Origin of the sequence: Paraburkholderia dioscoreae, assembly GCF_902459535.1 — a bacterium.
Lineage (GTDB): Bacteria > Pseudomonadota > Gammaproteobacteria > Burkholderiales > Burkholderiaceae > Paraburkholderia > Paraburkholderia dioscoreae.
In genome coordinates, this window is the sequence record NZ_LR699553.1 from 4,400,210 (window position 1) to 4,456,489 (window position 56,280).

53 protein-coding genes (1 of these 53 running past the window's edge) are annotated in these 56,280 nt (G+C 62.8%); 23 read left to right on the forward strand and 30 right to left on the reverse strand.

Features of this window, described 5'->3' with window-relative positions; genetic code table 11:
* The 7 genes from PDMSB3_RS19935 to PDMSB3_RS19965 form a co-directional block, all read right to left on the reverse strand.
* Positions 1 to 634: the 5' portion of a branched-chain amino acid ABC transporter permease gene (locus tag PDMSB3_RS19935; protein ID WP_007180045.1), read on the reverse strand. The gene continues 338 nt to the left of window position 1, outside the view; the window shows 634 of its 972 coding nt (coding positions 1–634); its start codon is at positions 632 to 634; its stop codon lies beyond the left edge, outside the window.
* On the reverse strand, positions 634 to 1,518 hold the full coding sequence (locus PDMSB3_RS19940) for a branched-chain amino acid ABC transporter permease (protein ID WP_007180046.1): 885 nt from the start codon (positions 1,516 to 1,518) through the stop codon (positions 634 to 636). Before PDMSB3_RS19940 ends, PDMSB3_RS19935 begins: the two co-directional genes overlap by 1 nt.
* A gap of 185 nt (positions 1,519 to 1,703) precedes the next feature.
* A complete protein-coding gene (locus tag PDMSB3_RS19945) occupies positions 1,704 to 2,918 on the reverse strand; it encodes an ABC transporter substrate-binding protein (RefSeq protein ID WP_165187259.1) in 1,215 nt (404 codons plus the stop codon).
* Between the two features lie 53 nt (positions 2,919 to 2,971).
* On the reverse strand, positions 2,972 to 3,730 hold the full coding sequence (locus PDMSB3_RS19950; protein WP_007180048.1) for an ABC transporter ATP-binding protein: 759 nt from the start codon (positions 3,728 to 3,730) through the stop codon (positions 2,972 to 2,974).
* The gene (locus PDMSB3_RS19955; protein ID WP_007180049.1) at positions 3,727 to 4,506 is read right to left on the reverse strand and encodes an ABC transporter ATP-binding protein; all 780 of its coding nucleotides are present in this window, start codon (positions 4,504 to 4,506) and stop codon (positions 3,727 to 3,729) included. The genes PDMSB3_RS19950 and PDMSB3_RS19955 overlap by 4 nt, the downstream gene beginning before the upstream one ends.
* A 287-nt stretch (positions 4,507 to 4,793) precedes the next feature.
* Positions 4,794 to 6,509: a GMC family oxidoreductase gene (locus PDMSB3_RS19960; protein WP_007180050.1), complete on the reverse strand. Its 1,716-nt coding sequence runs from the start codon at positions 6,507 to 6,509 to the stop codon at positions 4,794 to 4,796.
* Positions 6,510 to 6,634: 125 nt separating this feature from the next.
* Positions 6,635 to 8,173, reverse strand: a complete 1,539-nt coding sequence (locus tag PDMSB3_RS19965; RefSeq protein ID WP_007180051.1) for a CoA-acylating methylmalonate-semialdehyde dehydrogenase — start codon at positions 8,171 to 8,173, stop codon at positions 6,635 to 6,637.
* A gap of 143 nt (positions 8,174 to 8,316) precedes the next feature.
* Here PDMSB3_RS19965 and PDMSB3_RS19970 point away from each other — a divergent pair, with 143 nt between their 5' ends.
* Entirely contained in the window at positions 8,317 to 9,216 is a 900-nt protein-coding gene (locus PDMSB3_RS19970; protein ID WP_007180052.1) for a LysR family transcriptional regulator, read from the forward strand.
* Between the two features lie 352 nt (positions 9,217 to 9,568).
* Entirely contained in the window at positions 9,569 to 10,105 is a 537-nt protein-coding gene (locus PDMSB3_RS19975) for a class IV adenylate cyclase (RefSeq protein WP_165187262.1), read from the forward strand.
* Positions 10,106 to 10,169: 64 nt separating this feature from the next.
* Here PDMSB3_RS19975 and PDMSB3_RS19980 read toward each other — a convergent pair whose 3' ends face one another.
* Entirely contained in the window at positions 10,170 to 10,661 is a 492-nt protein-coding gene (locus PDMSB3_RS19980; RefSeq protein ID WP_007180054.1) for an Lrp/AsnC family transcriptional regulator, read from the reverse strand.
* 145 nt (positions 10,662 to 10,806) lie between these two features.
* On the opposite strand from PDMSB3_RS19980, the gene phhA reads away from it, so the two are divergent.
* Together phhA and PDMSB3_RS19990 are read left to right on the forward strand one after the other, a co-directional pair.
* The gene (gene phhA / locus PDMSB3_RS19985) at positions 10,807 to 11,697 is read left to right on the forward strand and encodes a phenylalanine 4-monooxygenase (RefSeq protein ID WP_007180055.1); all 891 of its coding nucleotides are present in this window, start codon (positions 10,807 to 10,809) and stop codon (positions 11,695 to 11,697) included.
* 56 nt (positions 11,698 to 11,753) lie between these two features.
* A complete protein-coding gene (locus PDMSB3_RS19990) occupies positions 11,754 to 12,092 on the forward strand; it encodes a 4a-hydroxytetrahydrobiopterin dehydratase (protein WP_084747794.1) in 339 nt (112 codons plus the stop codon).
* Positions 12,093 to 12,196: 104 nt separating this feature from the next.
* On the opposite strand, the gene PDMSB3_RS19995 is transcribed toward PDMSB3_RS19990, so the two are convergent.
* Entirely contained in the window at positions 12,197 to 12,421 is a 225-nt protein-coding gene (locus PDMSB3_RS19995) for a DUF3717 domain-containing protein (RefSeq protein ID WP_007180057.1), read from the reverse strand.
* Between the two features lie 240 nt (positions 12,422 to 12,661).
* On the opposite strand from PDMSB3_RS19995, the gene PDMSB3_RS20000 reads away from it, so the two are divergent.
* Positions 12,662 to 13,348, forward strand: a complete 687-nt coding sequence (locus tag PDMSB3_RS20000; protein WP_007180058.1) for a response regulator — start codon at positions 12,662 to 12,664, stop codon at positions 13,346 to 13,348.
* A 156-nt stretch (positions 13,349 to 13,504) separates the two neighbouring features.
* Complete coding sequence (locus PDMSB3_RS20005; protein ID WP_007180059.1) at positions 13,505 to 15,007, forward strand: sensor histidine kinase; 1,503 nt, start codon at positions 13,505 to 13,507, stop codon at positions 15,005 to 15,007.
* A gap of 66 nt (positions 15,008 to 15,073) precedes the next feature.
* Here PDMSB3_RS20005 and PDMSB3_RS20010 read toward each other — a convergent pair whose 3' ends face one another.
* The 7 genes from PDMSB3_RS20010 to mnmC form a co-directional block, all read right to left on the reverse strand.
* Complete coding sequence (locus tag PDMSB3_RS20010) at positions 15,074 to 15,598, reverse strand: SET domain-containing protein (RefSeq protein WP_007180060.1); 525 nt, start codon at positions 15,596 to 15,598, stop codon at positions 15,074 to 15,076.
* Between the two features lie 218 nt (positions 15,599 to 15,816).
* Complete coding sequence (locus tag PDMSB3_RS20015; protein ID WP_007180061.1) at positions 15,817 to 16,929, reverse strand: NADH:flavin oxidoreductase/NADH oxidase; 1,113 nt, start codon at positions 16,927 to 16,929, stop codon at positions 15,817 to 15,819.
* A 72-nt stretch (positions 16,930 to 17,001) separates the two neighbouring features.
* Positions 17,002 to 17,715 carry a glutamine amidotransferase gene (locus PDMSB3_RS20020; protein WP_007180062.1) on the reverse strand — a complete coding sequence of 238 codons (714 nt, stop codon included), beginning with the start codon at positions 17,713 to 17,715 and terminating at the stop codon, positions 17,002 to 17,004.
* 127 nt (positions 17,716 to 17,842) lie between these two features.
* Positions 17,843 to 18,481 carry a MarR family winged helix-turn-helix transcriptional regulator gene (locus PDMSB3_RS20025; RefSeq protein ID WP_007180063.1) on the reverse strand — a complete coding sequence of 213 codons (639 nt, stop codon included), beginning with the start codon at positions 18,479 to 18,481 and terminating at the stop codon, positions 17,843 to 17,845.
* A 537-nt stretch (positions 18,482 to 19,018) separates the two neighbouring features.
* Positions 19,019 to 20,134, reverse strand: a complete 1,116-nt coding sequence (locus tag PDMSB3_RS20030) for a YbdK family carboxylate-amine ligase (RefSeq protein WP_007180064.1) — start codon at positions 20,132 to 20,134, stop codon at positions 19,019 to 19,021.
* A gap of 160 nt (positions 20,135 to 20,294) precedes the next feature.
* Entirely contained in the window at positions 20,295 to 21,500 is a 1,206-nt protein-coding gene (locus PDMSB3_RS20035; RefSeq protein WP_165187264.1) for a cation:proton antiporter, read from the reverse strand.
* Between the two features lie 851 nt (positions 21,501 to 22,351).
* Complete coding sequence (gene mnmC / locus PDMSB3_RS20040) at positions 22,352 to 24,322, reverse strand: bifunctional tRNA (5-methylaminomethyl-2-thiouridine)(34)-methyltransferase MnmD/FAD-dependent 5-carboxymethylaminomethyl-2-thiouridine(34) oxidoreductase MnmC (RefSeq protein WP_165187266.1); 1,971 nt, start codon at positions 24,320 to 24,322, stop codon at positions 22,352 to 22,354.
* Between the two features lie 495 nt (positions 24,323 to 24,817).
* Here mnmC and PDMSB3_RS20045 point away from each other — a divergent pair, with 495 nt between their 5' ends.
* Positions 24,818 to 25,096, forward strand: coding sequence for an HU family DNA-binding protein (locus PDMSB3_RS20045; RefSeq protein ID WP_006050811.1), 279 nt, complete (start codon positions 24,818 to 24,820; stop codon positions 25,094 to 25,096).
* 128 nt (positions 25,097 to 25,224) lie between these two features.
* On the opposite strand, the gene PDMSB3_RS20050 is transcribed toward PDMSB3_RS20045, so the two are convergent.
* From PDMSB3_RS20050 to PDMSB3_RS20060, 3 genes are all read right to left on the reverse strand, one after another.
* The gene (locus PDMSB3_RS20050; RefSeq protein ID WP_165187268.1) at positions 25,225 to 26,520 is read right to left on the reverse strand and encodes a GTP-binding protein; all 1,296 of its coding nucleotides are present in this window, start codon (positions 26,518 to 26,520) and stop codon (positions 25,225 to 25,227) included.
* A 157-nt stretch (positions 26,521 to 26,677) separates the two neighbouring features.
* Complete coding sequence (locus tag PDMSB3_RS20055) at positions 26,678 to 27,124, reverse strand: lytic transglycosylase domain-containing protein (RefSeq protein WP_007180068.1); 447 nt, start codon at positions 27,122 to 27,124, stop codon at positions 26,678 to 26,680.
* 289 nt (positions 27,125 to 27,413) lie between these two features.
* Positions 27,414 to 27,608 carry a hypothetical protein gene (locus tag PDMSB3_RS20060; RefSeq protein ID WP_007180069.1) on the reverse strand — a complete coding sequence of 65 codons (195 nt, stop codon included), beginning with the start codon at positions 27,606 to 27,608 and terminating at the stop codon, positions 27,414 to 27,416.
* A 29-nt stretch (positions 27,609 to 27,637) separates the two neighbouring features.
* On the opposite strand from PDMSB3_RS20060, the gene gspD reads away from it, so the two are divergent.
* The 3 genes from gspD to gspF are packed head-to-tail and all read left to right on the forward strand — an operon-like array spanning position 27,638 to position 32,794.
* The gene (gspD, locus tag PDMSB3_RS20065) at positions 27,638 to 30,007 is read left to right on the forward strand and encodes a type II secretion system secretin GspD (protein WP_007180070.1); all 2,370 of its coding nucleotides are present in this window, start codon (positions 27,638 to 27,640) and stop codon (positions 30,005 to 30,007) included.
* Positions 30,004 to 31,572: a type II secretion system ATPase GspE gene (gspE, locus tag PDMSB3_RS20070; RefSeq protein WP_165187271.1), complete on the forward strand. Its 1,569-nt coding sequence runs from the start codon at positions 30,004 to 30,006 to the stop codon at positions 31,570 to 31,572. Before gspD ends, gspE begins: the two co-directional genes overlap by 4 nt.
* A 4-nt stretch (positions 31,573 to 31,576) precedes the next feature.
* Complete coding sequence (gene gspF, locus PDMSB3_RS20075) at positions 31,577 to 32,794, forward strand: type II secretion system inner membrane protein GspF (protein WP_007180072.1); 1,218 nt, start codon at positions 31,577 to 31,579, stop codon at positions 32,792 to 32,794.
* A 98-nt stretch (positions 32,795 to 32,892) separates the two neighbouring features.
* On the opposite strand, the gene PDMSB3_RS20080 is transcribed toward gspF, so the two are convergent.
* Entirely contained in the window at positions 32,893 to 33,306 is a 414-nt protein-coding gene (locus PDMSB3_RS20080) for a type II secretion system protein N (protein WP_035518470.1), read from the reverse strand.
* Positions 33,307 to 33,543: 237 nt separating this feature from the next.
* Here PDMSB3_RS20080 and gspG point away from each other — a divergent pair, with 237 nt between their 5' ends.
* From gspG to PDMSB3_RS20120, 8 genes are all read left to right on the forward strand, one after another.
* Positions 33,544 to 34,008, forward strand: coding sequence for a type II secretion system major pseudopilin GspG (gspG, locus tag PDMSB3_RS20085; protein WP_007180074.1), 465 nt, complete (start codon positions 33,544 to 33,546; stop codon positions 34,006 to 34,008).
* Between the two features lie 138 nt (positions 34,009 to 34,146).
* Positions 34,147 to 34,686 (forward strand): GspH/FimT family pseudopilin, encoded by a 540-nt coding sequence (locus PDMSB3_RS20090; protein WP_165187273.1) that lies wholly within the window; start codon positions 34,147 to 34,149, stop codon positions 34,684 to 34,686.
* Between the two features lies 1 nt (position 34,687).
* Positions 34,688 to 35,104 carry a type II secretion system minor pseudopilin GspI gene (gspI, locus tag PDMSB3_RS20095; protein WP_007180076.1) on the forward strand — a complete coding sequence of 139 codons (417 nt, stop codon included), beginning with the start codon at positions 34,688 to 34,690 and terminating at the stop codon, positions 35,102 to 35,104.
* On the forward strand, positions 35,082 to 35,768 hold the full coding sequence (locus PDMSB3_RS20100; RefSeq protein WP_007180077.1) for a PulJ/GspJ family protein: 687 nt from the start codon (positions 35,082 to 35,084) through the stop codon (positions 35,766 to 35,768). Before gspI ends, PDMSB3_RS20100 begins: the two co-directional genes overlap by 23 nt.
* A 460-nt stretch (positions 35,769 to 36,228) precedes the next feature.
* Entirely contained in the window at positions 36,229 to 37,509 is a 1,281-nt protein-coding gene (gene gspK, locus PDMSB3_RS20105; RefSeq protein ID WP_232064231.1) for a type II secretion system minor pseudopilin GspK, read from the forward strand.
* Between the two features lie 28 nt (positions 37,510 to 37,537).
* The gene (gene gspL, locus PDMSB3_RS20110) at positions 37,538 to 38,965 is read left to right on the forward strand and encodes a type II secretion system protein GspL (RefSeq protein WP_007180079.1); all 1,428 of its coding nucleotides are present in this window, start codon (positions 37,538 to 37,540) and stop codon (positions 38,963 to 38,965) included.
* Entirely contained in the window at positions 38,962 to 39,465 is a 504-nt protein-coding gene (locus PDMSB3_RS20115; protein WP_007180080.1) for a type II secretion system protein M, read from the forward strand. Before gspL ends, PDMSB3_RS20115 begins: the two co-directional genes overlap by 4 nt.
* 34 nt (positions 39,466 to 39,499) lie before the next feature.
* Positions 39,500 to 40,279 carry a type II secretion system protein N gene (locus PDMSB3_RS20120; protein WP_165187275.1) on the forward strand — a complete coding sequence of 260 codons (780 nt, stop codon included), beginning with the start codon at positions 39,500 to 39,502 and terminating at the stop codon, positions 40,277 to 40,279.
* Between the two features lie 202 nt (positions 40,280 to 40,481).
* On the opposite strand, the gene PDMSB3_RS20125 is transcribed toward PDMSB3_RS20120, so the two are convergent.
* Entirely contained in the window at positions 40,482 to 42,047 is a 1,566-nt protein-coding gene (locus PDMSB3_RS20125) for an efflux transporter outer membrane subunit (RefSeq protein ID WP_007180082.1), read from the reverse strand.
* A gap of 183 nt (positions 42,048 to 42,230) precedes the next feature.
* Positions 42,231 to 42,599 carry a hypothetical protein gene (locus tag PDMSB3_RS20130; RefSeq protein ID WP_007180083.1) on the reverse strand — a complete coding sequence of 123 codons (369 nt, stop codon included), beginning with the start codon at positions 42,597 to 42,599 and terminating at the stop codon, positions 42,231 to 42,233.
* A 252-nt stretch (positions 42,600 to 42,851) separates the two neighbouring features.
* On the opposite strand from PDMSB3_RS20130, the gene PDMSB3_RS20135 reads away from it, so the two are divergent.
* Positions 42,852 to 43,394 carry a MarR family winged helix-turn-helix transcriptional regulator gene (locus tag PDMSB3_RS20135; RefSeq protein ID WP_007180084.1) on the forward strand — a complete coding sequence of 181 codons (543 nt, stop codon included), beginning with the start codon at positions 42,852 to 42,854 and terminating at the stop codon, positions 43,392 to 43,394.
* Positions 43,395 to 43,530: 136 nt separating this feature from the next.
* Positions 43,531 to 45,093 (forward strand): DHA2 family efflux MFS transporter permease subunit, encoded by a 1,563-nt coding sequence (locus PDMSB3_RS20140; protein ID WP_165187277.1) that lies wholly within the window; start codon positions 43,531 to 43,533, stop codon positions 45,091 to 45,093.
* Positions 45,094 to 45,174: 81 nt separating this feature from the next.
* Here the strand turns inward: PDMSB3_RS20140 and PDMSB3_RS20145 are convergent, their stop codons facing one another.
* The 4 genes from PDMSB3_RS20145 to ada form a co-directional block, all read right to left on the reverse strand.
* Positions 45,175 to 45,669, reverse strand: coding sequence for a hypothetical protein (locus tag PDMSB3_RS20145; RefSeq protein ID WP_007180086.1), 495 nt, complete (start codon positions 45,667 to 45,669; stop codon positions 45,175 to 45,177).
* Between the two features lie 217 nt (positions 45,670 to 45,886).
* Positions 45,887 to 47,503, reverse strand: coding sequence for a glutamate--cysteine ligase (gene gshA / locus PDMSB3_RS20150; RefSeq protein WP_007180087.1), 1,617 nt, complete (start codon positions 47,501 to 47,503; stop codon positions 45,887 to 45,889).
* A gap of 269 nt (positions 47,504 to 47,772) precedes the next feature.
* On the reverse strand, positions 47,773 to 48,690 hold the full coding sequence (locus PDMSB3_RS20155; RefSeq protein WP_007180088.1) for a DNA-3-methyladenine glycosylase family protein: 918 nt from the start codon (positions 48,688 to 48,690) through the stop codon (positions 47,773 to 47,775).
* Positions 48,687 to 49,868: a bifunctional DNA-binding transcriptional regulator/O6-methylguanine-DNA methyltransferase Ada gene (gene ada, locus PDMSB3_RS20160; protein ID WP_165187279.1), complete on the reverse strand. Its 1,182-nt coding sequence runs from the start codon at positions 49,866 to 49,868 to the stop codon at positions 48,687 to 48,689. Before ada ends, PDMSB3_RS20155 begins: the two co-directional genes overlap by 4 nt.
* A 396-nt stretch (positions 49,869 to 50,264) precedes the next feature.
* Here ada and PDMSB3_RS20165 point away from each other — a divergent pair, with 396 nt between their 5' ends.
* Positions 50,265 to 50,690 (forward strand): VOC family protein, encoded by a 426-nt coding sequence (locus tag PDMSB3_RS20165; protein WP_007180090.1) that lies wholly within the window; start codon positions 50,265 to 50,267, stop codon positions 50,688 to 50,690.
* A 37-nt stretch (positions 50,691 to 50,727) separates the two neighbouring features.
* On the opposite strand, the gene PDMSB3_RS20170 is transcribed toward PDMSB3_RS20165, so the two are convergent.
* The gene (locus PDMSB3_RS20170; protein ID WP_035518473.1) at positions 50,728 to 51,282 is read right to left on the reverse strand and encodes a YaeQ family protein; all 555 of its coding nucleotides are present in this window, start codon (positions 51,280 to 51,282) and stop codon (positions 50,728 to 50,730) included.
* Between the two features lie 615 nt (positions 51,283 to 51,897).
* Here PDMSB3_RS20170 and PDMSB3_RS20175 point away from each other — a divergent pair.
* Entirely contained in the window at positions 51,898 to 53,631 is a 1,734-nt protein-coding gene (locus PDMSB3_RS20175; RefSeq protein WP_165187281.1) for an IlvD/Edd family dehydratase, read from the forward strand.
* Between the two features lie 253 nt (positions 53,632 to 53,884).
* On the opposite strand, the gene sap1 is transcribed toward PDMSB3_RS20175, so the two are convergent.
* Together sap1 and speG are read right to left on the reverse strand one after the other, a co-directional pair.
* Positions 53,885 to 54,223 carry a surface attachment protein Sap1 gene (sap1, locus tag PDMSB3_RS20180; protein WP_007180093.1) on the reverse strand — a complete coding sequence of 113 codons (339 nt, stop codon included), beginning with the start codon at positions 54,221 to 54,223 and terminating at the stop codon, positions 53,885 to 53,887.
* Between the two features lie 452 nt (positions 54,224 to 54,675).
* Positions 54,676 to 55,218, reverse strand: a complete 543-nt coding sequence (gene speG / locus PDMSB3_RS20185; RefSeq protein WP_007180094.1) for a spermidine N1-acetyltransferase — start codon at positions 55,216 to 55,218, stop codon at positions 54,676 to 54,678.
* 167 nt (positions 55,219 to 55,385) lie between these two features.
* Between speG and PDMSB3_RS37900 the strand changes: the two genes are divergently transcribed.
* Entirely contained in the window at positions 55,386 to 55,679 is a 294-nt protein-coding gene (locus PDMSB3_RS37900; RefSeq protein WP_232064232.1) for a hypothetical protein, read from the forward strand.
* Between the two features lie 117 nt (positions 55,680 to 55,796).
* Here PDMSB3_RS37900 and PDMSB3_RS20195 read toward each other — a convergent pair whose 3' ends face one another.
* Positions 55,797 to 56,222 (reverse strand): HIT family protein, encoded by a 426-nt coding sequence (locus PDMSB3_RS20195; protein ID WP_007180096.1) that lies wholly within the window; start codon positions 56,220 to 56,222, stop codon positions 55,797 to 55,799.
* Between the last annotated feature and the right edge of the window lie 58 nt (positions 56,223 to 56,280).

The following is a 56,280-nucleotide window of genomic DNA, read 5'->3' on the forward strand; positions in this document are numbered from 1 at the left end:
CGATCCCCGCCGACAGGATAAAGGCAAGCAGCTTGAAGCGATCCGTATCGTAGCCGAGCGACACCGCGCGCGGTTCGTTCTCCTTGATTGCCACCAGCACCTGTCCGAACGGCGAATGCACGATCCGCACGATCAGCAGGAACGCCAGCACCATCACGGCTAGCACGACGAAGTACAGCGCCGTATCGGACGAGAGATCCAGCACGCCAAACAGTTTGCCGCGGGGCACGCCTTGCAGACCGTCCTCACCATGCGTGAACGGCGCCTGCAGGAACACGAAGTAGACCATCTGCGCGAGCGCCAGCGTGACCATCGCGAAGTAGATGCCCTGGCGGCGAATCGCGAAGATGCCCACAATCAGCCCGAGCAAGGTGGCCGCCGCCGTGCCGGCCAGCACGCCGAGCTCCGGCGAGAAGCCGAGCGTCTGCATCGCGTAGCCCGTGACATAGCCGGCCGAGGCGAGAAACATGGCGTGGCCGAACGACAGCAATCCGGTATAGCCGATCAGCAGATTGAACGCCGCCGCGAACAGCGCAAAACACATCACCTTCATCACGAAGAGCGGATAGATGCCGAGCACGGGCACCGCGAGAAGCACGATCAGCAGCAGACCGTAGAGCACTTTTCTCTGCATCATTTTTCCTTGCCGAAGAGACCCGCCGGGCGCACCAGCAACACGAGCGCCATGATCACGAAGACGACGGTCGCCGACGCTTCCGGGTAAAACACGCGCGTCAGTCCCTCGATCACGCCGAGCATCAAGCCGGTAAGAATCGAGCCCATGATCGACCCCATGCCGCCGATCACGACCACCGCAAACACCGTGATGATCATCGGCTGCCCCATCAGCGGCGAGACCTGGATCACCGGCGCGGCGAGCACGCCCGCAAATGCCGCCAGCGCGACGCCGAAGCCGTAGGTGAGCGTGATCATCAGCGGCACGTTGATGCCGAACGCTTCGACGAGCTTCGGGTTTTCGGTGCCGGCGCGCAGATACGCGCCGAGACGCGTCTTCTCGATCACGAACCACGTCGCGAAGCACACCGCCAGCGAAGCCACCACGACCCACGCGCGATAGTTCGGCAGGAACATGAAGCCGAGATTGGTGGCGCCGGAAAGCGCCGACGGCACGTCGTACGGCTGGCCGGAGGAACCGTAGATGGAACGGAACACGCCCTCCACCACCAGCGTGAGCCCGAAGGTCAGCAAAAGCCCATATAGATGGTCGAGCTTGTAGAGCCAGCGCAGCATCGAGCGTTCGATCGCCATGCCGAACAGCCCGACGATCAGCGGCGCCAGCACGAGCATCACCCAGTACGGCAGGCCGAAATACGAAAAGCCCATCCACGCGAGCATGGCGCCCAGCATGAACAACGCGCCATGCGCGAAATTGATCACGTTGAGCAAGCCGAAGATCACCGCCAACCCGAGACTCAGAATTGCGTAGAACGAGCCGTTCACGAGCCCCAGCAACAGCTGGCTCAGCATCGCCGGTAGCGGAACGCCAAAGATTTCCATTGAAGCCCTAACCCATCACCAAGGTGAGATCGGTCACGCACGATCCGGCCGGCGCGCGATCAGCGGCAGCGACGCCAATCGCGCGCGGCATGTGAAACGGTTTGCCAGCGGTCTGTGTACCAACGCGGCACTATGTATCGCCCGCCAGTAGCAGGACAGCCGGCTGTCTGGTTACCAACCGGCGCTTATTTCCACAAGGCGCAGCGGGTTTCAGCCTTGGTCGTGAACGCCTGCTCGCCAGGGATCGTCGCGGTGATCTTGTAGTAGTCCCACGGCTCCTTGGATTCGGCCGGCGCCTTCACCTGCATCAGATACATGTCGTGGATCATGCTGCCGTCCTGACGGATGTAGCCCTTCGCGTAGAAGTCGTCGATCTTCGTCTTCTTCAGTTGCGCCATCACCTTGTCGGAGTCGGTCGAACCCACCGCCTTCACCGCATTCAGATAAGTGATGGTCGCCGAGTAGTCGGCCGCCTGCAGGCTCGACGGCATCTTCTTTGTCTTGTCGAAGTAGCGCTCCGCCCACTTGCGAGTCGTGGCGTCCTTGTTCCAGTACCAGCTGTCCGTCAGCACGAGACCCTGGGTGGTTTCGAGGCCCAGGCTATGGATATCGTCGATAAACACCAGCAGCGCGGCGAGCTTCATCGTCTTGGTGATGCCGAATTCCTTGGCCGCCTTGATCGAGTTGATCGTGTCGCCGCCCGCATTCGCGAGGCCGAGAATCTGCGCCTTCGACGCCTGCGCCTGCAGCAGGAACGACGAGAAGTCGGACGCCGACAGCGGATGGCGCACCGCGCCGAGTACCTGGCCGCCGTTCGCCTTCACCACGTCCGACGTGTTCTTCTCGAGCGCCTTGCCGAACGCATAGTCGGCCGTGAGGAAGTACCAGGTCTTGCCGCCCTGCTTCGTCACCGCCGAACCCGTGCCCTTGGCCAGCGCCGTGGTGTCATACGCGTAGTGGATCGTGTACGGCGTGCATTGCTCGTTGGTGAGCGTGTCGGCGCCCGCGCCGATGCTGATATACACCTTCTTCTTTTCGCCGGCCACGGTGTTCATCGACAAACCCGTTGCCGAGTTCGTGCCGCCGATCAGCATATCCACCCCGTCGCGATCGAACCACTCGCGTGCGCGCGAGGCCGCGATGTCTGCCTTGTTCTGGTGATCGGCGTAGACCACGGTGATCGGCTTGCCGTTCACCTTGCCGCCGAAGTCCGCCACTGCCATGCGGATCGCTTCGAGGCCGCCCTGGCCGTCGATATCCGCATACAGACCCGACATGTCGGTGATGAAGCCGATCTTCACCGAGTCGTCAGCCGCTTGCGCGCTGCCCATCGTCAAGGCGGCGCCGGCGGCGACCGCGAAACAAAGTGTGGCAAGCCGCGCGAGTGGGTTCTTTTTCATTCCTGTCTCCTGGTTTCTTCGCTTGTGGTTATCAGAGGCATTCAGGCGTTTTTTTATACGCCCAAAAGATCGTGCAGGATCGGCATCTTGGTTTCGAGCTCGCTCGCCCCGAAGTGCTCGACAATCGCGCCGTGCTCCATCACGTAGAAGCGATCGGCAAGCGGCGCGGCAAAGCGAAAATTCTGCTCGACCATCACCACGGTATAGCCGCGCGCCTTGAGCGTCATGATCATGCGTGCCAGTGCCTGAACGATGACAGGCGCGAGCCCTTCCGAGATTTCGTCGAGCAGCAGCAGGCTCGCACCGGTGCGCAGAATGCGCGCCACCGCGAGCATCTGCTGTTCGCCGCCCGAGAGCCGCGTACCCTGGCTCATGCGGCGTTCATGCAGATTCGGAAACATCGAATAAATCTCTTCGAGCGACATCATGTGCGCCTTGTCCCCGACGGGCGGCGGCAACAGCAGGTTTTCCTCGCATGAGAGACTCGAAAAAATGCCGCGCTCTTCCGGACAGTAACCAATGCCGCAATGCGCGATGCGATGCGTGGGCAGATCGATGGTTTCACGTCCGCCAATGCGGATCGAGCCGGTGCGCCGTCCGGTCAGGCCCATGATGGCGCGCAGCGTAGTGGTCCGCCCCGCGCCGTTGCGGCCCAGCAGCGTGACGACTTCGCCGCGGTTCACCGTCAGATCGACGCCATGCAGAATGTGGGACTCTCCGTACCACGCCTGCAATCCCTTGATGTCCAGCGCGGGAGCGGCGCCGTCCGTGCCGCTCACTTCGAGGCTTTCACGCTCGGCAATCGTATTCATGCGTGGGCTCCGGCGAGCGCCGCGTCCGCGCTGCCCATATAGGCTTGCATCACGAGCGGATTCTTCGACACCTCGGCGTAACTGCCTTCGGCGAGCACTTCGCCCCGTTGCAGCACGGTAATCGTGTCGGAGATGCCGGCGATCACATTCATGTTGTGCTCGACCATCAGGATCGTGCGGCCGCTCGATACTTTTTTGATCAGCGCCGTCACGCGATCGACGTCTTCATGGCCCATGCCTTGCGTCGGCTCGTCGAGCAGCATGAGTTCCGGCTCCATCGCGAGCGTAGTGGCGATTTCCAGCGCGCGCTTGCGGCCGTAGGAAAGCTCGACCGTCAATACATCGGCGAAATCGGTCAAACCGACCTGCGTGAGCAGATCCATTGCACGATCATCGAGTTGGCGCAGCGTGCGCTCGCTCTTCCAGAAATGGAATGCCGTGCCCAGTTGCCGCTGCAGGCCGATGCGCACATTTTGCAATGCCGTCAGATGCGGAAAGACAGCGGAAATCTGGAACGAGCGGATGATGCCGCGCCGTGCGATCTGCGCGGGCCGCTCGCCCGTGATGTCGATACCGTTGAAAACGATCTGACCCGCAGTGGGTTCGAGAAATTTGGTGAGCAGATTGAAGCAGGTGGTCTTGCCTGCCCCATTAGGGCCGATCAGCGCATGGATCGAGCCACGGCGCACGCGCAGGTTCACACCGTTCACGGCGATAAAGCCTTTGAACTCACGGGTGAGGCCGCGCGTTTCGAGAATCGTATCGCCGAGAATCATGTTCCCTTCCATACGGAGTAAGGCGAAGCATTACGATCTTCCGCGCGAACCGCCGCGCGACTTTTTTTGACGGCGGCACCCCGTGCACGCTCGTTGGCGTGCTGCACCAATGCGGACGGTAATCCTTGGGGCGGCACGCAGCATGGCTGCCATTGTCGCGCCAATGATGCAGCGCATTCATTGGGATTTGCACTTAGTGGATGATGCCCGTCCCGAACATGGCCGTGCGCACGAGATGCCCGCCGTGCAGGGCGGGCGTCTATCTCATGCGCGTCGCATGTCAATTGTCACACTGCGAATACGGAAGGCGCTGGGTTGGTTTGCGCCACGGAACCGCCGGCCACGCGCGCACGGCGATCCTCGCGGATCATGTCGCTGGCGCGCTCCGCGATCATCAGCGTGGGCGAATTGGTGTTGCCCGAGGTGATGGTCGGCATGACAGATGCATCGACCACGCGCAGTCCGTCAACACCGATAACCCGTAGCCGGTTGTCGACCACCGCGCCTGGATCGTCGGTCGTACCCATGCGGCAGGTGCCGACCGGATGGAAGATGGTCGTGCCGACCGCGCCGGCAGCCTGCTGCAACTCTTCTTCGGTCTGGTACTGGATGCCCGGCAAGATCTCTTGCGGACGATAGCGTGCAAGCGCCGGCGCCGCGGCAATGCGACGCGTGAGACGCAGTGCGTTGGCGGCAACGTGCCGATCGTAATCGGTGGAGAGATAGTTCGGTGCGATCAACGGCGGCGCTGAAGCATCGGCCGATTCGATGTGAATGCTGCCGCGCGAAGTGGGCCGCAACTGGCACACCGACGCGGTGAACGCATTGAACCGATGCAGTGGTTCGCCGAAACGATCGAGCGAAAGCGGCTGGACGTGATATTCGAGGTCGGGCCGCGTGAGCGAGCGATCATTCGGATCGGACCTGGCAAACGCGCCGAGTTGCGACGGCGACATCGACATGGGGCCGCTTCGGAACAGCGCGTACTGCAGGCCGATCATCAGCTTGCCCCACCAATGCGCGGACGCGGTGTTGAGCGTGCGTACGCCGTCGACTTTGTAGGCCATGCGCAATTGCAAATGGTCCTGCAGGTTTTCTCCGACGCCACGCAGATCGTTGACGACCTCGATGCCCAGGTTCTGCAGACGCGCGCCATTGCCGATGCCGGACAGTTCGAGCAATTGCGGCGAGTTGACAGCTCCTGAGCTCAGGATCACTTCACAGCGAGCTTTGGCCAGATAGTCCGTATTGTCGCCGCGATATTCGACGCCCGTGCAACGGCGTCCTTCGAATACCACGCGCTGCGTGTGCGCGCCGGTGATGACCGTGAGATTCGGCCGCTTGAGTGCGGGACGCAAAAATGCCTTCGATGCATTCCAGCGAATGCCGCGTTTCTGATTGACGTCGAAGTAGCCGACGCCGGTATTGTCGCCGCGGTTGAAGTCGTCGGTGGCGGGAATACCGGCCTCTTGCGCGGCGCGCGAAAACTCTTCGAGAATTTTCCATTTCAACCGCTGTTTCTCGACGCGCCACGGCCCGCCCGCGCCATGCGATTCGCTCGCGCCGGCGTAATGATCTTCGCTACGCCTGAAGACCGGCAGCACCGAGTTCCAGGACCAGGATGAGTCGTTGGTGACGCGCGCCCATTCATCGTAGTCTTCGCGCTGACCACGCATGTAGATCATGCCGTTGATGGACGAACTACCGCCTAATACGCGTCCGCGTGGATACGAAAGCGCGCGGCCATTGAGCCCGGGTTCGGACTGTGTTTTGTAAAGCCAGTCCGTACGCGGATTGCCGATGCAATAGAGGTAGCCGACCGGCACGTGAATCCAGTGGTAATCGTCCTTGCCGCCTGCCTCGAGCAGCAACACCTGCACGTCCGGATCTTCGGTCAGGCGATTGGCCAGCACACAGCCCGCCGTCCCCGCGCCCACGATGATGTAGTCGAACTCGCCTTCGAGCCGCCGGGCAGTCTCGGGCGTCGTGTCGGTATAGCTCATTGTTCAGTCTCCTAAGCTTTTTTGGGCGATCGGTTGCATGGTCGCCATGCAACCGCGCCGTTAGGCTCTGATTGTTTTTTGCCTTCTTTCCGCGGGTTCGTCGTCTGTTCCGCTACTACGTCACGCTACTTGGCCACCGGCATGGTGAACTCGGCACCCTTGGCGATGCTGTCCGGCCAGCGCTGCATGATGCTCTTGTAGCGGGTGTAGAACCGCACGCCCTCTTCACCATACGCATGATGGTCGCCGAAGAGGGACTTTTTCCAGCCGCCAAACGAATGCCACGCCATCGGCACGGGAATCGGTACGTTAATGCCTACCATGCCGATCTGGATCTGTCGCGAGAATGCGCGAGCGATGCCGCCATCGGACGTGAACAGCGACACGCCGTTGGCAAACTCATTCGCGTTGATGAGTTCCACCGCCGAAGCAAAATCCGGCACACGCACCACACAGAGCACAGGTCCGAAAATCTCCTCGCGATAAATCTTCATGTCGGTCGAGACATTGTCGAACAACGTGCCGCCGAGAAAGAAACCCTTCTCGTGGCCGCTGACCTGATGGCCTCGTCCATCGACAACCAGCTTCGCGCCCGCCGCAACGCCGGAATCGATATAGCCCACCACTTTCTCGCGATGCACCGCCGTGACCAACGGTCCCATCTCGGCATCCGACTCCATGCCGTTGAGAATCTTCAGGCTCTTCACGCGCGGTGTGAGCCGCTCGACCAGGTCATCGGCGATATGTCCGACGGCGACGGCCACCGAAATCGCCATGCAGCGCTCGCCCGCCGAGCCGTAGGCCGCGCCGATCAACGCGTCGACCGCCTGATCGAGATCCGCGTCGGGCATCACCACCAGATGATTCTTCGCTCCGCCCAAAGCCTGCACACGCTTGCCGTGCTTCGTGCCTTCCGTGTAGATGTATTCGGCGATGGGCGTCGAACCGACAAACGACAATGCGCTGACGTCCGGATGCACGAGCAGCGCATCGACCGCGACCTTGTCGCCGTGCACGACGTTGAAGACGCCATCCGGTAAACCGGCCTCCTTCAACAATTCGGCAAGCCGGCTCGAACAGGACGGATCACGCTCCGACGGTTTCAGCACGAATGTGTTGCCGCACGCAATCGCGACGGGGAACATCCAGCACGGCACCATCATCGGAAAATTGAAGGGCGTAATGCCGGCCACCACACCGAGCGGCTGACGCAGATTCCAGTTGTCGATGCCGCCGCCGATCTGATCGGTGAAGTCGGTCTTCAACAGATTCGGAATGCCGCATGCGAATTCGACGATTTCGATGCCGCGCATCACTTCGCCCTTCGCGTCCGAAAACACCTTGCCGTGCTCACGCGTGATCAGTTCCGCGAGTTCGTCGTGGTGACGGTCGAGCAGTTCCTTGAACCTGAACAGGACACGCGCCCGCTTGATCGGCGCGGTTTCGCTCCATGCGGCAAACGCGTCTTTGGCCGCGGCGACGGCTGCATCCACTTCCGCGACGCTCGCGAGCGGCACGCGTGCGCTCACGCTGCCTTGCGCAGGATTGAAGACGTCGCCGAAGCGCCCGCTCGTGCCTTCGACGGTCTTGCCGTTGATGAAATGTGTCAGCGCACTTGCGCTCTTCGTGCTGCGCACGGCTTCGTCCTGATATGTCTCGCTCATGTTGTCCTCTTTCCTGAGAAGTCTTCCGCCCCTGCGCCCACGGCTCGATCAAGGCGTGCTGAAGGTGAAGCGTACGGCGCTTCCGGTCGACAAATCCAATGAGTAATGCTCAACTGCATCATAAGGCGCGCTAATATCAGGGCATGGATCTGACTCTGCTCCGGGCGTTCGTCACCGTGGCACGCGAGGGCAACCTCACGCGTGCCGCAGTGCAGCTTCACCTGACCCAACCCGCCGTCAGCCTGCAAATCAAGCATTTGCAGGAGACGCTCGGCGTGACGCTGTTCACGCGGACTTCGCACGGGCTCTCGCTCACGCGCGACGGCCAGGCGCTGCTGCCGCACGCCGAGCGCGCGCTCGGCGCGGCGAGCGACGTGCAGCGGGCCGCGCAATCGCTGCGCCACGAAGTGCGCGGACGATTGCGGATCGGCACGATCCTCGACCCGGCGTTTCTGCGCCTCGGCGGTTTTCTGAAGCAACTGGTGGAAACCTGGCCGCGCATCGAAACGGCCTTGCGTCATGGCATGTCGGGCTGGGTGCTGGATCAGGTTCGCGCGGGTGAACTGGATGTCGGCTACTACATCGGCCTGCCGTCCGAAGACGAACCGCGCGAGGGCCCCGCGTTTCATGCCGTCACGCTCACTCAGTTCCAGTATCGCGTGCTGGCGCCGGCCGGCTGGAAAGACCGCGTCAAAGGCGCGCGCGACTGGCGTTCGCTCGCCGCCCTGCCGTGGATCTGGACACCGCCCGCGTCGGCGCATAACCGCTTGTTGTCGCGCTGCTTCGACGAGGCCGGGGTCAAGCCCATCAAGGTGGCGGAAGTGGATCAGGAGCCGTCGATGCTCGACCTGGTGAAGTCCGGCGTGGGTCTCACGCTCGCACGCGACGCCACTGCGATCGCCGAAGCGCATGCGCACGCGCTGACCATCGTGGAAGGCGTGACGGTGCCGACCCAGCTCAGCTTCGTCACGCTCGCGCAGCGCAAGGAGGAACCGGCGATTGCGGCGGCGCTGAAGCTGATCGAGCAGCAATGGGCGACTTGAACGGTACGCGAACGGCTGCCGGGTGAAGCGCGACATGCCGTCTGGGCGCTAAAGACCGCCAGGCGAGCGATATGAGCCGTTCTCATGATGGCCGCAAACCGCTGCGGTCCTCCTCGCTGTCTCCTTGCGCAGCGCCTTCGCTGGCTCCCGTCTATGAGCACGATCGCCCACCGCGTCCATCTACCCCGCATCTGAAACCACACCGTCACGCAGTTTTTGTTAGATTGAGGGTTCGCGCTCATGCGCCGGCCCCGCATCGTTTTCCATTCCGCTTGACTTTGTCCTTCCCGGCAGCTTCGCCCCGGCAACACCGGAAGTCGCCGACCACTCCATCCTTCGACAGGAGCCTGACATGGCACGCAACATTGAAATCAAAGCCCGCGCCCAGCATTTCGAGCAACTCCGCGAACGCGCGGCGCAGCTCGCGCCGGACGCTCCGCTGATCTTCCGCCAACAGGACTTTTTCTACGACGTGCCGCGTGGCCGCCTGAAGCTGCGCCAGTTCGACGACGGCACGCCGGCTGAACTGATCTTCTACCAGCGCGACGACCGCGACGGCCCGAAGGCCTCCTATTACACGCGCAGCCCGGTGACCAACCCGGAAGCCATGCACGCGCTGCTTGCCACCGCGCTGACCACGCGCGGCATCGTCACCAAGGAACGGCATGTGTATCTGACCGGGCGCACGCGAATCCATCTGGACCGGGTGGACGGTTTGGGCGACTTCGTCGAACTCGAAGTCGTGCTTGCCCAGGACGACGACGAAGAAGGCGGCCACGCCGAAGCACATGCCATGTTCGCCACGCTCGGCGTACCGGAATCGGATCTGGTGGCGGTGGCCTACGTCGATCTGCTGAGCCCGGACAGCGAGCCGAAGCAAGCGGCGTAGAACCAGGGCGCGATGCGCCGCGGGGCGGACTCCGCGCGAGCGGCGCCGCCCTCATGCCGCCACATCAAGCGGCGGCTGTACCCGGCGACAGATGACCGAGCGGCAATGGTCCGTTGCGCTTGAAGGTAGTGAGCACGATATTCGAGCGCACGCTATCGACGCCCGGCACACGCATCAGCTTCTTCATCACGAACGTCGACAGATAATTCAGATCGGGCGCGACGATGCGCAACAGATAGTCGGCGTCGCCCACCACGGCATGACATTCGAGCACTTCAGGCAGCACGTCGATCTGTTGCTGGAATTGCTCGATGATCGAGTCGCCGTGGTGCTTCAATTTCAGACTGGTGAACGCGGTCACGCCGAGCCCGAGCTTTTCCGGCCGCAACACGACGCGATAGCCGTCCACCACGCCCATCTGTTCCAGACGCTGCAAGCGCCGTCCAATCTGCGACGGTGACAGCGGCACCTGCTCGGCCAGTTGCTGATGGGTTGCCCGGCCGAAGCGCTGAAGCACCTCCAGTAGCGCAAGATCGAAGTGATCCAGTTCTAACATGTCGAATATCCGCATTGAATAGCCATTTGATGCACGATTATTGCATAACTGAGCGACGGAACGCTGTCTTTGCGCCCTTTCCGCATACGCACCGCTCTACACTTGCATCACCGATTCACCTGCCGTCGCCGTCGAGCGCTGCATCATGTCCATCGCCAATACCGCCAAACTGAAAGAGCAATTCGACGCCGGACTCGAAACCCGCGCCGATTTCACCATCGACCAACCGACCGAACGCTACGGCGCGGTCGACCACGCGGTATGGCAACAGCTTTACGCGCGCCAGACGGCGCTGCTCAAAGGGCGCGTCTGTGACGAGTTTCTCGCGGGTGTCGAATGCATCGGCATGCCGGCCGACCGCGTACCCACTTTCGACGAAATCAATGCGAAGCTCACGCCCGCCACCGGCTGGCAGATAGTCGCCGTGCCCGGCCTCGTGCCGGACCAGGTGTTCTTCGAGCATCTGGCGAATCGCCGTTTTCCCGTGACCTGGTGGATGCGCCGGCCGGATCAACTCGATTATTTGCAGGAGCCGGATTGTTTTCACGATCTGTTCGGCCACGTGCCGCTGCTGATCAACCCGGTTTTCGCCGACTACATGCACGCGTATGGCCGCGCCGCGCTCGCCGCCAACGACGCCGGCGCGCTGCCGCTGCTCGCGCGGCTCTACTGGTACACGGTGGAGTTCGGCCTGATCCGCGACACGGCAAGTCCGAACGGCGTGAGGATCTATGGCGCGGGAATCGTGTCGAGCAAGGGGGAAACGCTCTACAGCCAGCAAAGCGCCGCGCCGAACCGCCTTGGCTTCGACCTCGAACGCGTGATGCGCACCCGCTACCGCATCGACACGTTCCAGAAGACCTACTTCGTGATCGACGACTTCGCGCAACTGTTCAACGTGGCGCAAACCGATTTCGCGCCGCTGCTGGCAAGGCTGGCAGCCGAACCGGCGTTCGCGGCCGGCGACGTCCTCGAACACGATCGCGTCATGACACGCGGGTCGCGCGAAGGCTGGCTGGCAAACGGCGATATCTGACAGGCGACGCCGGGCAGGTCGGCAGCGGGCGGGCTGCATCCGTGAAAAAATAGCGGATGCGCACGCCCACTGGCGTGCCCGTCCAGATCCAACGAGGTAGCACCATGATTCATAAACTGACTTCAGAAGAACGCGCCACCCAGATCGCCGCGCTGCACGGCTGGCAAGCCGCGACGGGCCGCGACGCAATCCAGCGCCAGTTCAAATTCGCCGACTTCAACGAGGCCTTCGGCTTCATGACGCGCGTCGCAATCAAGGCGCAGGAAATGGATCACCATCCGGAATGGTTCAACGTGTACGACAAGGTGGAAATCACGCTTTCCACGCATGAGGCCAACGGCGTGACCGAGCGGGACATCAGACTGGCCGCGTTTATTGACAGTATTACGGCGTAATACAGACGGCCAGATGCATTTCAGGCGTGTTTATGGCCGAACATCGAATAATCGGGCTGCCGTGAAAGGGCATTGCAGGTAATCCCCTGTGCAAACCTTCAGTTCTACAGGCTATTCTTAAGGTGCACGTAAGAATCCCACGCGAGCTTCGCAACCGCATCCAAACGATCCGGTGATAGCGTGTGCTGACGCTGTACAATCATCAGCGCATACGGCTTGGAGAGCGCGCTTGCCTCCTTGCACAGAACGAGTTCGTCGCCGCTCGAAGGTGAGCGGGCGCGCCAGAAGTTGATTGCGGCTTCCAGTTCGTGAATGCTTATCTCGGACATGACTTCGTGATCGCTCGCAAGAAAACGCCGGGCCTTCTCAAAGTTTTCTTGCCCTTTCGGGGGATTGGCGCGATGCGACAGGTCTGGGGGCGCTGAGTAGGCGCTTCGAGGCCGCTCGATGCCTGCTTCGTGGCCGCTTCGTGTCAGTTCGGTACGGCCGCGCCGCACGCTGCCTGTGCAGCAGGCGCCCCGGCGAACCGCTTGCCCAAACGCCTAACCCATTGTACTTGAGCGAAATCCATGCGACTCCTTCTGATCGAAGATGACCGCCCCATCGCACGCGGCATCCAAAGCAGTCTCGAACAAGCCGGCTTCACCGTCGACATGGTCCATGACGGCATTTTCGCCGAACAGGCCCTGACGCAAAATCGCCACGAACTGGTGATCCTCGATCTGGGCCTGCCCGGCATCGACGGCATGACGCTGCTCTCGCGCTTTCGTCAGAGCAATCGTCACACGCCGGTGATCATCCTCACCGCGCGCGACGAGCTGAACGACCGCGTGCAAGGTCTGAATTCCGGCGCCGACGACTACATGCTGAAGCCGTTCGAACCCACCGAACTCGAAGCGCGCATTCGCGCGGTGATGCGCCGCAGCGGTCCGCACGGCGACATGCCGCGTCCGGAAGTGTCGCTGGGCGGTGTGCGCCTGTCGGGCGTCGATCGCCGCATTTTCAACGACGACAAGCCGCTCGAGCTCTCGCCGCGTGAATTCGCGGTGCTCGAAATGCTGCTGCTGCGTCATGGCCGCGTGGTCAGCAAGGCGCAACTGCAAGACCATCTGACGCATTTCGGCGGCGATCTCGGCGACACCGCGATCGAAGTCTACGTGCACCGGGTCCGTAAAAAGCTGGAAAGCTGCCGTGTCGAGATCGTCACGGTGCGTGGCTTCGGTTACCTGTTGCAGGAAATCCGCCAGGCCGCATAATCGTCATGAAGGCTGCGAGTCCCATCGCGGCTTGACGGCGCCGGGCCGGCGCCGCGCACTCGTTGCGCAAGTCGCCGGCATCCGGCGAAACTTTGCGGTGCTTGCGCCGTTGCCCTTCGGTGCTTGCGCCGTGGCCCTTTTCCCGCGCGTTCGATCATGCCCCAGCCGGCCGCCAATAGTCTGCGCCGCACGCTGCTGCGGCGCCTCGCCGCTCCCCTTTCGCTGCTCGCGCTGATGAGCGGCCTGATCGCTTACTGGCTAGCGTGGCAGTACACGCAGCACGTGGTCGACCGTTCGCTCGCCGATCTCGCCACCGCGATCTCCAAACAGATCCAGATTGCCGGTCCGAACGCCAAAGTCACCGTGCCGCCGCTCGCGCAAGCCATGTTCTCGGATCCTGTGGAGCACCTCGTCTACCGGATCAGCAACGGCGAAACCGAAATTGCCGGCGACCACAATCTTCCGCTGCAAGGCACGAGCGTGCGGCGCATGCATTACGCGTACGTATTCGAAACGCAGCATCAAGGCGTGACGGTGCGCGTGGCGCAGGTGCGGGTCGATCAGCCGACCGGAAATCCGATCGTCGTCGAGGTGGGCCAGCCGGTACACCACCGGTTTCGTATCGCCGCCGAGTTTCTGGTCGCGATCATGATGCCGCTGCTGTTGCTGCTGCTGGCGGGCTGGGTGATCGTGTGGCGCGTGGTCAATCAGCAGCTCAATCCGCTGACCGATCTCGCGGACTCGCTGAACCGGCAAACCCACACGTCGCTCGAACCGGTCGATGAAACCTACGTACCGGTCGAAATCCGGCCGCTGACCGGCGCGCTGAACGCATTGCTCGGCCGTCTGAAAACGGCGCTCGACGGCCAGCGCAAATTTATCGCCGACGCCGCGCACCAGCTGCGCACGCCGCTCACCGCTGTCAAGCTGCATGCGGAACAGGCGGCCGTTGCACGCGACCCGCAGCAAACGCTGGCCGCGGTGCGTGAGCTACGCGCCGCAGCCGACCGAGCCGTGCGGCTGTCGAATCAACTGCTTTCGCTCGCGCGCGCCGAGCCGGGAGAACAGGCGGCTCGCTTCGTCAACGTCGACATGGCCGCGCTTGCGTTCGATACCGGTGCGGAATGGGTGCCGCGTGCATTGACGTTCCACGTCGACCTCGGTTTCCAGCGTCTGGATGATCCGAGCAACGGCCATCCTTTGATGGCGCGCGGCAATCCCGTGCTGCTGCACGAAGTGATCGCCAATCTGCTGGATAACGCGCTGAAGTATGTGCCGCCGTCGCGCTTCGATGGCGGCCGCATTACGGTGACGGTGTCGCAAACGGTGATCGACGAAATCCGCATGGCGGAGATCGTCGTTGAAGATAACGGGCCGGGCGTACCGCACAATCAGCAGGCCGATCTCTTCAAACGGTTTTTCCGCGGCGACGGCCAGAGCGATGCGGGCGTGGATAGCGGCGCCGGTCTCGGCCTCGCGATCGTTCACGACATCATGGTGCTGCATCACGGCAGCGTGCACTACGAAGACGCACCGGAAGGCGGCGCACGTTTCATCGTGCGGATTCCGCTCGTGCCGATCAGTGTGCTGACCGCGGTAGAACCCGAACCACGGCGGCCGGTAAAAAAATCGGCGCACTCGGCGCCGATGGATATCTGACGGTGCAGATAATCGACGGGCTGCCTCGCGCGTTCACCAACGCGATCGACGCAGGCAGCCCGCATCTCATTTCTTCTTCGCTTTCTTCACCGTCGTCCCGGCCTTTTTCGCCGACTTCCCGGACTTGCCCGCGCTCTTCTCTTTCTCCGGCGGCGCCAGCATCGTGCCGCGGCACTTGCGCGCGCCGCAACGGCATTCATATTCCTTCTTGAGCTTCTTGGTCTGACGCGCGTCGATCACGAGGCCGTAGTCGTAAAAGACTTCCTCACCCTCGGCGATATCGCGCAACGCGTGCACGTACACGTGACCGTCGATCTCTTCGGCTTCACAGTTCGGCGCGCAGGAATGGTTGATCCAGCGCGCGCTATTGCCGTTCACTTTGCCGTCGATCACCTTGCCGCTGTCGAGCGCGAAATAGAACGTGTGATTCGGTTCCGCCGGATTGTGCGGATGACGGCGCAACGCTTCTTTCCAAGAGATCCGCTCGCCCTTGTATTCGATCAGCCGCTCGCCGGCCGCAATCGGTTCGAGGGCAAACACGCCTTTGCCGTGCACACCCGAACGGCGCACGGCGATCCTGCGTGAACTCATTGAATGAATCCTTGTGAAGAACTTTGGGGTGAAGATCGGCAGCCGCCAGAAATGCCCGCGTCTGACGCGCCGCTTTTTCTGACGCGCATAGCAAACGCGGCGCCTTGCGAGCGCCGCGTCGACCTGCGACGCTCATGCGCCACAACCGGCATCGTACACGCTCAAGACGGCTTCGTTCAACCGTCAAAAAGACGCGCACCCAGCATGGGCTGCCAATTTCACCGTTGTCCGAACGAAATGTCGCCGAACAGTGCCTTTTGCTCGCGCGGCTGCGAGCGCCAGTACTGCGGCGGTGCTTCGACCGTCGCGCCAAGTTGCGCCGCGGCATGCCACGGCCAACGCGGGTTGTATAGCAACGCGCGGGCCAACGCGATCAGATCGGCGTCGCCGGCTTCGATCAGTTGCTCGGCGTGCAACGGGTCCGTGATCAGGCCCACGCCGATGGTAGTGAGGCCTGTGGCCTGTTTGACCGCCTTCGCGAACGGGATCTGATAACCCGGTTCAAGCGGAATCTTCTGCAATGGCGAGACGCCGCCCGACGACACGTCGATCCAGTCGCAGCCGCGCTTTTTCAACTCCTGCGCGAACGCGATCGTATCTGCGAGCGTCCAGCCGCCTTCGACCCAGTCGGTTGCCGACACACGTACGCCGACGGGTTTGTCGGCGGGAAATGCGGCACGCACGATATCGAAGATTTCAAGCGGAAAGCGCATGCGGTTTTCGAGCGAGCCGCCGTATTCGTCGTCGCGTTGATTGGCGATCGGCGAGAGGAACTGATGCAGCAGATAGCCGTGTGCCGCGTGCACTTCCAGTCCGTCGATGCCGAGCCGTGCGGCACGCCGCGCCGACGCCGCGAATGCTTCGCGGATCCGGTTCAACGCAGGTAGGTCCAGCGCCAAGGGCGGCTCTTCGCCCGCTTTATGCGGCAACGCGGACGGTGCGTGCGGCAGCCACCCGCCTTGCGATACCGGAATCAGTTGGCCGCCTTCCCAAGGCACGTGGCTCGACGCCTTGCGCCCGGCGTGCGACAACTGCATCGTGACCTTGATGTGCGAATGCTTGCGGATAGCGGCGAGCACAGGCTTGAGCGCGGCTTCGGTGACGTCGTCCCACAGGCCGAGATCGCCGGGGGTGATACGTCCGTCCGGCTCGACTGCGGTTGCCTCGATGCACAGCATACCGGCACCGGATAACGCCATGCTACCGAGATGGATCATGTGCCACGCCGTTGCCTCACCGCGATCCGCGGAATACTGGCACATGGGCGACACGACGATACGATTGGGAAGTGTCACGCTACGCAGCGTGAGCGGAGAAAAAAGCGCGCTCATGGATCAGGCCCAGTAAAAACCCAAGAGCGATCGAGCATAGCACCGCAAATAATTTACTGCTGGCACGCGCCTTCAGGCTTTCGCCTCGACCTGATCGAGCCATTCGCCGAACATCCGGCGCGCGGCGGCTTCGAGCGCGGGACCGAATTGCGCGGTCTCGGACCGCAATTGGCGCGCGTCGATACCGTGGCCCGCAAGCTCACCGGCGTTGCCGATCAGCCAGGGTTCGAAGCGGTCGGTGCGGATCTCCGGATGACACTGCAGCCCCAGCACATGGCCGCCCCAGGCGAACGCCTGGTTTTCGCATGCCGGCGTCGACGCAAGACGCGTGGCGTTGTCAGGCAGATCGAAGGTATCGCCGTGCCAGTGCAGCATGGAGGTCTGCGAGCCGTCCAGATGGCGCACCGGCGAAGCGCGGCCGGCGTCGGTCAGCGTGAGGGGTGTCCAACCGAGTTCAGTGCGACCAGCGGGATAGACGCGGGCACCGAGCGCGCGCGCAATCAACTGGGCGCCAAGACAGATGCCGAGTGTCGGCAAACCGGCCGCGATGCGCTTCTCGATCATGGAGAGCAACGGCACGAGCGTCGGGTAAAGCGCGTCGTCGGTTGCGTTGATCGGGCCGCCCAATACCACCATCAACGATGCGGCGACGGGGTTCGGCGCCTCGATGCGGGCAAAGCCGACATCGAGATAACGGACCGGGCGCCCGCGCTCGCCGAGCACCAGCTCAAGACTGCCCAGATCCTCGAAGTGCACGTGGCGAATGGCCAGAACTTCGTGATTCATCGGCCTGTCCCACCTTCACGTTGACTAAAGACTTGCCGCCATGCGGCGCCGACCGGCTCACTGGCGGCATGTGCCGCCCGCCGGAGCCGGCCTGGCAGTGTAGCGGATTGTCCCGGAAGAAACCGCCTTATTGGGCGAAGATCTTCCAGGTCTTCTTCTGGGTGGCAACGTCGGCAGTCTCATACACCGAGCAATCCAGGCGCAGGTCCGTATCCGACATCTTCAGATCGAGCAACGCGCAATGATGCGGGGTCTTCTTCGGGTTCTTGCTCGGCTCGAAGTGCGTGCAGCTCAGACACATGCGGTGCGGCGGAATCGTGCCTTGCGCTTCCAGCTGATGAACGGTCTTGAGCAGCGTGCGATAGAACACGGACTGTTCCTCGTCACGCAACGTGCCGACCGCTTTGGCCAGAAAGTCCGGCCACTGCGCAGCGCGCTTTGCAGCCGTGCGGCCGCGTGCCGTCAGGCGGACCGCGAGGGCGCGGCCGTCATCGAGGGCACGGCGCTTTTCGACCAGACCTTTGGTCTCGAGCGTGCTGACTGCGTCACTGGTCGTCGCGGCGGTAAGGGCCGTTTCACGGGCAATTTCGCCGAGACGCATCGGGCCTTTGCGCTGCATCAACAAAACCAGAATTTCGCCTTGAGTCGGTGTCAGGCCAGCGCCTTCCGCCCATTCCCAAGCCTGGCTTCGCATTGCCGTGCTCAATCGCAATAGGCTGTGGGTCACCCGCCCGGTCGCCTGTTCTCCGTATACGCCTTCGCTCATAATCTTCGATTGGTTTATTTACAGCTTTCGTACGATGCCGGCGAACCGTTCGCCGACCGCGCCCGTAGCCTGTGTGGGGTAGCCTCGCCCAACCGCGGACAAGACGGTTTTCAACTATCTCAAAAATTTACCGCCTTGCAAGGCAAAGCAGCGAAAACGACATTCTATGCGAGAGCGGCGAATCGTACAGCTAACTTATCCAAAGCAAGCTGTGGATAACCCGGGGAAAACGCAGGGACAGCCTGTGTGCCGATTCTTGATAAGCGGCGAAGCCGGCTTGGCCGGCCCGAAGTTGTCCTCGTATACCGGCCTCGACGCACCCTCGATCAGCCTGGTTATGGTTTACGCAGCGCATTGACTTTGCAGGGAATTATTCAGTTGTCCACAGGCCGGGGCAATGCTTGTTAACTACTACTACGTCTGTATACGTCAACTTTATAAAAACCTTGGACATGCCGAGCTGGAAATTAATTTATTGAAAAAAACCCGCTCGAGGCGGGCTTTCTTACGATTTGCCGTGAGCAACCCTGTTTCCGGCTAGGCGCGCCACTCCAGACATTGTTGCCTGACGGCTTCATGCAAGGACTTTTCCCGTTCGACGACGCCGCGCAGCCACGTCGCGTCATTGACCTGACTGCGCGCAATCGCGCCGATTTCGGCCAGCGCATTGCCCGAACCCAACGCTTCGGCGTGCGGAGCGATCCGGTCCAGCGTTTCGAGAATGTCTTCGGAAATCGTCTTGCGTTCGCCCGTCTGCGGATTGATGCAGGTGCCGGCAAGACCAAACCGGCATGCTTCAAAACGATTGAAGGTGTAGACGAGGTAGTCGTCTTCCTTCGGCGTGATCGGTTTGTCGAGCAGCAGATGCCGGGCAAGCGTCTGGATGTAGCAGGCAATCGCCGCCGCACGATCCACCGACAACGGCGTGTCCATGACGCGCACTTCGATCGTGCCGAAACCGGGCTTCGGCCGGATGTCCCAGTAAAAATCCTTCATGCTGTTGACCACGCCGGTGTGGACCATCTTCGAGAAATATTCCTCGAAACTGTCCCACGTCAACACGAACGGCGCGCGGCCCGACAGCGGAAACGCGAACACGGAATTCAGTCGTGCCGAATGAAAACCGGTATCGACACCCTGCACGAACGGCGACGATGCCGACAACGCGATGAAGTGCGGAATGAAGCGCGACATGGAATGCAGCAGATAGAGCGCGCTGTTCGGATCCGGGCAGCCGATATGCACGTGCTGGCCGAACACCGTAAATTGCTTGGCGAGATAGCCGTACAACTCGGAGAGATACTGAAAGCGCGGCGTATCGACGATCTGCCGCTCGCTCCATTGCTGGAACGCATGCGTGCCGCCGCCGCACAGTCCGACGTTCAGGTGATCCGCCGCTGAAACCAGCGTATCGCGAATCTTGCGCAAATCGGCAACGGCCTGCTCATGCGTCGTGCAGATGCCGGTCGACAGCTCGATCATGCTTTCGGTGATTTCCGGCGTGATGTTGCCGGGGATCTTTTCGTCCTTGATGAGGCGCAGCAGATCCGAGCCGGCTTTGGTCAGATCATAGTCGTGCGTGTTGACGATCTGCATCTCGAGTTCGACACCGAATGTGAACGGTTTCGAATCGATGAAGGGTTCGAGTGACATGGCGTCCCCTGGGTCAGTTCGGCCGGGCGTGGGTCCGTGTGCAGGTCACATGCCCGGCCGTTTTTGAATCGAATATAGGTTGGATAAAGCGTCTCAAGTATCGAGCCTCGGGTCTCGGGCTCCGCGTTTCAGTCAGCGCACTGCGCTGACCGGCTCGCGCTTACTCTTCGCGCCGTTCGGCCACCATCGCGAGACTGCGATAGACGAGCCACGGCCCGAGAATCTGCAGCACGAAAATCGAGCACATCACGATAGCCCGCAGTTGCGGATCGAAGTTCGGATACAGGTTGTAGGTATCGTCGACCAGCAGATACGCGAGCGCCGACATGGGCGACAGCGACAAACCGAGCGCCATGCCCTGCTTCCAGTTCAAACCGCTTGGCTTGGCAAACGCCAGCACGCCGACCAGTTTCGCAATGAGGCGCGCAACAATCAGACCCAGCGCCGCGACACCGCCTAGCGCGATGTCTTTCCATTCGAACGAAGTCAACGTCAGCACGAACAGAATCACCGTCAACAACCAGCCGGCCGTGCCGAAATGCTGGGGCCACAATTGCGGACGCGCTTCATGATTCTTCACGATGATGCCGGCGGCGAGCAGCGCGAGAATCGTCGACAGCTTGAACAGATGCGCGACAGCGATAGCCAGCAGCACCAGCCCGAACAGCGCGACAAACGAATGCTCGTCCTGCATGTTCAGACGTCGATAAAAGAACGTGCAGGTGCGCGCGAGCAGGTATGCAAGCACGAGCGAGCCGACCAGCAGATAAAGCGGCTGCAAAATGGTCGCGAATACGTTGCCATAGACCTCCTGATGCAGCCAGCTCGACACGAGCTTTTCAATCACCACCGCATACATGCTGTTCAGTGCCGTCAAGGTCAGCAGACGCTGCGTGACCTGGCCTTCCGCGCGCAATTCGGTTTTGAGCTGAATCACCATGGCCGGCGAAGTCGCCATCGCGATCGCGGCGAGCACGGTAGCCACCATCAGCGGCACGTTCAGGAACAGCAAAACCGGCAAAACCAGCGCGAATGTCAGCGTGGCTTCGGCCACGCTCGACAGAATCAGCCAGGGATTGCGACGGATCCAGCGCAAATCGAGCCGGCTGCCGAGTTCGAACAGCAGCAAACCGAGCGCGACGTCGAGCAACGGACGCGCGGCGCTCGCGGAATCCGCATCGATTACGCCCGAGCCGGCCGCGCCGGCGACGAGGCCAATGACCGCATACCCGGAAATGCGCGGCAAACGCCACGCGCGATAGCAAAGCTCACCGCATAGACCTGCCGCGAGCAATGCGAGACCAGCCCAAAAAATGGCGTCGGGTGAAAGCGGCCAGGCTGGAAAAAATGAAAACGCCGAATTCATCGTAATGGGTTCTCCTTTGCAGCAACGGCGGACGACACGAACCGGCGCAAACACCGGCGAGCGGGTGGACGCATGAAGCGCTCACTGTCGCGATCGCTTCGCATGGCCAGCGTTGCGAGTTTTCAACGATCGGATGATCTGAATGCGCCGCAGCCGCAGGGAGCCTGACGCATTCGGGTGTGGCCGTAGCAACCGGCACGGTGAAAAAGAACGCCGTCGACTTTGAATCAGATTCTGATTGAGCCGCACCGTTCCGTTTGCTGCGTGTGCCGCTGTAGAGGCAAGGCACGACGCGGAAAAGAACGGCGATTGTGCCATAGCTTTTTCAGCCTCGACCGAAAAGACACGAACGTGCTGACAAAACGGTAAAAACGTACGTTATCTCGGCGACATGAGGAAAAAGCGACCGTTTTAGGCCTGAAATCGACCGCGTGCGCGGCTAGTTTGAAGATGGCAGATGTGTTTTTCGGGACATAGCGGGGGAAGCGTCTGCCCAGATAGCGGGGTGCGAGCTATGCCGATGAGCGCCGTTTCAGCCACGGCCTTTCTGTTTACAGGTTTACCGTATGTATACGTAGTAACAGTTAACAAAGCGCCTCGGTTTCTGTGGATAACTCCTGTTTACCGAAACGAATCATTGGTTTGCCGGCCGCATAACCGGATGCACAGCATGTGCGGGAGCGGCGGGTATACAAGAGCAACTTTTTGTGATTTCCGGCCGCAGCGGAGTTACCCCGTTTACGTCCACAACGGTTCCACATGAGTTGCGCGGGTAAACGGCGCGGTTATCCACAAGTGTCGGTGGATAACCGGGTCGGGCAAAGGTGCCCGGCGGGCCGCCGTTAACGCAGTTATCTCACCGTCCCCTGACGCAGTGCGCGCAACAGGAAGCGCGCGGGATCGATGTCTTCAGCCAGATCCCGTTCGAGCGGCCACGGTTCGCCTTCCAGTTGCGAGGCGATCAGTTCCGCGCCGAGCGCTGCCCACACCAGCCCACGCGAACCGTAGGCAAACGCGCCGTACAGGCCGTCTGTGCGCGGCAGATCGAGCGGCCATGCGCCCCGCAGACGCTGGGTGTCGCGTGCTGCTAGGGTTTCGTCGGCGAGCTGGCCGATCATCGGCATGCGGTCGCTGGTGACGCAACGGAACGCGACGCGCCCAGCCAACGCCGCCGACTCGGAGCGATCGACGATGCCTGCAAACGCCGGCAACATCTGCGCGACGCGCGCCAGGTTTTCCAGATGGCCATCCGCGCGAAGCGACGTGTCGGAGTCGTCGAGTTCATAGGTGGCGCCGGTCAGCGTGACGCCGTTGGCAAGCGGTACGGCGTAGCCTTCGCCAATCACCGGCAACTCGAGCGGCGGACGCACCATGCCGGCCGGCAGTAACGTGAGCTGGCCGCGAATGCTGCGAGTCGGCGCGTGCTGCAAACCGGCGATGCGCGCGGCATCGTGAGCACTCGCTACGATCACCACCGGCGCACGCGCGACAACCTGACCCGCCGTGTCGACGATGATCCACTGACCGCCCGCCCGCTCGACCCGCGCGACGTCCACTCCGAAGCGGCGTTCGAGCAACGAACCCGCCGCGGCGCACTGCGCGGCGCAGAGCGATGCAGGATCGATCCAGCCGCCGTACGGAAAGAACCAGCCGCCGTGCGCGAGCGGCATGCCGGCCAGCCGTTGAGCTTCGTCTGCCGGGACGGACGTCACGTACTCCGATGGATAGCCTGCCGCGGCGATCGCTTCGCTGATCGACAAGGCTTCCTCGTCATCCGCGGCGATCTGCAACAGACCCTTGCTGCCGCGAGATGGTCCGTGGCCGAGCCGTTCGAGCGCAGCCCAATGCCTGAGCGAATAGAGGAAGCCGGCCCGCGTGACGCGTGAGGCGACGCTGTCGTCACGGGAAATCATGGGGTGGAACACGCCTGCCGGATTGCCGGACGCTTCCTGAGCAACGGCTGCATGCCGTTCGAGCGACGTGACGCGCCAGCCGCGCGCGGCCAGCCGCTCGATCACCGCGCAGCCGGCGAGGCCCGTGCCGATCACCACGGCATGCCGTTCGTCGACCACGAGCGCCGCGGGCGGCTCATGACGCCGCACGCGCCAGCGCGGCGCGAAGTGGCCGACCAGCATCGCGCGTTTCCAGCCGAAACCGTCCACCTTGCGGTATTCAAAACCGCACTGGGTCAACGCGCGTTTGATGTCGCCGGCGCTGCTGTAGGTGGCGAATGTGGCACCCTCGCCGGCCAGCCGCGCGAGCGCCTTGAAGATCGCAGGAGTCCAGAGTTCGGGATTCCTGGCCGGCGCGAAACCGTCGAGGTAGAACGCATCGGCGCGCAGCCTCAAGGCCGGCACGCTGTCCTGTGCGTCGGCAAAAACGAGCGTGAGTACGACGCGCCCCTCCTCGAATTCAAGCCGATGCGTGCCGGGGACGAGCATCGGCCAGACATCCGCGAGCGCTTGCGCCAGGTCCGCGATCTCCGGATCGGAAATCGTCGCCGCATACACTTTGCGTAAATCGTCGACGGTAAACGGATGTTTCTCAGTCGAGACGAAATGGAGTCGCTCGCAGCGTGAGGAATCTGCGCGCCACGCGGCCCAGGTCACCAGAAAGTTGATGCCCATGCCGAAGCCGGTTTCGAGCACGGTGAAAATGCGACGGCCTTGCCACCGCTCGGGTAGTGCATTGCCTCGCAGGAAAACGTAGTGAGCCTGTTCGAGACCACCCACGGCGCTGTGATAGATGTCGTCGTAGAGCGGCGAAAAAGGCGTGCCGTTGTCGCGAAAAGCGAGGACGGCGGGGATCAGCGGATCAGTCATGCGCGAGGGAAAATGACGCTCGGAAAAATGCCCTCCGGAACCTGTCGCTGCGCGCCAGACCCCCACAAGGGCGTGAGAAAACTTGGGGCGGCCCGGCGTTTTCTCATACGCGCGTGAACGTTGCCGCCCACGCCTGGCTCGCCGGACGGCGGAAAATGACCCGCCGAACGTTGGCAAAAACCAACGCCAAGCCCCGTCCGTACTGGGTTTGAGCCCTCGGTTAGAGGTCGCCGGGAGCAAAAACGGCGGTTTCGTTGCAATATCCGCTGCGCAACCGCGTAATTCTTCGAAACCCTTATCCTGATTGGGTTTGCGCTGCGCTATCATAGCAAGCGCCGCGAAGGGAGCGGCAGCACGGCCGACGGGCGGTTATCTGTCCGGCGCTATTGGTCCGGAGGGGATCCGGAGCTGGAGCTGCTCGACGGCGCGGCCCGCGCACGTATAATCGGCGCGTTCGCGCTGTTCGTGTCAACCTAAACTCAGAAAGGAACCTTAATGAACAAACAGGAACTGATCGACGCCGTCGCTGGACAGACGGGCGCCAGCAAGGCTCAAACCGGTGAAACGCTGGACACGTTGCTTGAAGTGATCAAGAAGTCTGTGTCGAAGGGTGATGCGGTCCAGTTGATCGGCTTCGGCAGCTTCGGTTCGGGCAAGCGGGCAGCACGTACGGGTCGTAACCCCAAGACCGGCGAAACTATCAAGATCCCGGCCGCCAAGACCGTCAAGTTCACGGCTGGTAAGGCGTTCAAAGACGCAGTCAACAAGCGCTAAGCAGACTACTGCCAGGCAGTTGACACCCGCCAACGGCGGGTTTTTTTTCGCCTGCGCGTTTCGCGCTGGGCAGGGGGCACGGGATAGCGGCGAGCGTCGCGACTATCCCGCCGGCAGCAAGAGGCCGCTTAGTCGTGGCGATGCACTATATCACCGTGACCATCGTGATCGTGATCGTGATCATCTTCGTCGAAGTCCCAGGCCGGGAACGGATCGGCGAGCTTCGCCCAGGCTTGCGGTCCCTGCGCGTATTCCTCATCGGTCAACAGGCAAGCGTCGAACTTAGCGGTCCAGACAGCCGGATCGATGCCGACACCGATCATGACCAGTTCCTGGCGACGGTCGCCAATACTCAGATCGTCCGGGTCGCCATACCAGTCCGCGGCGATTTCGGCGGCCAGTTCGTCGTCGCCGTCGGGCCATTCGCTGCGATCCTGAGCGGCCCACCACATGCCCGCCGGGCCGTGCCGGCAAGCACCGCCCGCCTGCGAGAGCGAACCGGCGATATCGTTACGCGTGGCCAGCCAGAAGAAGCCCTTGCTGCGCAGAACGCCCTTCCACTCCTGATGCAGCAGCGCCCACAGGCGTTCTGGGTGAAACGGCCGGCGCGCGCGGTAAATGAAATTGCCGATGCCGAATTCGTCCGCTTCACCGTGATGGGCGTGACCGTGCTCGTGGTCATGCTCATGATTGAGCGACGCCAGCCAGCCCGGCGCGCTCGATGCCTCGTCGAAATCGAAGCGGCCGGTGTTCAGCACCTGCGCGAGCGGCACCTCGCCGAAGCGGGCGACCACCTGCACCGCGCGCGGGTTGATCCGGCCGAGAATGCGCTGCAGGCGCGTGAGTTCGTCCGCGCTGACCAGGTCCGCCTTGTTCACCACCAGCACGTCGCAGAATTCGATCTGCTCGATCAGCAACTCCACAAGCGTGCGGTCGTCTTCTTCGCTCGCCGCGATGCCGCGCTCGGCGAGCGCGTCGGCCGAACCGTAGTCGCGCAGGAAGTTGAATGCATCGACCACGGTCACCATCGTGTCGAGTCGCGCGACGTCGGACAGCGACGCACCTTCGTCGTCGACGAAGGTGAAGGTTTCGGCGATCGGCATGGGTTCGGCCACGCCGGTCGACTCGATCAGGATCGCGTCGAAGCGTTGCTCGGCCGCGAGACGCTTGATCTCGACCCTCAAATCGTCGCGCAGCGTGCAGCAGATGCAGCCGTTCGACAACTCGACGAGTTGCTCCTCGACGTGAGAAAGCGCGGCGGCGTCGCGCACGAGTGTCGCATCGATATTAACGGCGGCCAGATCGTTGACGATCACGGCCACGCGCAAACCGGCGCGATTCGCGAGAATGTGATTCAGGAGCGTGGTCTTGCCGGCGCCCAGAAAACCGGAGAGCACGGTGACGGGCAGTAGCGGCTGGTTCATCGCAGTACGGAAAAGCTGGAGGATTGGAAGGCGTGCCGGGCTTGGGGTCGCATGACTGCGTAACCCGAATGACGCTCGAAGCCCGGCGGCGGCACGAAGCCGCATTGTGCATCAAAACGGCCAGCGGCCGCGGAATGGGTCAGATCAGCGGGCCGGATCAGCGCGCAGCCGGCATCAGATTCCACTTGCGCAGGATCGCGACGATCTGCTGCGCGTACTTGTCCCGCAGTGCCGGGGTTTCTGAATGATATGCGCCGATGGCCTGCCAGGTGTTGCCGTACTTGTTCATCTGGCGGCGCAGATGCCATGCCGCGATATAGACGTTCTTGCACGGCTCCATGAGTGTGCCTTGCGAGATGCCGTACTGAGCGAGCGTGGGCAGATGGACGGAATTGATCTGCATGACGCCGTAGTCGATCGAGCCGTTGGCGTTCTTATGTTGCGCGTCGGGCCGATTATGCGACTCCTGCCACGCGATTGCGCGCAGAATCAGGGGGTTGACCTTCTGATACCTGGCGGCTTCGTCAAAGCAATCGGCGTGCGCCGACCCTGCTGCGATCAGCACGGCAAGTCCCGCAGTGACAGTGACGAAGGAGCGTTTCATCGGTCAAGACCACTAAGTAATGCGCAAGAGTAAGGTTCGGTAAGGGATCGCGTCGGCCATACTTCAGCCGCCGACAGCCGTCGGGCCACGCTGGCCGGGCATTTGTCGGACATCGGGGAAAACCCGCGCCGGCAACCCGCAACCAGGGACTCGATCGGCTCGTATCATACCGGCAGGCAGACCTCCGTCAAGTTGGCTAACCGACATAAGCACGCAGAAAACGGCACATCTCTTGCGCGTCACGGAACATCTCATTAGCTTTCAGTTACTTGACAATGAGGGGCGATCTTTAGAGGAATCGCACGCACAGTTTGTTTTGTGACAAATCCGACATGAAAAACTGGTACTGTTCATTTTTTTCGGACATCGGGCGGCGGGCAGCGAGGGCGATGATCGTCCGCGAGGCCGGCCTGCAGATCGACAGGGCGGCGGCCTGCTCCCATGTCCGCACTGCATGACCGTCGGCGGCTACGGCTGTCGGCATCAATACCCTATTCCATGAGAAGAAATCGTATGGTTTTGCGTCGCGTCGCAACGGCGCTGCTGGTGGCTGGCTTGATCACCGCGCAGACGGCACAGGCACAGGTGACACTCAACTTCGTCAACGCCGACATCGACCAGGTGGCCAAGGCGATCGGCGCGGCAACCGGTAAAACGATCATCGTCGACCCGCGTGTGAAAGGTCAGTTGAATCTCGTGTCGGAAAATGCGGTGCCTGAAGATCAGGCGCTGAAGACCTTGCAGTCCGCGCTGCGCATGCAGGGCTTCGCGCTGGTGCAGGACCACGGCGTGCTGAAAGTCGTGCCCGAGGCCGATGCCAAGCTGCAAGGCGTGCCGACCTACGTCGGCAACGCGCCTACCGCGCGCGGCGACCAGGTGGTCACGCAGGTGTTCGTGCTGAAGAACGAATCGGCCAACAATCTGCTGCCGGTGCTGCGCCCGCTGATCTCGCCGAACAACACCGTGGCGGCCTACCCCGCCAACAACACGATCGTAGTCACCGACTACGCCGACAACGTGCGGCGTATTGCGCAGATCATCGCGGGTGTGGACACGGCGGCGGGCCAGTCGGTATCAGTGGTGCAACTGAAGAACGCGAATGCGATCGACATCGCCACGCAACTCTCCAAGATGCTCGATCCGGGTTCGATCGGCAGCACCGATGCGACGTTGAAGGTTTCGATCACGGCCGATCCGCGCACCAACTCGCTGCTGATCCGCGCGTCGAACGGCGCGCGTCTCGCGGCGGCCAAGCAGCTGGCGAAGGAACTCGACACGCCGACCACGATGCCCGGCAACATCCACGTCGTGCCGCTGCGCAACGCGGACGCGACGAGACTCGCCAAGACCTTGCGCGGCATGTTCGGCAAAGGCGGCGATACGGGCTCGTCGGCGAACTCGAACGACGCGAATTCGTTCAACCAGAACGGCGGTGGCGGGTTGGGCGGCAACAATTCGACCGGCACGTCGGGTACGCCGCCGTTGCCGTCGGGTGGTCTGGGCAGTGGCTCGATGGCGTCGCCGATGGGCGGCGGGGGCGGCTACGGCGCGGGCGGGGGTTCCAATTCCGGCGGCCTGCTAGGTAACGACAAGGACAAGAGCGACGACAATCAGGCGGGCGGCATGATCCAGGCGGATGCCGCAACCAACTCGCTGATCGTCACGGCGGCCGAGCCGGTGTACCGCAACCTGCGGGCTGTGATCGACCAGCTCGACGCACGTCGCGCGCAGGTTTATCTCGAGGCGTTGATCGTCGAGTTGAACTCGAACACGAGCGGCAACCTCGGCATTCAGTGGCAGGTCGCGAACAATTCGATCTTCGCCGGCACCAATCTGCAGACCGGCAGCAGCAACAGCATCGTCAATCTGACGGCGGGCGCCGTCGCGGCCGGGGCAGCCGGTGCGGCCACCGGTGGTCTCGCTAGCGCGATCGGCACCCAGGGTCTCCAGCAGGGCCTCAATATCGGCTGGATCCACAACATTTTCGGTGTGCAGGGACTCGGAGCGCTGCTGCAGGCGCTGTCGCAGACCGCCGACGCGAACGTGCTGTCCACGCCTAACCTCATAACGCTCGACAACGAAGAAGCCAAGATCGTCGTCGGCACCAATGTGCCGATCCAGACGGGTTCGTATTCGAATCTCACGAGCTCGACCGCTACCTCGGCGTTCAACACTTACGATCGCGTGGACGTGGGCCTGACGCTGCACGTCAAGCCGCAAATCACCGACGGCGGCATTCTCAAGCTGCAGCTCTATACGGAAGACTCGGCGATCGTGACCGGCACCACCAACGCCACGACCAATCCGGCGGGCCCGGAATTCACCAAGCGTTCGATCCAGTCGACGGTGCTGGCCGATAACGGCGAGATCATCGTGCTGGGCGGCCTGATGCAGGACAACTATCAGGTCAGCAACAGCAAGGTGCCGCTGCTCGGCGATATTCCGTGGATCGGCCAACTGTTCCGCTCGGAACAGAAGACCCGCAACAAGACCAACCTGATGGTGTTTTTGCGCCCGGTGATCATCAGCGATCGTGGTACGGCCCAGGCCGTGACGTCGAATCGCTACGACTACATTCAGGGCGTGCAGGGCGCGTACAGGCAGGACAATAACCTGATGAAGGACAATGACGACCCGGTGGTGCCGCCCATGCCGATCGGTCCGAGCCAGGGTGGTTCGCCCGAGATGAATCTGTTCGATCTCGACAAGATGCGCCGGCAGAAGATGGCGCCTGCGCCGGCTAACGGCGGTGCTGCCACGAACGGCGCGGCGGCCACTACCGGTACTCCCCTACAGAGCAGTCCTGCTACCGTTGGGCCTGCCGTGCAGAGCAGCCCGATCACCGTGTCGCCTTCCACTGCTTCGCCCGGAGTGCGGCCGTGAGTACGCCGTCCATGCCGCCGTCAGCGTCCGCGTCGCTGGCAGCAACGCGAACCGGTGCTGCGGCACAAGCCACGGTAATTCCGTCCGCGGGCGCGACGGAGCATGCCGGACGCGAGGCGCCGTCGGCGATCGCCGCGCGGCTCGTGCCGTACGGTTTTGCGCGTGCCGGCCAGATTCTGGTCGCGCATCAGCATGCGGACAGCCTCGAAGTCTGGATCAGCGAACGCACGAGCGACGCCGCGCTTTCCGAAGTGGCGCGCAACTTCGGCGCCGTGTCGATCGTACGTCTGCCCGCCGACGAACTCGCGCAGGCGATCAACCAGGCGTACGCGCGCCAGGACGGCAGCGCTGCGCAAGTGGTGGGCGAAGTGGAAGGCGAAGTCGATCTTTCGCGGCTCATGCAGGACATTCCCGAGGTGGAAGATCTGCTGGAGTCGGAAGACGACGCGCCAATCATCCGCATGATCAACGCGCTGCTCACGCAAGCGGCGCGCGAACAGGCGTCGGATATTCATATCGAGCCGTTCGAGACTTCTTCTGTGGTGCGCTTTCGCGTGGACGGCACGCTGCGCGATGTGGTGCGCCCGAAGAAAGCGCTGCACGGCGCGCTGATTTCGCGGATCAAGATCATGGCGCAGCTCGACATTGCCGAAAAGCGCTTGCCGCAGGACGGCCGCATCACGCTGCGAGTGGGTGGCCGCCCGGTCGACGTGCGCGTCTCGACGCTGCCGACCGGCCACGGCGAACGCGCGGTGCTGCGTTTGTTGGAGAAAGACGCATCGCGCCTGAATCTCGAAGCGCTCGGCATGGCGCCAGACACGCTCGTCAAGTTCGACAAGCTGATCGGCAGGCCGCACGGCATCGTGCTGGTGACCGGGCCGACCGGCTCCGGTAAAACGACCACGCTGTATGCGGCGATGTCGCGGCTCGAAACGGCGACCACGAACATCATGACGGTCGAAGACCCGATCGAATACGACCTGTCCGGCATCGGCCAGACGCAGGTCAACGAGCGGATCGGCATGACTTTCGCGCGGGCGCTGCGCTCGATTCTGCGGCAGGATCCGGACGTCATCATGATCGGTGAAATCCGCGACCTGGAGACCGCGCAGATCGCGGTGCAGGCCTCGTTGACGGGCCACCTCGTGCTCGCCACGCTGCACACCAACGACGCGGCCTCCGCCGTGACGCGTCTGACCGACATGGGCGTGGAGCCGTATCTGCTGGCGTCGTCGCTGCTCGGCGTGCTGGCGCAGCGGCTCGTGCGGCGTCTGTGCCCGGTGTGTCGCGAAGAGCGTGTGGAGGAAGACGGCAGCGTACGCTGGCATCCGGTCGGTTGCGAGCGGTGCGGCCACTCCGGTTATGCGGGACGTCGCGGCGTCTACGAACTGCTGCTGATCGACGACCACATCCGCACGCTGGTTCACCGCAACGCGGCCGATGCGGAAATCCTCACCGCCGGCCGCGCGCAAGGCATGCGCACGCTGCGCGAGGATGCGGACCGCTGGCTCGCTTCCGGGCTGACATCGCTCGAAGAAGTGATCCGCGTGACGGGCGGAGCATAAGCGCATGCCGGCATTTCGTTTCGAAGCGATCGACGCGGCGGGCAAGGCACAAAAAGGCGTGCTCGACGCAGACAGCGCGCGCGGCGCGCGGACCAATCTGCGTTCGCAGGGACTGACGCCGCTCGTTGTCGAACCGGCGGCTACGCGTACGCGCGGCGAGCGCAATCAACGGCTGTCGCTGGGGCGGCGTTTGTCGCAACGCGAGCAGGCGATCCTGACGCGCCAGCTCGCCAGCCTGCTGATCGCGGGCCTGCCGCTCGACGAAGCGCTCTCGGTGCTGACCGAGCAATCGGAGCGCGACTACATTCGCGAACTGATGGCGTCGATCCGCGCGGAAGTGCTCGGCGGCCATTCGCTCGCCAATGCGCTGACGCAGCATCCGAAAGACTTCCCCGAGATCTACCGCGCGCTGGTCGCGGCCGGTGAACATACCGGCAAGCTCGGTCTGGTGCTGTCGCGGCTCGCCGACTATATCGAGCAACGCAATGCGCTGAAGCAGAAGATCGTGCTCGCGTTCACGTATCCGGCGATCGTCACGCTCATCGCCTTCGGCATCGTCACGTTTCTGTTGAGCTACGTGGTGCCGCAGGTGGTGAACGTGTTCGCCAGCACCAAGCAGCAACTGCCCTTCCTCACCATCACGATGATGGCGCTGTCCGGGTTCGTGCGGAACTGGTGGTGGGCGATGTTGATCGGCGTGGTCGTGCTGATGTATCTGGTGCGCTCGATTCTGAAGCAGCCCGGCGCGCGCCTCGCTTTCGACCGCTGGCTGCTCACTGCCCCGCTGCTCGGCAAACTCGTGCGCGGCTACAACACCGTGCGCTTTGCGAGCACGCTCGGCATTCTGACCGCGGCTGGCGTGCCGATTCTGCGCGCGCTGCAAGCCGCCGCCGAAACGCTCAGCAACAACGCCATGCGCGAGAACATCGACGACGCAATCGTGCGCGTTCGCGAGGGCACGTCGTTGTCGCGCGCGCTCGGCAATACGAAGACGTTTCCGCCGGTGCTGGTTCACCTGATCCGTTCGGGCGAAGCGACCGGCGACGTGACCACGATGCTCGACCGCGCGGCCGACGGCGAAGCGCGCGAGCTGGAACGCCGCACGATGTTCCTGACGAGTCTGCTGGAGCCGTTGCTGATTCTGGCGATGGGTGGCGTGGTGCTGGTGATCGTGCTGGCGGTGATGCTGCCGATCATCGAATTGAACAACCTGGTGCAGTAAGGCCGGGAAAGAAACTGGATTGCGCGAGGGGCGGCGCCGGGTATCGGCGCGGCGAACGCGCAATCGGTCGGAACGAAGCTGCTGTTCGGCGCCTTGTTTCAGCGCACGTAGATCGTGGGACCGGCGGGGTTGGCCGGCAGGAACACTTCGGAGTGCGCGCCATTGCGGTCGATGATGATCGAGCGGGCGCGGACCTCGGAGAGTTTGGCGCCTTGCATCAGCGCGCTGCCGAGCGACACCGCATGCGGTGGTTCGCCGCCGACGCTGACGATAGCCGCGGCGCCTTCCCGCAACGCGAGGATGCCGAACAGCCGCACGTCCTGGTTGGCGCTGCGCGTGAGCTGGCCGCCGAACAGCGTGGCGGCCTGGTCGGTCGAGACCTGCGCATGCGCGGCGGCGGCGGGCAAGGGCGCACCGGACATCGTGCTGAGCGTGATGACCCAATAGGTCAGCGTCGCGCAGAACACGGCGAACAGCGCGAGCGACAGAAGGCGGATTTGGATGGCGTTCATGCGCATCATTGTACGGACTATTGTGAAAATTGCGTTGGATTGAAAGGGCTTCCTTAGCCTCGCGCTTCGAGCTCGATCCCAGAGAGGGTGAGCAAACCTGGAGTAGCCCGGCGTTTTCTGACGACCCTTCAACTCCATGACATTAAAATGACCGGCCGGGCGTGTTCAATGGCACCTGATTGCTGAAATACGAATCCCGCCCAGTCGAAAATTTCATCTGAAAAGAGGTAGCAAGCTATGCAACTGTCGAGCACTCGCCGTCATGAAATCGCGGGTCCGCGTAGCCGTCGTCAGCGCGGTTTCACGCTGATCGAAATCATGGTCGTGATCGCGATTCTGGGCATTCTGGCCGCGTTGATCGTGCCGAAGATCATGAGCCGTCCCGACGAGGCGCGGCGTGTGGCCGCCAAGCAGGACATCGGCACGGTCATGCAGGCGCTGAAACTCTACCGTCTCGACAACGGCCGTTATCCGACCCAGGAGCAAGGCCTGCGCGCGCTGATCGAAAAGCCGAGCACGGACCCCGTGCCGAACAACTGGAAGGACGGCGGTTATCTCGAACGTCTGCCGAACGATCCGTGGGGTAACGCGTATCAGTATCTGAATCCGGGTGTGCACGGCGAGATCGACGTGTTCAGTTATGGCGCGGACGGCAAGGCGGGTGGCGAAGGCAACGATGCCGACGTGGGCTCGTGGCAGTAGGAAGTCGATGATTCTCCGGCGCGCGGCGGCCTGAACCCCGCGCGTTCCTCAATGCAGCGTGGTTCGATTTTGAGTTGATTGTTCGTGGCCGGCACTATGCGATTGTCCGCTTGCAAGTCCCGTGTGGGCTCGCCGTGTATGGCTTCGTTGCCGCGCGCGGCGTGTGCCGGCGCGCGTTTTCATGGCGTGCGCCGCTCACGTGGCGCGAGCGCGTACGGCGGCCGCAAACGCGCGGCGGGTTTCACGCTGCTGGAAATGCTGGTGGTGCTGGTGATTGCGGGCCTGCTGGTGTCCTTGACCGCGCTGACGATCACGCGCAATCCGCGCACCGACCTCAACGAAGAAGCACAGCGTCTCGCGTTGCTCTTCGAATCGGCCGGCGACGAAGCGCAGGTGCGCGCGCGGCCGATCGCCTGGCAACCGGTCGAAGGCGGCTTCCGTTTCGACCTGCGTACCGAAGACGGCTGGCGTCCGCTGCGTGACGATCTGCTTGGGCCGCGTCACTGGGAAGGCGGCGTGACAGGCGTGAGCATCAATTATCCCGGCTCGGATACGCAACCCAGCCGGCTCGTATTCGGTACCGAGGCGATCGACGTGCCGGTGCAGATCACGCTGTTTTCGGCAGTCGGGAGCGCGACGATTGTCGGCACCGGCAATGGCCGCTACGAGGTGCATTGAGATGCGTCGTTGCAGGAGCATGACGGCTCGCGAAACGGTTCACGGCGCGCAGCGCGGTTTTACGATGATCGAAGTGCTGGTCGCCCTGGCGATCATCGCGGTGGCGCTGGCGGCGTCGTTGCGCGCCGTGGGCAGTCTCGCGAGTGGCGAGGCCGATCTGCATCGCCGGTTGCTGGCAGGCTGGAGCGCGGACAACACGCTGGCGCAATTGCATCTCGCGCATGCGTGGCCGAACGTGGGTTCGACGAGCTTCGATTGTTCGCAGGGCAACTTGCAGTTGATCTGTACGGAGCATGTGACGGCAACGCCGAATCCGGTGTTTCGTCGTGTGGAAGTGATGGTGACGATGCCGGGCGGGTCCGGCAATCTGGCTCAGATGGTGACGGTGGTCGCGAATGAAAACAACCGTTCGCTCTGAGCGCCGCCGCCCGTTCGGCGCAAGGGGCGCGCGCGGTTTCACGCTGATCGAATTGCTGGTGGCGATTGCGATTCTGGCGGTGATTGCCGTGCTGTCGTGGCGTGGGCTCGACCAGATCATTCGCGGCCGGCAGACCATCACGAACGCCATGGAAGACGAGCGCGTGTTCGCGCAGCTATTCGACCAGATGCGGATCGACGCGCGCCAGGCCGCATCGGACGACGAGTCCGGGCAGGCGGCCGTGTCGGTATCCGCCAGCGTGTTGCAGATCGTGCGGCAGATCAACTTGCCGGGCGCGGCGCCGCGCTTGCAGGTGGTGCGGTATCGGGTGTCCAGCGGACGAGTGGTTCGGTATGCTTCGCCGCCGTTGGGGAATATGGGCGAGTTGCGGCGGGCGCTGCGCGGTGGTGAGGGTGAAGGATGGAGTAGCGTGCCCCTGATGGGCGGGGTCGGGGCGATTTCGGCGCAGGTGTATGTGCCGAAGGTGGGTTGGACTACGCAGATGAGCGATGTGCAGAGTGCGATTACGGAGGCGGACAATAATCTGAAAGTGCCCCAGTTGGGGAGTGCGCCGCTGCCGCGGTCGGTGACGGGGTTGCAGGTGAGTGTTGGGGCGACTTCTTTGGCTCGGCCAGTTACTCGGGTTTTTCTCGTCGGAGAGTGAAATGAAGGGTTTTGTTTTGTCTCCGTGGCGGGTTTTGGGGGGTGTTTTTTGCGGTGTTGGCCTTTCCTTGAATTGTGTGTGGTCTATTAGCGTTGCCCCCGTGCGGGGCGGCACCTACTTTCTTTGCCGCCGCAAAGAAAGTAAGCAAAGAAAGCGGCTTCACACCGCTAACGTACAAGCGGGTCCATTGCGCAGTGACGGTAGTGGTGCGATAAACGAACGATCCCTCGCACGACATACGCCCGTGACCAGGCCGTCATCCGTTCCGGCGGCGTTGCGCGCGCCGAGCGGTACACATGAAAACCAACGGTGTTTTGCTGCACACCGCAGTACCTCAAACTACAGCCGATCCGTTTCCGCTCCCCACCGAGGCGAGACCGATGGCGCCCACAAAGGCAAGAACACCCAATGGTGTTCCGCGCGAGCCGTTCCGGCGAGCACCTGGTGCGAGGCGCGAAGTATGACTGCCTTGTCACGGGCGGTGAGTGTGCGAGATGACCGATTCCAGATGTGCCACTACCGTGACTGTGCGGGGGATCCGCTTAGCATTGGCGGTGTGAAGCGGCTTTCTTTGCTTACTTTCTTTGCGGCGGCAAAGAAAGTAGGTGCCGCCCCGCACGGGGGCAACGCTAATAGACCACACACAATTCAAGGAAAGGCCAACAAAAAACAAATCCAACCAAACGAGAAAGGCGTAGCAATCATCAGCGCCTTACTAGTAGTCGCCCTATCAGCAATCCTCGTCTCCGGCATGCTCTGGCGCCAACAAGTCCAGATCCGCCGGATAGAAAACCAACGCCTCCTATCCCAGGCCCAATGGGTCGCACGAGGCGCCCTCGACTGGACGCGTCTGATTCTCCGCTCGGAGGGCGACACCTCAGCCGGTATCACCTACCTGGGCGGCCTATGGGGCGTCCCCATCGCCAAAACCCGCCTGTCCGATTTCCTCGGCCAGATCGGCGAAGTCAGAGCCGAACAAGGCGCGGAAACCTATCTATCGGGTTCAATCGAAGACGCCCAGGCGAAATTCAACCTCCGCAATCTGGTCGACAGCCCGGCACCCGGCGTGATGCAACTGGACATGAACCAGGTCGGCGCCTATCAGCGCCTGCTCGTATCGCTCGGCCTGAACAGCCAGTTGGCAAAAACCACGGCAGTCCAGGTCCGCGCGAGCCTCGCGCAATCGGCAACCCGTTTCCAGACCGTCACGTCGACGAACGGCACGACCGCGACCCCGCAGGTTCAAGGCGGCGCCACCGGCGGCAGCTTCACCGACAAACCCGGCATCGAGGACAGCAACGACAGCGCGGCGAACGCGCCTCTGCAATTGATCAACGTCGACTCGCTGCTCGACATTCCGGGCTATACGCCCGAAATGGTCGCGCGCTTGCGGCCGTTCGTCACCGTGCTGCCGACCGTCTCGGCGGTCAACGTCAATACGGCCTCCGCCGAAGTGATCGCGGCAGTGGTGCCGGGAATGAGCGTGTCGGGGGCGCAAGCGTTCGTCGCGCGGCGGCAAACCGTGTTTTTTCGGAACGCCGGCGACGTGCAACTCGCGCTGCAAGCTGCGGGCGCGCAGTCGGTCTCGATCGATCCGAGCGAACTCGACGTCAACTCGAATTACTTTCTGATCCACGGCCGCGTGCAGCACGAACGCGCCGAGGTGGACCGCACGACCCTCGTCTATCGCGACGCATTGACTCACACTACGCGTATCGTGCGAGTAGAAGACCAACTATGAATAACGCCTTTCCCAGAGAGAGTGGCCTTTGAGCACGCTGATCGTTCTATTGCCGCCGCGTGATCCGGCGGTGCCGTCGCAGGAATGGCAACTGCCGGAGTTGCCGTTCGTGCTGCTCGACAAGTCGGGGCGCACCCAGCGCGCCGGCCGTTCGGCGCTCGCGCTGCTGCCGCGCGCCTCAATCGCCGTCCTGATGGTCGCCGCGCGCGACCTGCTGATGATGCCCGCCACGCTGCCGCCGCTGCGCGGCCCGCGGCTGCGTCAGGCGCTGCCCAATATCGTCGAGGATCAACTGATCCAGGATCCGCAGACCTGCCACATTGCGGTCGATCCGAAACCGCTCGCGGGCGGCCGGCAGTTGCTGGCGATCATCGACCGCGGCTGGTTCCGTTTTGTCTGCGAATCGTTCGCCAACGCCGGTCACCGCAGCTTGCGCGCGGTGCCGGTAACACGCTGCCTGCCGCAGGCGGCCGCGCTCGATATCAATGCGCCCGCCGAAGTCGCGGAAATGGTGAACGCCGGTGAGCCGGCCCTGGCGGGCGCCGCCGGCGTGGCCACGTCTCTGCCGGGTGTTGCGCCGGTGGTGGCGCCCGGCCTTGCGTCCGTAGTGCCGATGGTGGCCGCCGTGCTCGGCGCCGTGGTGCAGACCGCCCCCGCCATGCTGCTCGAAGGCGCGCTGGAAAGCGCCGCGGGTAGCGGTGTGCCGCGCGTCGAACTGGCGATCGCGCGCGGCGTGCAAGGCGAAGGGCTGGCCGTGCCGGCCAGCGCCGTGAACCCGACGCTCGGCGCGCTCGCGGGCGCGGCACCGGTCTCGCTGTACATGCTCACCGAAGTGCCCGGCAATGAGCCGAGTCTCGCCACGAATAGTCCGGCGCGGCTGGCCGCATATATCCACGGCGCCAGTCCGTTGCCATTCGAGCAACTCGCGCGGCGCGCGCTGGAGTGCCGCTTCGACCTGTGCCAGTTCGAGTTCGCTTCGCAGCCGTGGCGGCTCGACCGCGCGACCCTGCGGCGTCTGCGCCTGCCGGCGTGGCTCGCGGTCGGCGCGCTGGTGATCGCAATCGTCGGCGCGAACGTGCAGTGGCTGTTGCTCGCGCGTCAACGCGACGCGATCAATACGCAGATGACCGAACTGCTGCTCAATACCTTCCCCAAAACCACCGTCGTGCTCGATGCCCCCGACCAGATGGCGCGCCAATTGCAGCAGTTGCGCGTCGCGGCGGGCGAACTGTCGCCGGACGATTTCCTGCCGCTGGCCGACGGCCTCGCCCGCTCGCTGGCGCCGGTGCCGGTCAACGGCATTGCCGCGCTCGACTATCACGACCGCAGGCTCGACGTGACCTTCAAGCCGGAGGTCAAACTCGATCCCGACTTCTCGAAGCGCCTTGGCCGCAACGGGCTGAGCGGCGCGATCGACAGCAACACCGGCAAGTGGACCATCAGGAACGGACAATGAAAGCTGAACTTGCTCAAACATGGGCCGGATTCTGGGACCAGCGCACCGAGCGCGAAAAAACCCTGCTGGCGTGGGGCGGTGGCGTGCTCGCCGTGGTGATCGCGTGGTCGGTGCTGTGGGCGCCCGCGCAGGAAGGACGCACGCATCTGCATGAATCGCTGCCCACCTTGCAGCGGCAGTTGGCACAAATGACCGCGCAGGCGAACGAAGCGCGGCAACTCTCGGCGGCGGCTCAGGGCGTGGCGCCGACCGGCGCCGCGCTGAAAGACGCCCTCACCGCTTCGCTCAACGATCATGGCCTTGCGGCGACGCAGATCCAGGTGATCGGCAACGCGGTCCAGATCCAGTTGAAGAACGCGTCGTTCCCGGCGTGGACGAACTGGGTCGACGACGTGCGCAAGCAGTTCAAGGTGCAAGTTTCGGAGGCCCACGCCACGGCGCTCAAGGAAGACGGCCAGGTGGATCTGACGGCGTCGCTGCAGCCGTCCACCGCGAAATGAAAATAACCGCGCCCGTGCCGTCACAGGATCTCGCATGACTTACTGGATGCGGCGCCTGCGCGTCGCGCTTCCCTGGCTGGTGGTCGCGCTGCTGTCCGCCGCAGTCGTGATGCTGGCAATGCTGCCGGCCGCCTGGATCACGCCGCAGTTCGCCAAACAGACGCGCGGCCACGTCAATCTCGTCAATCCGGCCGGCTCGCTGTGGCACGGCTCGGCCACGCTAATGCTGGCCGCGGGCTCCGACATGAGCGCGGCGACCCTGCTGCCTGGCCGGATCGAATGGCATACGGCTTTCTGGCCGCTCTTTACCGGCCGTGTACGCATGACCATGCGGCACAGCGAGGCGATGCCGGAGCCGATCACGGTCGACGCCTCGCCGCGCAGCGCGACTGTCACGCCGGGCACGATCGCCGTACCGGCTTCGCTGCTGAGCGGCCTTGGGGCGCCCTTCAATACGCTCGATCTGCAGGGCAATGTGCAATTGTCGTGGTCGGACTGGCGCAGCTTCAACCGCGAGGCGTTCGGACAACTGACCGTCACGCTGACCGACGTCAGCTCGCGCGTCTCGATGGTCAAGCCGCTCGGCTCGTACCGGGTGTTGTTTCAGGCTCAGGGCGAGTCGTCCACGCTCGATCTGACGACCACCAAGGGCCCGTTGATGCTGACCGGCAACGGCACGGTGTCGGCGGCGTCGACGTCTTTTCGCGGGACGGCCAGCGCCGCGCCGGAGGCACGCGATAACCTTGCGGGATTGCTGAACCTGTTGGGGCGGCCGAGCGGGCCGGACACGGTAGCATTGACGTTCGTGCACTGAGGCGGATTGCCGGGCGCTCCCGCGCGGGGGGTGGTCGAGCGTCGGCATGAACGTCGTTAGCAGGGGCTGCTGGCGCTCTGCGCGAGAAGCCCCTGGGAACTGCTGAACCTGTTAGCGCCTTCAGGCGCCGATGCAAAAAAAGAGGCATGACCGTCGAGAATGCGGTCACGCCTCTTTTGCGTTGCGCCGACGGCCAGCGCTCCTACTCGTTATGCATCTGCGAAGGCGGCGTCGCCCCGTTTTGGGCAACCGGTGCAGCCGCTGACGCCGGCAGCGGCGCTGCCACATCACCCGTTTCGCGATTCATCTGCGACGCGTCCCAGCCGCCGCCCAGCGCCTTCACCAGACCCACCGACGACACCATCCGCTGTCCGGCGATGTTTTCCAGTTTCTGCTCGGCCGTGAAGGCGGTGGTTTGCGCGGTCAGCACGTTGACATAGCCGACCGTGCCCGCCTTGTACTCGTTCGTGACGATGGCGAGCGCCTGACGCGCGGAATCCACCGCTTGCCGCTGCACGACGATTTCCTGCTCGAGGATGCGCTGCGACGCGAGATTGTCCTCGACGTCCTGGAACGCGGCCAGCACCGTTTGACGGTAGCTCGCGACATCGCCGTCGTAGGCGGCGCGGGCGGCATCGGTCTGGGCCTGGCGCAGACCGGCGTCGAAGAGGGTTGCGGCGAGCTGCGGGCCGAGCGTCCAGAAGCGCGACGGCGCGGTCAGCAATTGCGAGAACACCGAATTTTCGAAGCCGCCGGACGCGGACAGTGTCAGCGACGGGAAAAACGCAGCGATGGCGACGCCAATCTGCTCGTTTGCCGCCGCCGCCTTGCGTTCCGCCGATGCGATGTCCGGCCGCCGTTCGAGCAGCGCCGACGGCATTTGCGCCGGCACGGCGGGCGGCGTGGCGGTGAGCGGCATCGGCGGAATCGAGAACGTGGAGGCGGGTTCACCGACCAGGACTGCGATCGCGTGCTCGTCCTGGGCGCGCTGGACGCCGTTGTCGATCGCGGCTGCCTGCGCCGACTGCAATTGCGTTTGCGCCTGAATCACGTCGGAGCGTGCGGCGACGCCGGCCGCGTACTGGTTCTGCGTGAGTTGCAGCGAGCGTTGGTAAGCCGCGACGGTGTCGTCGAGTAATTTCTGAGTCGAGTCGAGCGCGCGCAGTGAGAAATAGGTCTGGGCGAGCGTGGCTTGCGCGGATAGCCGCGCGTTGGCGAGGTCTGCCGCGGCGCCTTGCTGGCCGGCCTTCTGCGAGTTGACCGAGCGGGTGACCGAACCCCACAGATCCGGCTCCCAGCTTGCGTCGAGTTGCACGTTGAAACTATTGCTGACGCCGGAGCGGCTCGTCGTGGCGCTCGAACTACCGCTCGACGACGACCCGTTGCCGGAACGCGTGGCGCCCGCCGATGCGCCAATGGTGGGGAAATACGCTGCTCGCGCTTCGCCGACCAGCGCGCGCGCCTGCCGGTAGGCGGCGGCGAACTGGGCGACCGTCTGGTTCGCGGTGTTCAGCCGGTCTTCTAGCGCGTTGAGTTGCGGATCTTCGTAAATGGTCCACCAGTCGCCTCGATCGTGCTGATCGGCCGGTTCGGCGACTTTCCAGCCGGGGGCGGCTTCCTTATATGAAGCCGGGATCGCGGCTGCGGGCCGCTTGTAGTCGGGGCCGACCACGCAGGCGGACAGCAGGCCGGCGAGAGCCGCTGCGACAGCAATGGTCAGGGCGCGAGGCGCAAGCGTCCGCGCGCGCGAGATTCGATCAGACTGCATGCAATGAATTCCTTCTGACGCCGCAGCGCGGCCGAGGGCGGCACGCCGAGCGAGATACTGGTCTGCGGGAATGTTAGCGTATGAGCCCGCTGGGCGCGGGAAACTGAAAGGGTAATGCGAGGAAGGTGGCAGGTGTGTTACTGAGGCTGTCGCGAAGGTTACGCGCTGTTACCGGGCAGACCTTTACACGCGTGATTCGGTCGACTTGGCTTGGCGGAGCCCCTTGCCGGCCGCAGCCCGGCAGGGCGCATCGCCGCGCGCCTGGCAGGCGCCGACGGGACCGACGTGCTTTTGCGCAACGGCGGTGTTGACCGTGGGAAGCGGCGCGGCCGTCAATTCGACCTTCGCGACTTTCGCCCTCTTGACACTCTTGCGTGCCCGCCGATGCTCGGCCCACGCCAGCGCCGCCACGCCCACCGATCCGCCTGGCAGCACGAACAGCACGGCGAACAGTGCGAGTTTCCACCAGCGGTGCGGCCCCTTGAAGGTGCTCAGCGCGGAATCGGTCAGGGAGCGGCTCAGGCCGCCAAGCGTGTTTTTGAGGTACAGCATCGGGGAAATCCTTTTCGCACGGCGGGTTCGCGGCGTGCAGGCAATCGGTCAGAACATGGTCTCGGGTGGCGCGGGTCGCGCGTAACTCGTTGCCTGCAATAATATTGACTATGCAATCAAATTTCAAGATACTTTGCTCTGCGCGCGCTGGCCGTGTTGTTTTTCTGCTGTTCGCACTCCGTGAAATCAGGTTTGACTTGTCTGCTTAGGCAGCTAAAATCCGTTCTGCTTGACGACGTTGCCGGATACACGATGACTGACGGTCCCTACAAGGCAGACGAGATTCACCTCGAATCGAGTCTTGGCTACTACCTGACGAAAGCTCGAAATGTGCTGGTCGAGCGGACGGACCGTGCCGTCAAGCCGCTGGGGCTGACCACGCAGCAGATCGGCGTGATCCTGATGTTGTCGTCGCGGCGCGCGAATACGCCGTTCGAACTGTCGCGCGCCATGTCGTATGACAGCGGATCGATGACGCGTCTGCTCGATCGCCTTGAAAAGAAAGGCTTTATCGTGCGCACGCGCAGTGAAACCGACCGTCGGATGGTAAAGCTGGAATTGACGCCGCAAGGTCACGAAGCCGCGCGGCAACTGCCCGGTCTGGGCGCGGCGGTGCTGAACGAGCAGTTGCGAGGGTTTTCAGCCGCCGACCACGCCACCTTGATCGACCTGCTCGGCCGTTTCATTGCGAACGGCATCGACGCGGGCGCAAGCGCGGGGTGTGGCGTGGGGCCGCAACAGGAATCGCAGGACGAATCACCCGAAAACACGCCGCCGGAACGCGGCGAACGCTAACCAGAGCGCGCTTTTCAAGCGTGTCATTGTTTAAAGATATCTGTCTGGGCAGAGAGTGATCCGGCATGTAAGTGCGCCACGCGAAGCGTGCGATAAAGATGCTGCGACAAGCTTTCCCGGCTGAGGAGAAAAATCTATGGACGCCACGGCCTCCGCCGCTGCCCTGCCCGCTGCCGAACCCGCCCCGCTCAAAGGCGGCGCGTTGGCGCTGCTCACGGTCGGGCTCGCGCTCGGCACGTTCATGGAGGTGCTCGACACGTCGATTGCGAACGTCGCGGTGCCGACTATTTCCGGCAGCCTTGGCGTAGCGACCAGTCAGGGCACCTGGGTGATCTCGTCGTATTCCGTCGCCTCGGCGATCGCGGTGCCGCTGACAGGCTGGCTCGCGCGCCGCGTCGGCGAAGTGAAGCTCTTTACGCTGTCCGTGCTGCTTTTTACGATTGCTTCGGCGCTGTGCGGCTTCGCGCACAACTTCGAGTCGCTGATCGCGTTCCGGCTGGTCCAGGGGCTCGTTTCCGGGCCGATGGTTCCGCTCTCGCAAACCATTCTGATGCGCTCGTATCCGCCGGAAAAGCGCGGACTCGCGCTGGGTCTGTGGGCGATGACGGTGATTTGCGCGCCCATCTTCGGCCCCGTGATGGGCGGCTATATCACCGACAACTACACGTGGCCGTGGATTTTCTACATCAACGTGCCGATCGGCGTGTTCTCGGCGGTGTGCGCGTTTCTGCTGCTGCGTGGCCGTGAGACGAAGACCACGCAACAGCGGATCGACGCGGTCGGCCTCGCGCTGCTCGTGATCGGCGTGTCGTGCCTGCAGATGATGCTCGACCTCGGCAAGGATCGCGACTGGTTCAATTCGACATTTATCGTTGCTCTTGCGGTGATCGCGGTGGTGTCGCTTGCCTTCATGCTGGTGTGGGAGATGACGGAGAAAGAACCGGTCGTCGATCTCTCGTTGTTCAAGGATCGCAACTTCGCGCTTGGTGTGCTGATCATCTCGTTCGGGTTCATGGCCTTCTTCGGCTCGGTCGTGATTTTCCCGCTCTGGCTGCAGACGGTGATGGGTTATACGGCCGGGCTGGCGGGTCTGGCGACGGCGCCGGTCGGGCTGCTCGCGCTGTTTCTCTCGCCGATGATCGGCAAGAACATGCACCGGTTGAACCTTCGCGTGGTGGCGAGTTTTGCGTTCATCGTGTTCGCGTTCGTCTCGTTCTGGAATTCCACGTTCACGCTCGACGTGCCGTTCAATCACGTGATCTGGCCACGGCTCGTGCAAGGGATCGGCGTGGCCTGCTTCTTCGTGCCGATGACCACCATCACGCTCTCCAGCGTGTCGGATGAAAGGCTAGCCAGTGCGTCAGGCCTGTCCAATTTTTTCCGGACCTTGTCGGGCGCGATTGGTACGGCGATCAGTACGACGTACTGGGAGAACGACACGATCTACCATCACGCGATGCTGACCGATTCGGTCAACGTGTATGCCCCGAACACCAATGCTTATACCAACGCACTGGCCGGCCTCGGACTGTCTGGCGACAGCATCACCGCGCAGTTGAATCAGGTAGTGACCGCGCAGGCTTATATGATGGCCACAAATGATTTCTTCCGCATTTCGTGTGCGGCGTTTCTCGTGCTCGCGGTGCTGGTCTGGATCACCAAACCACGCAAGGGCGTCGGGCCTTCAATGGGGCATTGAAGTTGGATGAGGCAGCGTTGAGCGAACGCGCGCCGAAGCGAGACTTTTCTTCGACACTTTGCGCGCGTCTTTCCGCTTTTTCTATTGCGTCACGGCTTCGCCGTTTGTTGCCGGGTTCGATTGCCCCTGCAAGGCATCCGGATGCGGAGTCGAAGGCTCCGAGGGTTTGACGCCACTCTGCGGCGCGCCGGTGGTGGCGCTCCGCACGTATTGCTTGAAGTCGGCGCCGGCTTCCCACGGGTTCGGCTTGCAACCCATCGAGCCATCGCAATGTGCGGCAAAGCCGATAGTCGCAGTGCCGTCGGGATTCGCCGCGCGCGTGATCTGATACGCCAACGCGCGCTTGCCGCCATCGGGACCGGCAGTCTGGATCAGCGTGTCGGTCGAGGATTCGATCTTGTACTTCGAATGGCTCGTCACCCACGCTTGCGCCCGTTGCCACCAGACATCGCATTCCGTTTTGTTTGAACACGTCAACGGCGTTGTCGCGATCTGCATGACGTCCGGATCGACCTGCCCTTGCGTCGAACATCCCGCCGCCGCTACACACAGCATGGCCAACAGACTTTTTTTCATCGCGTCGAATCCTCCCTCTGTGGTGCGCGTCGTATGAGTTTGGACCGCCGCAGCGGTGCGGTGTTTCATCTGGATCAGAGAATCGTCAGAACGCGTGGAGAATTTGCCGATAGTGTTCGACATTCAATGGCGTATTGCGTAGACGTTACCTGGGCAGAAAAAACGGCCTTTCTGACCGCTTGTTTCTCACCTCACCTCACCCGAGCGTGCGCGTTGTTCAGACGCTGAACCGGTTCAACGTGTACGCGCGATAAGCCGCAACGAATGCGTCGAACGAACCGACTTCTTCCCGTTCGAGTTTCGCCTGCTCGGCCAGCGACTGTGCAGCGAGATCGGTGAATACCTTGGTCTGCTCCGCGTCCAGCGGACGCGCGCGGAAATACGCGGCGTGCGCTTCGCTTTGCGCAAGGCCGAAGGCAAGGAAACTCTGCTGCTTCTCGCGCATGGTCTGCAGCACGCGCGCCGACGGCGTCAACGATACATCGGCCAGCTTCGCGCGTTGAACAGCGACAGCGCGTGCATGTGCGTCGCCGCCGTGCAATGCGTCGAGCGTGGCCGCGGCCGCATCGATCTTGACGAGCAACTCGTTCGCCCAATCCGCCATCGCAACCGGCTGGCCGTCGCGTGTCAGCTCGAGGCCGGGCTTACGCCCTTCCATCGTCACGCGGCCGAAGTTCTGATTGGCTTCGGCATAGGCATCAGGCGGCAACAGCGCGCTGTCGTCGAGCGCGCAGACCAGCAGATAGGCATCGAGAAAGCGCGATGTCTCCAGCGAAATACCGGTCGGCTCGAACGGATCGATGTCCATGCAACGCACTTCCACGTATTGCACGCCGCGCGCGGCCAGCGCGTGCAGCGGACGCTCGCCCGGATACGTGATGCGCTTCGGGCGGATCGTCGAGTAAAACTCGTTTTCGATCTGCAGCACGTTGGTGTTGATCTGCACCCACTCGCCATCGCGCTGTGTGCCGATTGCTTCGTACGCGGGATACGGCTGGCTCACGGCTTTCGCAAGCGCGTCGAGATAACCGGGCAGCGTGTCGTAATCCGCGTGCAGCGCGGCTTGCGCCGTGGTGTTCGAATAGCCGAGGTCGCTCATGCGCAGGCTGGTCGCGTACGGACGGTAGAGCGTGTCGGCGTCGAACGTATCGAGCGTATGTTTGCGCTCGCGCAGAAAACGGCGATCCAGCGCAGGCGAAGCACCGAACAGATACATCAACAGCCAGTTGGTGCGGCGGAAATTGCGGATCAGCGCGAGATAGCGGTCGGACTGGAAGTCGACGGCGTTCGCGGTGGATTGCTGATCGGCATGCAGCAGCCGCCACACTTCTTCGTTCAGCGAATAGTTGTAGTGGATGCCGGCAATGCACTGCATGGTGCGTCCGTAACGGAGCGCGAGACCAATGCGGTAGACGTACTTCAGTTTGCCGATATTCGAGCTGCCGTAGCGCGCGATCGGAATGCCTTCGTCGGTGTCGGGCAGCAGGCCCGGCATGGAGTTGTTCCACAGGATCTCGCCGTCGAGTTCCGCGTAGACAAAACGATGCAGCGTGTCGAGCTTATCGAGCGTTACCGCGATGTCGTGCTCGGCGGGCGTGATCAGTTCGAGCAGCGCTTCGGAATAGTCCGTGGTAAGCGACGGATGCGTGAGCGCCGAACCGAGCGCGCGTGGATGCGGCGTCAAGGCGAGCTTGCCCTCGTGCGTCACGCGCAGGCTTTCCTTTTCGATGCCGCGCAGGCCACGTATCAGCGCGTCGCGCTGCGGGCCTGAGGTCAGCACGGACAGGCGGTGCGAGAACGCGTCGGTCGTGCGGGAAGATGTCGTGTTTGGCATTGATGCGAGTCGGGCGTTGTCGGGCCGCCATGTGCCGCAGCACAGCGCGGTTGACAACGTTCGGCGGAATTTTCAGTAGCGGGCACTTTAACATCTCGCCACAACCGCTGCTTGAGGCCGTTCCTGCGGCCCATCCGGGTACTCCGGGCGGCCTCTTTTCCGGACAATCCGGGTGGTTTTTGAGCCAATCTGTCGGCTGTGCGCCCCATCGCTGTAGCCGCCGCGCACCTTGCGCGCGATCCGCTTTTCTCCCCGCCCGGTGCCAGGCTTCAGCCGCCACGCGCGGCGCCGGCACGGTCCGCCACTTCGTTCCACAGATGCATCGCCGCGTACGCCCGCCACGGCCGCCACGTGTCGGTGCGGGTACGTTGCTGCGTGGGCCGCACGAGCGACGGATCGCGCGCGCAGATCGACTGCATCAGCACGAGGTCCCATGCGGGCCACGCGTCGGCGTCGCGCCATGCGCGCATGGCGACGTACTCGACGGTCCAGGGGCCGATGCCGGGCAGCGCGAGCAACGCGGCGCGCAGGCTGTCCGCGTCGGCCGTGTTGCTGTCGAGCGGCACGTCGCCTGTGGCGACTGCGTGCGCGAAACCCTGCAGCGCCGCCACACGCTTACCCGGCATACCGATCTGCGCGAGATCCACGGCGGCCAGCGCGGCCGGCGTCGGAAAGCGCCAGGCGGTGTTCTCATGCGGATGTCCCTCGATGCGCCCGCCGGCGCGCTGCACGAGCCTGCCGATGATGGTGGTCGCCGCCTTCACGCTGACCTGCTGCCCGACGATTGCGCGCACCACCAGTTCGAAGCCCGACCACGCGCCCGGCACACGCAGGCCGGGCACCGCTTCGACGAGCGGCGCGAGCCACGGATCTGCGGCGAGTTCGGCGCCGATCTTTTTCGGATCGGCATGCAGGTCGAACATCTTCGCAATCGGCGTAACGAGCGCATCGGCGTGGCGGCTCACGGGCCCTTCAATGCTGGCGACAACGCAGCGCTTGCGCGGATGCAGACGCACGCTGAGTGTGCCGCTGTCGCCGGCCCAATCGATCGCGCGACGGTACGCGCCGTCTTCCACCGCTTCGACGCCCGGCGTTGCGCGTCCGCCGAAGAAACGCAGCAGACGCGGCCAGTCGAAGGGTGGTTTGAACGGCAATTCGAGGGTAGCGACTTCGTCAGGCGTGCTCACGCGGCGTGGTCCAGTTTGGTGGTGGAGGTTTCGTTGCCGATACCGGCGTCGGCAAGGACGCGTTCGTCGCGCGTCGTCTGGCTGCGCGAAAAATCGCCGGCATGTTGTGCCTCGTTGTCGAGCAGCGCAGCCTTGCGCGGCAGACCCCAGCGATATCCCGCCAGCGCCCCGCCCTTTGCCACTACGCGATGACAAGGAATCGCCAGTGCCACCGGATTCGTTGCGCACGCGCTGGCTACCGCGCGCACGGCACGCGGTGCGCCGACCGTTTCGGCGATCTGCGAATAGCTGCGCGTCTCGCCGTAGGGGATGCGCCGCAACGCGTCCCACACACGCTGGCGGAATGCCGTCGCGGCAATATCGAGCGGCAGATCGAAGTCCTGGCGCGTGCCTCGCAAGTAGGCGTCGATCTGCGCGATGAACGGCGCGAGGTGTCCGGTATCTTCCAACAGGTCGGCGTTGGCAAATTCACTGCGCAGGTCGTCGGCGAGCATGGCGGTGTCGGCGCCGAAACCGATTTTGCAGATGCCCTTCTCCGTGGCCGCGACGAGCACGAAGCCGAGCGGCGTCGACGCGCTCGTGTAGCGCACGGTAAGCCCCGCGCCCTTGCGGCGATACGCGGACGGCGCCATGCCGAGTTCGGCCGGGGCGCTGTCATACATCCGCGATGGCGAGCCGAAGCCCGCGTCGAGCGTGGCGCGAGTGACGTCCGAGCCGCTCTGGAGCGCGTCGCGCAACGCGGCGCCCCGCTGCGCGGCCTGATATTGACGCGGCGACACGCCCACCACGCGCTTGAACAGACGCTGCAAGTGGAACGGGCTGATGTGCACGGCGTCGCTTAACTGGGCGAGCGTGAGGCGTTGTTGCGGGTCGGCGTCGAGCGCGGCGCATGCGCGGTTCACGATCTCAAGCTCGCGCGGCAAACCGCCGGGCTGGCACCGCTTGCAATCGCGAAAGCCCGCGGTGCGTGCGGCGGCGGCGTCGGTGAAGAACGCGACGTTCTCGCGGCGCGGCTGGCGCGACGCACACGACGGCCGGCAGAACACGCCGGTCGTTTTGACGCCGTAGAAGAACGCGCCGTCGGATTGCGGTTCGCGGCGCGTGACGGCTTCCCAGCGCTCGTCGTCGGAACTCCAACTGGCGGCGCCGAAGGCGGTATCGGAAGGATTGCGGTTCATGATGGTCCCGGAAAGGCGGTGTCGATGCTCACCAATGTAGGCCGCATGCCGACACACTACGCCCCGGTTCTTGCTCTGTCATTGCGCTTGTTCGTAGCCATTTCGTAGCTTCTTCGTAGCGCCCGAAGCCCCGCCAGGCGCCCGTTTTGCCGCAAACTGCGACAATTCTGCACGATATCGGGTTTTCCCTTAAAAAGTTATTGCGTCGCACCAACCCCATGTGTATATTAGTACTTGTCTCCTCCATGTCTCCTCCTGATATGGATTCAGCCCGCTCCACATAGAGCGGGCTTTTTTTCGCCTGTACCTGTCCGATCCGGCCCTCGCTCGCAGCGCCGCCCTTTCTTCTACACTGGCTATTCATCCCTTCCTCGAACCAGCCAAGGGGCGTTCGACATGAAAATCCACATTCGAGAGATTGATCACGTCGTCATTCGGGCGACGAACGTCGAGGCGATGGCGCGTTTTTACTGCGATGTGCTCGGCTGTAGCGTGGAGAAGGAGCAGCGCGATCTCGGCCTGACGCAACTGCGCGCGGGGCGCTCGCTGATCGATCTATTGCAGGTAGGCGCCAAACCTGATCATGCCGAAAACGGCGTGCCGGGCACGGGCCGGAATATGGATCACCTCTGTTTGCGCATCGAGCCATTCGACGCCGAAGCGCTCAAGACGCATCTCGCCGAACGCGGCGCGCGGCTGGGCGAACTGGGACTGCGCTACGGCGCGGACGGCTATGGACAGTCGCTGTATCTGTTCGACCCGGAGGGCAACATGGTCGAACTCAAGGGGCCGCCGGAAGCGGCGCGCGTGACGTCGCTTTAGGGTGCTTCACGCGTTAAGCCTTGAGAAGCGGCAAACATCAGGCGTTGGCGGGCGCCTTCAGCACCGTCCATTCGATTTTCACCGCATCGGCTTCGGCGCTGCCGAGCCAGGCTTCACCGTCCTGAACTGTGCATTGCAGCCGCATGGTCCGTTCGGCCAGCGAGCCGAGCGCCGTGGCAACGCCTTCGCCCAGCGTCCACACGGTCACGTTGCGCATGCGTTCCACCTTGTTGCGCACGCCCTGCCACCAGATGTCCGACGCGCGGCCGCCATAGGCGATCACGATCACCTCGGTCGAGCGGCCGCTCGCCTTGGCAATGCGCCGTTCGTCCGGCTGGCCGACTTCGATCCAGGTTTCGATTGCACCGGTGAGGTCCTTTTCCCACAGGTCCGGTTCGTCCACGTCCGACAGACCTTTGCAGAATTCGAGGCGTTCCCGCGCGAACAGTGCGAATGCGGCGACACGGACCATCATCCGTTCGTCGGTTTCCGAGGGGTGGCGGGCGATCGTCAGCGAATGGTCGGCGTAGTAGTGCCGGTCCATGTTGGCGATCTGCAGTTCCGCTTTATAAATCGTAGATTTGAGAGCCATGCCGTTGCTAAACCAGACGTTCGCTCCACCGGAGCGAACTGAAAAAGAATCATCGACGGCGCGTTGCCGTTTTCCGTGTTTGTTGTACATTGCCTGTTCCTCCCGCGCCGTCAGCCGGCTGCCATTGCCACGGAAGAAGCATTTATCGCGCCACTGACGGCCCGGAAGCCGTGCCCTAGACCCGTCGGCGGCTTCCCGCAAGGCTTTGAGCATCACCGAGGCTGCTCGCGAAAGTAAGTACGACTGGCGCGTGATGATACCGAATGTATCCATGCTGTACGGTAAATCGATCGGACACTCGCTTCAGAACGCGTACTGTTGGTATTGACGCGTCACTTCGGCAGCTAAAACCGGCAACATGTCGCTTTGGAGCCGCGAGTTCGAAAGCGCCGGAAAACGGTCAGTATTCGCTACGTTTTATGGCGAATCCGGCCTGATCGGCGAAAACATCAGATCGAAGCGATGGCGCAAAACGCTGCTAGCGACTACAAAACCCAACTGGCACTGACGATTTCGCGAGGTGTCAAACCCGTCTCATTTTCGAGATGATGCGGGTAGCGCGCTTTCACGCCCGCGGTTGCGCCCCGCTCCACATGTTTGCCAACAGGAGATTTCATGGCTGATTCCAACCAGACCAGGAAGCCGCTGCGTAGCCAGGCGTGGTTTGGCCTTGAGGACCGTGACGGTTTTCTGCATCGTTCGTGGATGAAAAACCAGGGCATTCCACACGACGAATTCGACGGGCGCCCGGTGATCGGCATCTGCAATACGTGGTCCGAACTGACGCCGTGCAACGCGCATTTTCGCGAACTCGCGGAGTACGTGAAAAAAGGCGTACATGAAGCGGGCGGCCTGCCGCTCGAGTTTCCCGTGATGTCGCTCGGAGAGACCAACTTGCGGCCCACGGCGATGCTGTTTCGCAACCTCGCCTCGATGGACGTCGAGGAGTCGATTCGCGGCAATCCCATGGACGGCGTGATCCTCCTCGTCGGCTGCGACAAGACCACGCCCGCGTTGCTGATGGGCGCGGCGTCATGCAACCTGCCCTCGCTGGCCGTCTCCGGCGGACCGATGCTCAACGGCCGGTTTCGCGGCAAGAACATCGGCTCAGGCACCGGTGTCTGGCAGATGTCCGAGGAAGTGCGCGCCGGCACGATGACGCAGGAAGAATTCACCGAAGCCGAGTCGTGCATGAACCGCTCGCGCGGCCACTGCATGACGATGGGCACGGCGTCGACGATGGCCTCGATGGTCGAATCGCTCGGCATGGGCTTGCCGCATAACGCAGCGATTCCCGCCGTCGATGCGCGCCGTCAGGTGCTCGCGCATCTCGCGGGCCGGCGTATCGTCGACATGGTTCGCGAGGATCTGACGATGGACCGGATTCTCACGCGCCAGGCATTCGAAAACGCGATCCGCACGAATGCGGCGATCGGCGGTTCGACCAACGCGGTCGTTCATCTGATTGCGCTGGCGAGGCGCATTGGCGTGGAGTTGTCGCTGGAGGATTGGGAACTGGGTTCGAACGTGCCGTGTCTCGTGAATCTGCAACCGTCTGGCGAATATCTGATGGAGGATTTTTACTACGCGGGCGGTCTGCCCGCGGTGTTGAAGCAACTCGGCGAGCAAGGCCTGCTGCATCGCGACGCGCTGACGGTGAACGGCAAGACGATCTGGGACAACGTACGCAACGCGCCGAATCACGACCAGAAGGTCATCACGACGTTCGCCGAGCCGCTCAAGCCGAAGGCCGGAATCGCGGTGCTCAAGGGCAACCTGGCGCCGAATGGCGCGGTGATCAAACCGTCGGCGGCGACCGCGCGGTTGCTCAAGCATTGCGGCCGCGCGGTGGTGTTCGAGAACGTCGAGGAACTGCACGCGAAGATCGACGACGAGTCGCTCGACATCGACGAGCATTGCATCATGGTGCTCAAGGGCGCGGGGCCGAAGGGTTATCCGGGCTTTGCGGAAGTCGGCAATATGCCGCTGCCGAAAAAAGTGCTGCGAAAGGGTATCACAGACATGGTGCGCATTTCCGACGGCCGCATGAGCGGCACGGCCTACGGCGCGGTGGTGCTGCACGTGTCGCCGGAAGCGGCCGCGGGCGGCCCGCTCGCTTTCGTGCAGACCGGCGACATGATCGAGCTGGACGTCGACGCACGCCGCCTGCATCTCGACGTCACCGACGAGGAACTCGCGCGCCGGCGCGCCGTATGGCAGGCGCCCGAGGCGCCTACGCGCGGCTACTACAAGCTCTATGTCGAGCACGTGTTGCAAGCGGATCAGGGCGCGGATCTGGACTTTCTGGTGGGATCGAGCGGTGCGCCGGTGCCGCGCGATTCTCACTGACGGGCACGGCCGCGCGCGCCATGAGCCAGCGGTCGTTTCCTGCACCTGCCAATCAAGCGCACTGCCGATGCCGATGGACAGCGTCCGCATCGGCTTTTTTCTGTCCGTTTCAAGGCGACTAAAAAGCGCACGCAAATAAAAAACGGCCAGGCATTTCATGCCCAGCCGATTTTTAACTCACAGGTTCACCGCCTCCGGCTTTTTATAAAGTCAGAGGATCGACGCATGCCGAACCGGAATATGAGCGTTCAGCTTATTGCTTGATGAATCGATCGTTCGCCCAAAGTCCTTGCGTGTCGCTATTGCCGGAATTCACGAATTCGACGTCGTGTCCGACCACGCGCACAACGCGGAAGCTCGAGTTTTCTGGCGTCGAAACACACTGGTATCCGGAGAAGAATTCCTGCATTTTTTGCTGTTCACCGGCTTGCGCATGCTGGTCGGCGGCGTCGAGTTTATCCTTCGACAGGCAGCCATACCCATTGGCCTTGAACTGGATGGTTTGCTGCGGCTTGATCACGACGTCTTGCGCCTGAACTGTCGCGGCAGCCAATCCCGCAATGGCGAAAACAAGGGCGATTCGCGTTTTCATATTTTCCTCCGGTGCGGGTGGATACTCAGGTTAGCTATGTATTTAACTTTAACGTTGAACCCGCACCTTGCACTTTAGGAGAACGCGAGAGAACGACAAGCACATCTTGTGTGCGGTTGCAACAGCGGCTAATTGTCGCACCAGCGTTTGCGCCGGGTTATCTGTTGAGCAGCGACTTGATCAAGTGTCCTTGCGATCGATAATCCGCAAATGGGTGACGCGCGCCGCTTTAACCAGTAAAGCTTTGCGACGCGTATTCGCGTAAACGAGGGGCGTCAATTAAGCGATTTACTACATTTATTGCGGGCAGTTGGTGCGTTGCACACAAAGTCATTCAGCTGGCTAAACAGGAATGACAAAATAACGGTGTATTTGCAGAAGATAAACAGTGCCAGGTACCACGAGCGGTGCGTGCGGGGTTTGTTTGGTGAGGGCGCTGCGCAGTCGCACACTCAATAGACGTGCTGATTCACCTTGAAGAATTCGTCCTGGAACATGCACATGCGCAGAGCGTTGTGATAGCTGCCGTTGCCGAAAAATTCTTCGATCAGCTCGGCTTCGTGCCGGAAGCCGCACTTCTCGTAGACGTGAATGGCCGCTGTATTCGCCTTGTCGACGATCAGATAGACCTTGCGCAGATTCAGCACTGAAAACGCATAGTCGGTTGCTAGTTGCGTGGCGAGGGTTGCATAGCCGCGGCCTTGTGCATGAGGCGCGATGATGATCTGAAACTCGCCTCGCCGGTGAATGTAGTCGAGTTCGATCAATTCGACGACCCCGACGGTCTGCCCCTCGTTGTCGATTGCCACGAAGCGCCGCTCGCGCAGGTCATGCACATGCTGGTCGTAAAGCTGCGTCAGTTCGGAGAAGGTTTCATACGGCTCTTCGAACCAGTAACGCATGATTTTCGCGTTGTTGTTCACTTCATGGACGAAGCGCAGATCGGTGCGCTCGAGCGGGCGCAAGGTGAGTTCGCTGCTGCGTTCGATAGTCATTGGATTCCCCTTGAGAGTTATTGGTTTGAACGCGCGTTCCGTGTCGGCGCGGGCGCGTTCCAGTTAGTCAGGGCCTGGTGCGGGGAGTTCTTGCAAAGTCCTGCTTCCGTACGCCACTTTTTTGCAATACGCGCGGCGGCATGCGGGTTTGGCGAGTGCCGGGCGTCATGTTGCCGCAGGTGCGCGATTGGGCGCGATCGGGCGATTGTGAGCGCCGCGGCACGGTATGGGTGCGCGCGGTGCTCTACAATGAAATCATGCTCTTGCGATCGGAGGCCACCGTGATCGAGCACTTGATATTGGGCGTCTTTCTGGTCATTCCGCTGCTCATCGTCGCGTTTCTTTTCTCCGACGAACTGTGGCAGGAACACCGCCATCTTCACGAGATGCGACCCGCGCATGTCAAGCCGCGGCGTATCGACTGGCGGCATCCGCTGCGCCGCTCGCGGCAGCGCCTTTGAAGTGGCGCCGCGTTCGCGCCGCGCTGCCGATTGGCACTCCTGCGTGCTACGCCGCGCGAATTCTTCCCGCCGTGCGGCGCGTGACCGTGCGCCGCGCCTCGCGCTTTCAGCACCCGGTCAGTGAGCGCGCCAATGCGAGCGAATGCGCTTGGCAAGTGCCTCAAGCGTATCCGCGTCTGCGACGTCGCGCGCGTGCATGCGCAGCGGCTGGCCTTCCCAGCGCGGGATCACGTGAAAATGCACATGCGGTACGGTTTGTCCCGCGGCGGCGCCGTTGAATTGGCCAATGAACACGCCGTCCGGGCGCAAGGCCGCGCGAGCCGCGATTGCGAGCTTTTGCGTCATGCGTATGCATGCCACCATCGAAGCATCCGACAGCTCGAAAATCTCCGCTACCGGTTCCTTCGGCACCACCAGCAGATGGCCGTCGGCTTGCGGCATGAGATCCATGAAGGCGAGGGCGGCATCGGTTTCGGCCACTTTGATGCAGGGTAATTCGCCGCGCAGAATCCTCGCGAAGGGATTGCTGTCGTCGTAGTTCATCGCGTTCCTCTCATGGTGGAAGGTCATATCGGGTGTTGCTGCGGTTACCCGTATTGTC

Coding starts and splice junctions, on each gene's coding strand:
- PDMSB3_RS20130 (WP_007180083.1), bottom strand. CDS start 42,599: ATGCTGTACCTCAAAAACACGCTTGGCGGCCTGAGCCGCTCCCTGACC.
- PDMSB3_RS20170 (WP_035518473.1), bottom strand. CDS start 51,282: ATGGCTCTCAAATCTACGATTTATAAAGCGGAACTGCAGATCGCCAAC.
- PDMSB3_RS20175 (WP_165187281.1), top strand. CDS start 51,898: ATGGCTGATTCCAACCAGACCAGGAAGCCGCTGCGTAGCCAGGCGTGG.
- speG (WP_007180094.1), bottom strand. CDS start 55,218: ATGACTATCGAACGCAGCAGCGAACTCACCTTGCGCCCGCTCGAGCGC.
- PDMSB3_RS20010 (WP_007180060.1), bottom strand. CDS start 15,598: ATGAGTTCACGCAGGATCGCCGTGCGCCGTTCGGGTGTGCACGGCAAA.
- PDMSB3_RS20025 (WP_007180063.1), bottom strand. CDS start 18,481: ATGAGCGAAGGCGTATACGGAGAACAGGCGACCGGGCGGGTGACCCAC.
- PDMSB3_RS20055 (WP_007180068.1), bottom strand. CDS start 27,124: ATGAAACGCTCCTTCGTCACTGTCACTGCGGGACTTGCCGTGCTGATC.
- PDMSB3_RS20030 (WP_007180064.1), bottom strand. CDS start 20,134: ATGTCACTCGAACCCTTCATCGATTCGAAACCGTTCACATTCGGTGTC.
- PDMSB3_RS19970 (WP_007180052.1), top strand. CDS start 8,317: ATGGATCTGACTCTGCTCCGGGCGTTCGTCACCGTGGCACGCGAGGGC.
- PDMSB3_RS20005 (WP_007180059.1), top strand. CDS start 13,505: ATGCCCCAGCCGGCCGCCAATAGTCTGCGCCGCACGCTGCTGCGGCGC.
- PDMSB3_RS20020 (WP_007180062.1), bottom strand. CDS start 17,715: ATGAATCACGAAGTTCTGGCCATTCGCCACGTGCACTTCGAGGATCTG.
- ada (WP_165187279.1), bottom strand. CDS start 49,868: ATGAACCGCAATCCTTCCGATACCGCCTTCGGCGCCGCCAGTTGGAGT.
- gspK (WP_232064231.1), top strand. CDS start 36,229: ATGACTGCCTTGTCACGGGCGGTGAGTGTGCGAGATGACCGATTCCAG.
- PDMSB3_RS20195 (WP_007180096.1), bottom strand. CDS start 56,222: ATGAACTACGACGACAGCAATCCCTTCGCGAGGATTCTGCGCGGCGAA.
- PDMSB3_RS20050 (WP_165187268.1), bottom strand. CDS start 26,520: ATGAACCAGCCGCTACTGCCCGTCACCGTGCTCTCCGGTTTTCTGGGC.
- PDMSB3_RS37900 (WP_232064232.1), top strand. CDS start 55,386: ATGTTGCCGCAGGTGCGCGATTGGGCGCGATCGGGCGATTGTGAGCGC.
- PDMSB3_RS20035 (WP_165187264.1), bottom strand. CDS start 21,500: ATGAATTCGGCGTTTTCATTTTTTCCAGCCTGGCCGCTTTCACCCGAC.
- PDMSB3_RS19980 (WP_007180054.1), bottom strand. CDS start 10,661: ATGTTAGAACTGGATCACTTCGATCTTGCGCTACTGGAGGTGCTTCAG.
- PDMSB3_RS19975 (WP_165187262.1), top strand. CDS start 9,569: ATGGCACGCAACATTGAAATCAAAGCCCGCGCCCAGCATTTCGAGCAA.
- gspI (WP_007180076.1), top strand. CDS start 34,688: ATGCGTCGTTGCAGGAGCATGACGGCTCGCGAAACGGTTCACGGCGCG.
- PDMSB3_RS20120 (WP_165187275.1), top strand. CDS start 39,500: ATGACTTACTGGATGCGGCGCCTGCGCGTCGCGCTTCCCTGGCTGGTG.
- PDMSB3_RS19955 (WP_007180049.1), bottom strand. CDS start 4,506: ATGATTCTCGGCGATACGATTCTCGAAACGCGCGGCCTCACCCGTGAG.
- sap1 (WP_007180093.1), bottom strand. CDS start 54,223: ATGAAAACGCGAATCGCCCTTGTTTTCGCCATTGCGGGATTGGCTGCC.
- gspG (WP_007180074.1), top strand. CDS start 33,544: ATGCAACTGTCGAGCACTCGCCGTCATGAAATCGCGGGTCCGCGTAGC.
- PDMSB3_RS19995 (WP_007180057.1), bottom strand. CDS start 12,421: ATGTCCGAGATAAGCATTCACGAACTGGAAGCCGCAATCAACTTCTGG.
- PDMSB3_RS20125 (WP_007180082.1), bottom strand. CDS start 42,047: ATGCAGTCTGATCGAATCTCGCGCGCGCGGACGCTTGCGCCTCGCGCC.
- PDMSB3_RS19950 (WP_007180048.1), bottom strand. CDS start 3,730: ATGAATACGATTGCCGAGCGTGAAAGCCTCGAAGTGAGCGGCACGGAC.
- PDMSB3_RS20115 (WP_007180080.1), top strand. CDS start 38,962: ATGAAAGCTGAACTTGCTCAAACATGGGCCGGATTCTGGGACCAGCGC.
- PDMSB3_RS19965 (WP_007180051.1), bottom strand. CDS start 8,173: ATGAGCGAGACATATCAGGACGAAGCCGTGCGCAGCACGAAGAGCGCA.
- PDMSB3_RS19945 (WP_165187259.1), bottom strand. CDS start 2,918: ATGAAAAAGAACCCACTCGCGCGGCTTGCCACACTTTGTTTCGCGGTC.
- PDMSB3_RS20145 (WP_007180086.1), bottom strand. CDS start 45,669: ATGAAAAAAAGTCTGTTGGCCATGCTGTGTGTAGCGGCGGCGGGATGT.
- PDMSB3_RS20090 (WP_165187273.1), top strand. CDS start 34,147: ATGGCTTCGTTGCCGCGCGCGGCGTGTGCCGGCGCGCGTTTTCATGGC.
- PDMSB3_RS20045 (WP_006050811.1), top strand. CDS start 24,818: ATGAACAAACAGGAACTGATCGACGCCGTCGCTGGACAGACGGGCGCC.
- PDMSB3_RS20140 (WP_165187277.1), top strand. CDS start 43,531: ATGGACGCCACGGCCTCCGCCGCTGCCCTGCCCGCTGCCGAACCCGCC.
- PDMSB3_RS20165 (WP_007180090.1), top strand. CDS start 50,265: ATGAAAATCCACATTCGAGAGATTGATCACGTCGTCATTCGGGCGACG.
- PDMSB3_RS20100 (WP_007180077.1), top strand. CDS start 35,082: ATGAAAACAACCGTTCGCTCTGAGCGCCGCCGCCCGTTCGGCGCAAGG.
- PDMSB3_RS20060 (WP_007180069.1), bottom strand. CDS start 27,608: ATGCCGACAGCCGTAGCCGCCGACGGTCATGCAGTGCGGACATGGGAG.
- gshA (WP_007180087.1), bottom strand. CDS start 47,503: ATGCCAAACACGACATCTTCCCGCACGACCGACGCGTTCTCGCACCGC.
- PDMSB3_RS19960 (WP_007180050.1), bottom strand. CDS start 6,509: ATGAGCTATACCGACACGACGCCCGAGACTGCCCGGCGGCTCGAAGGC.
- PDMSB3_RS20135 (WP_007180084.1), top strand. CDS start 42,852: ATGACTGACGGTCCCTACAAGGCAGACGAGATTCACCTCGAATCGAGT.
- gspF (WP_007180072.1), top strand. CDS start 31,577: ATGCCGGCATTTCGTTTCGAAGCGATCGACGCGGCGGGCAAGGCACAA.
- PDMSB3_RS19940 (WP_007180046.1), bottom strand. CDS start 1,518: ATGGAAATCTTTGGCGTTCCGCTACCGGCGATGCTGAGCCAGCTGTTG.
- mnmC (WP_165187266.1), bottom strand. CDS start 24,322: ATGACTGATCCGCTGATCCCCGCCGTCCTCGCTTTTCGCGACAACGGC.
- PDMSB3_RS20000 (WP_007180058.1), top strand. CDS start 12,662: ATGCGACTCCTTCTGATCGAAGATGACCGCCCCATCGCACGCGGCATC.
- PDMSB3_RS20080 (WP_035518470.1), bottom strand. CDS start 33,306: ATGAACGCCATCCAAATCCGCCTTCTGTCGCTCGCGCTGTTCGCCGTG.
- gspD (WP_007180070.1), top strand. CDS start 27,638: ATGGTTTTGCGTCGCGTCGCAACGGCGCTGCTGGTGGCTGGCTTGATC.
- PDMSB3_RS20015 (WP_007180061.1), bottom strand. CDS start 16,929: ATGAGCGCGCTTTTTTCTCCGCTCACGCTGCGTAGCGTGACACTTCCC.
- PDMSB3_RS19990 (WP_084747794.1), top strand. CDS start 11,754: ATGCGCACGCCCACTGGCGTGCCCGTCCAGATCCAACGAGGTAGCACC.
- phhA (WP_007180055.1), top strand. CDS start 10,807: ATGTCCATCGCCAATACCGCCAAACTGAAAGAGCAATTCGACGCCGGA.